This window comes from Amycolatopsis echigonensis (genome assembly GCF_002846615.1).
Classification (GTDB): Bacteria; Actinomycetota; Actinomycetes; order Mycobacteriales; family Pseudonocardiaceae; genus Amycolatopsis; species Amycolatopsis echigonensis.
In genome coordinates, this window is sequence record NZ_PJMY01000003.1 from 514,356 (window position 1) to 571,469 (window position 57,114).

The 57,114-nt window shown below is 69.8% G+C and carries 51 protein-coding genes (2 of these 51 running past the window's edge); 24 read left to right on the forward strand and 27 right to left on the reverse strand.

Annotated features, from left to right (window positions below; genetic code table 11):
- Positions 1-16, reverse strand: the 5' portion of a protein-coding gene (locus ATK30_RS06875; RefSeq protein WP_101434833.1) for a ferredoxin. Its footprint begins 170 nt before the window's first position; only the first 16 of its 186 coding nucleotides appear in the window; its start codon is at positions 14-16; the stop codon falls past the left edge of the window.
- Between the two features lie 103 nt (positions 17-119).
- Between ATK30_RS06875 and ATK30_RS06880 the strand changes: the two genes are divergently transcribed.
- A complete protein-coding gene (locus ATK30_RS06880; protein ID WP_101434834.1) occupies positions 120-1,283 on the forward strand; it encodes an acyl-CoA dehydrogenase family protein in 1,164 nt (387 codons plus the stop codon).
- Positions 1,284-1,294: 11 nt separating this feature from the next.
- Positions 1,295-2,323 (forward strand): acyl-CoA dehydrogenase family protein, encoded by a 1,029-nt coding sequence (locus ATK30_RS06885; protein WP_101434835.1) that lies wholly within the window; start codon positions 1,295-1,297, stop codon positions 2,321-2,323.
- Here the strand turns inward: ATK30_RS06885 and ATK30_RS06890 are convergent.
- The 3 genes from ATK30_RS06890 to ATK30_RS06900 form a co-directional block, all read right to left on the reverse strand.
- A complete protein-coding gene (locus ATK30_RS06890) occupies positions 2,307-5,072 on the reverse strand; it encodes a bifunctional acetate--CoA ligase family protein/GNAT family N-acetyltransferase (RefSeq protein ID WP_101434836.1) in 2,766 nt (921 codons plus the stop codon). The two genes, ATK30_RS06885 and ATK30_RS06890, sit on opposite strands and share 17 nt — an antisense overlap.
- A 356-nt stretch (positions 5,073-5,428) precedes the next feature.
- A complete protein-coding gene (locus ATK30_RS06895; protein ID WP_101434837.1) occupies positions 5,429-6,601 on the reverse strand; it encodes an acetoin utilization protein AcuC in 1,173 nt (390 codons plus the stop codon).
- Positions 6,602-6,731: 130 nt separating this feature from the next.
- A complete protein-coding gene (locus ATK30_RS06900; RefSeq protein WP_101434838.1) occupies positions 6,732-7,571 on the reverse strand; it encodes a sulfurtransferase in 840 nt (279 codons plus the stop codon).
- 109 nt (positions 7,572-7,680) lie between these two features.
- On the opposite strand from ATK30_RS06900, the gene ATK30_RS06905 reads away from it, so the two are divergent.
- The 3 genes from ATK30_RS06905 (at position 7,681) to galE (ending at position 10,655) form a co-directional block, all read left to right on the forward strand.
- Positions 7,681-8,403 carry a metal-dependent transcriptional regulator gene (locus tag ATK30_RS06905; RefSeq protein ID WP_101434839.1) on the forward strand — a complete coding sequence of 241 codons (723 nt, stop codon included), beginning with the start codon at positions 7,681-7,683 and terminating at the stop codon, positions 8,401-8,403.
- A complete protein-coding gene (gene galK / locus ATK30_RS06910) occupies positions 8,400-9,584 on the forward strand; it encodes a galactokinase (protein ID WP_101434840.1) in 1,185 nt (394 codons plus the stop codon). The genes ATK30_RS06905 and galK overlap by 4 nt, the downstream gene beginning before the upstream one ends.
- A gap of 90 nt (positions 9,585-9,674) precedes the next feature.
- Positions 9,675-10,655, forward strand: a complete 981-nt coding sequence (galE, locus tag ATK30_RS06915; RefSeq protein WP_101434841.1) for a UDP-glucose 4-epimerase GalE — start codon at positions 9,675-9,677, stop codon at positions 10,653-10,655.
- 402 nt (positions 10,656-11,057) lie between these two features.
- Here galE and ATK30_RS06920 read toward each other — a convergent pair whose 3' ends face one another.
- Together ATK30_RS06920 and ATK30_RS06925 are read right to left on the reverse strand one after the other, a co-directional pair.
- Positions 11,058-12,170 carry a DUF4192 domain-containing protein gene (locus tag ATK30_RS06920; protein ID WP_101434842.1) on the reverse strand — a complete coding sequence of 371 codons (1,113 nt, stop codon included), beginning with the start codon at positions 12,168-12,170 and terminating at the stop codon, positions 11,058-11,060.
- A gap of 201 nt (positions 12,171-12,371) precedes the next feature.
- Complete coding sequence (locus ATK30_RS06925; RefSeq protein WP_101434843.1) at positions 12,372-13,223, reverse strand: M23 family metallopeptidase; 852 nt, start codon at positions 13,221-13,223, stop codon at positions 12,372-12,374.
- 91 nt (positions 13,224-13,314) lie between these two features.
- Here ATK30_RS06925 and ATK30_RS06930 point away from each other — a divergent pair, with 91 nt between their 5' ends.
- Both ATK30_RS06930 and ATK30_RS06935 read left to right on the forward strand, forming a co-directional pair.
- Positions 13,315-14,451, forward strand: coding sequence for a histidine kinase (locus tag ATK30_RS06930; RefSeq protein ID WP_101434844.1), 1,137 nt, complete (start codon positions 13,315-13,317; stop codon positions 14,449-14,451).
- A complete protein-coding gene (locus ATK30_RS06935; RefSeq protein WP_244194542.1) occupies positions 14,421-15,089 on the forward strand; it encodes a response regulator in 669 nt (222 codons plus the stop codon). Before ATK30_RS06930 ends, ATK30_RS06935 begins: the two co-directional genes overlap by 31 nt.
- Here ATK30_RS06935 and ATK30_RS06940 read toward each other — a convergent pair.
- On the reverse strand, positions 15,065-16,795 hold the full coding sequence (locus ATK30_RS06940) for a Xaa-Pro dipeptidyl-peptidase (RefSeq protein ID WP_463672416.1): 1,731 nt from the start codon (positions 16,793-16,795) through the stop codon (positions 15,065-15,067). The two genes, ATK30_RS06935 and ATK30_RS06940, sit on opposite strands and share 25 nt — an antisense overlap.
- 125 nt (positions 16,796-16,920) lie before the next feature.
- Between ATK30_RS06940 and ATK30_RS06945 the strand changes: the two genes are divergently transcribed.
- On the forward strand, positions 16,921-18,441 hold the full coding sequence (locus ATK30_RS06945; RefSeq protein ID WP_101434845.1) for a DUF4139 domain-containing protein: 1,521 nt from the start codon (positions 16,921-16,923) through the stop codon (positions 18,439-18,441).
- A 4-nt stretch (positions 18,442-18,445) separates the two neighbouring features.
- Here ATK30_RS06945 and ATK30_RS06950 read toward each other — a convergent pair whose 3' ends face one another.
- Both ATK30_RS06950 and pdxR read right to left on the reverse strand, forming a co-directional pair.
- A complete protein-coding gene (locus ATK30_RS06950) occupies positions 18,446-18,877 on the reverse strand; it encodes a CBS domain-containing protein (protein WP_101434846.1) in 432 nt (143 codons plus the stop codon).
- A gap of 98 nt (positions 18,878-18,975) precedes the next feature.
- Positions 18,976-20,394, reverse strand: coding sequence for a MocR-like pyridoxine biosynthesis transcription factor PdxR (gene pdxR, locus ATK30_RS06955; protein WP_101434847.1), 1,419 nt, complete (start codon positions 20,392-20,394; stop codon positions 18,976-18,978).
- A gap of 82 nt (positions 20,395-20,476) precedes the next feature.
- On the opposite strand from pdxR, the gene ATK30_RS06960 reads away from it, so the two are divergent.
- The gene (locus tag ATK30_RS06960; protein ID WP_101434848.1) at positions 20,477-21,055 is read left to right on the forward strand and encodes a TIGR03086 family metal-binding protein; all 579 of its coding nucleotides are present in this window, start codon (positions 20,477-20,479) and stop codon (positions 21,053-21,055) included.
- Here ATK30_RS06960 and ATK30_RS06965 read toward each other — a convergent pair.
- The gene (locus tag ATK30_RS06965; RefSeq protein WP_101434849.1) at positions 21,048-21,941 is read right to left on the reverse strand and encodes a neutral zinc metallopeptidase; all 894 of its coding nucleotides are present in this window, start codon (positions 21,939-21,941) and stop codon (positions 21,048-21,050) included. The two genes, ATK30_RS06960 and ATK30_RS06965, sit on opposite strands and share 8 nt — an antisense overlap.
- A 107-nt stretch (positions 21,942-22,048) precedes the next feature.
- Here ATK30_RS06965 and ATK30_RS06970 point away from each other — a divergent pair, with 107 nt between their 5' ends.
- Positions 22,049-24,058 (forward strand): prolyl oligopeptidase family serine peptidase, encoded by a 2,010-nt coding sequence (locus ATK30_RS06970; protein ID WP_101434850.1) that lies wholly within the window; start codon positions 22,049-22,051, stop codon positions 24,056-24,058.
- Here ATK30_RS06970 and ATK30_RS06975 read toward each other — a convergent pair.
- Positions 24,055-24,642, reverse strand: coding sequence for a hypothetical protein (locus ATK30_RS06975; protein ID WP_101434851.1), 588 nt, complete (start codon positions 24,640-24,642; stop codon positions 24,055-24,057). The two genes, ATK30_RS06970 and ATK30_RS06975, sit on opposite strands and share 4 nt — an antisense overlap.
- A gap of 97 nt (positions 24,643-24,739) precedes the next feature.
- On the opposite strand from ATK30_RS06975, the gene ATK30_RS06980 reads away from it, so the two are divergent.
- Genes ATK30_RS06980 through ATK30_RS06990 form a run of 3 tightly spaced genes read left to right on the forward strand, consistent with a single transcriptional unit; the run spans position 24,740 to position 26,220 of the window.
- On the forward strand, positions 24,740-25,297 hold the full coding sequence (locus ATK30_RS06980) for a TetR/AcrR family transcriptional regulator (RefSeq protein ID WP_167441852.1): 558 nt from the start codon (positions 24,740-24,742) through the stop codon (positions 25,295-25,297).
- Positions 25,298-25,302: 5 nt separating this feature from the next.
- Positions 25,303-25,824 carry a DUF4865 family protein gene (locus ATK30_RS06985; RefSeq protein WP_101440678.1) on the forward strand — a complete coding sequence of 174 codons (522 nt, stop codon included), beginning with the start codon at positions 25,303-25,305 and terminating at the stop codon, positions 25,822-25,824.
- 12 nt (positions 25,825-25,836) lie between these two features.
- On the forward strand, positions 25,837-26,220 hold the full coding sequence (locus tag ATK30_RS06990; protein ID WP_101434853.1) for a tautomerase family protein: 384 nt from the start codon (positions 25,837-25,839) through the stop codon (positions 26,218-26,220).
- 292 nt (positions 26,221-26,512) lie between these two features.
- Here ATK30_RS06990 and ATK30_RS06995 read toward each other — a convergent pair whose 3' ends face one another.
- The 3 genes from ATK30_RS06995 to ATK30_RS07005 all read right to left on the reverse strand — a co-directional run bounded on the left by ATK30_RS06995 (position 26,513) and on the right by ATK30_RS07005 (position 30,933).
- Entirely contained in the window at positions 26,513-29,329 is a 2,817-nt protein-coding gene (locus ATK30_RS06995; protein ID WP_101434854.1) for a vitamin B12-dependent ribonucleotide reductase, read from the reverse strand.
- 37 nt (positions 29,330-29,366) lie between these two features.
- The gene (nrdR, locus tag ATK30_RS07000; RefSeq protein WP_101434855.1) at positions 29,367-29,858 is read right to left on the reverse strand and encodes a transcriptional regulator NrdR; all 492 of its coding nucleotides are present in this window, start codon (positions 29,856-29,858) and stop codon (positions 29,367-29,369) included.
- A gap of 307 nt (positions 29,859-30,165) precedes the next feature.
- The gene (locus ATK30_RS07005; protein ID WP_244194543.1) at positions 30,166-30,933 is read right to left on the reverse strand and encodes a LysM peptidoglycan-binding domain-containing protein; all 768 of its coding nucleotides are present in this window, start codon (positions 30,931-30,933) and stop codon (positions 30,166-30,168) included.
- Between the two features lie 123 nt (positions 30,934-31,056).
- On the opposite strand from ATK30_RS07005, the gene ATK30_RS44630 reads away from it, so the two are divergent.
- Both ATK30_RS44630 and lexA read left to right on the forward strand, forming a co-directional pair.
- A complete protein-coding gene (locus tag ATK30_RS44630) occupies positions 31,057-31,485 on the forward strand; it encodes a hypothetical protein (RefSeq protein ID WP_143271355.1) in 429 nt (142 codons plus the stop codon).
- A gap of 444 nt (positions 31,486-31,929) precedes the next feature.
- Entirely contained in the window at positions 31,930-32,589 is a 660-nt protein-coding gene (gene lexA / locus ATK30_RS07010; protein ID WP_067593639.1) for a transcriptional repressor LexA, read from the forward strand.
- Positions 32,590-32,959: 370 nt separating this feature from the next.
- On the opposite strand, the gene ATK30_RS07015 is transcribed toward lexA, so the two are convergent.
- The 3 genes from ATK30_RS07015 to ATK30_RS07025 are packed head-to-tail and all read right to left on the reverse strand — an operon-like array spanning position 32,960 to position 36,028.
- Entirely contained in the window at positions 32,960-33,967 is a 1,008-nt protein-coding gene (locus ATK30_RS07015; RefSeq protein WP_244194544.1) for a hypothetical protein, read from the reverse strand.
- Between the two features lie 53 nt (positions 33,968-34,020).
- Positions 34,021-35,478, reverse strand: coding sequence for a GTPase HflX (gene hflX, locus ATK30_RS07020; protein ID WP_101434857.1), 1,458 nt, complete (start codon positions 35,476-35,478; stop codon positions 34,021-34,023).
- A gap of 43 nt (positions 35,479-35,521) precedes the next feature.
- The gene (locus ATK30_RS07025) at positions 35,522-36,028 is read right to left on the reverse strand and encodes an ArsR/SmtB family transcription factor (protein ID WP_101434858.1); all 507 of its coding nucleotides are present in this window, start codon (positions 36,026-36,028) and stop codon (positions 35,522-35,524) included.
- Between the two features lie 58 nt (positions 36,029-36,086).
- Here ATK30_RS07025 and ATK30_RS07030 point away from each other — a divergent pair, with 58 nt between their 5' ends.
- A complete protein-coding gene (locus tag ATK30_RS07030) occupies positions 36,087-37,340 on the forward strand; it encodes an MFS transporter (RefSeq protein WP_101434859.1) in 1,254 nt (417 codons plus the stop codon).
- 20 nt (positions 37,341-37,360) lie between these two features.
- Here the strand turns inward: ATK30_RS07030 and ATK30_RS07035 are convergent, their stop codons facing one another.
- Positions 37,361-38,569 carry an IS110 family RNA-guided transposase gene (locus ATK30_RS07035; protein ID WP_101433892.1) on the reverse strand — a complete coding sequence of 403 codons (1,209 nt, stop codon included), beginning with the start codon at positions 38,567-38,569 and terminating at the stop codon, positions 37,361-37,363.
- Between the two features lie 222 nt (positions 38,570-38,791).
- Between ATK30_RS07035 and valS the strand changes: the two genes are divergently transcribed.
- On the forward strand, positions 38,792-41,293 hold the full coding sequence (gene valS, locus ATK30_RS07040; protein ID WP_101434860.1) for a valine--tRNA ligase: 2,502 nt from the start codon (positions 38,792-38,794) through the stop codon (positions 41,291-41,293).
- Here valS and dapF read toward each other — a convergent pair whose 3' ends face one another.
- Positions 41,294-42,121 carry a diaminopimelate epimerase gene (dapF, locus tag ATK30_RS07045; RefSeq protein ID WP_101434861.1) on the reverse strand — a complete coding sequence of 276 codons (828 nt, stop codon included), beginning with the start codon at positions 42,119-42,121 and terminating at the stop codon, positions 41,294-41,296.
- Between the two features lie 9 nt (positions 42,122-42,130).
- Entirely contained in the window at positions 42,131-43,051 is a 921-nt protein-coding gene (gene miaA, locus ATK30_RS07050) for a tRNA (adenosine(37)-N6)-dimethylallyltransferase MiaA (protein ID WP_167441853.1), read from the reverse strand.
- 225 nt (positions 43,052-43,276) lie between these two features.
- On the opposite strand from miaA, the gene ATK30_RS07055 reads away from it, so the two are divergent.
- Positions 43,277-44,590: a DUF349 domain-containing protein gene (locus ATK30_RS07055; protein ID WP_101434862.1), complete on the forward strand. Its 1,314-nt coding sequence runs from the start codon at positions 43,277-43,279 to the stop codon at positions 44,588-44,590.
- 56 nt (positions 44,591-44,646) lie between these two features.
- On the opposite strand, the gene ATK30_RS07060 is transcribed toward ATK30_RS07055, so the two are convergent.
- Both ATK30_RS07060 and miaB read right to left on the reverse strand, forming a co-directional pair.
- Positions 44,647-45,123: an Rv2732c family membrane protein gene (locus tag ATK30_RS07060; protein WP_101434863.1), complete on the reverse strand. Its 477-nt coding sequence runs from the start codon at positions 45,121-45,123 to the stop codon at positions 44,647-44,649.
- On the reverse strand, positions 45,120-46,601 hold the full coding sequence (gene miaB, locus ATK30_RS07065; protein WP_101434864.1) for a tRNA (N6-isopentenyl adenosine(37)-C2)-methylthiotransferase MiaB: 1,482 nt from the start codon (positions 46,599-46,601) through the stop codon (positions 45,120-45,122). The genes ATK30_RS07060 and miaB overlap by 4 nt, the downstream gene beginning before the upstream one ends.
- A gap of 233 nt (positions 46,602-46,834) precedes the next feature.
- Here miaB and ATK30_RS07070 point away from each other — a divergent pair, with 233 nt between their 5' ends.
- On the forward strand, positions 46,835-47,554 hold the full coding sequence (locus ATK30_RS07070; protein ID WP_101434865.1) for a heparin lyase I family protein: 720 nt from the start codon (positions 46,835-46,837) through the stop codon (positions 47,552-47,554).
- A 19-nt stretch (positions 47,555-47,573) separates the two neighbouring features.
- Positions 47,574-48,491: a TAXI family TRAP transporter solute-binding subunit gene (locus ATK30_RS07075; protein ID WP_101434866.1), complete on the forward strand. Its 918-nt coding sequence runs from the start codon at positions 47,574-47,576 to the stop codon at positions 48,489-48,491.
- Here ATK30_RS07075 and ATK30_RS07080 read toward each other — a convergent pair.
- Both ATK30_RS07080 and ATK30_RS07085 read right to left on the reverse strand, forming a co-directional pair.
- Positions 48,488-49,873, reverse strand: a complete 1,386-nt coding sequence (locus tag ATK30_RS07080; RefSeq protein WP_101434867.1) for a sensor histidine kinase — start codon at positions 49,871-49,873, stop codon at positions 48,488-48,490. The two genes, ATK30_RS07075 and ATK30_RS07080, sit on opposite strands and share 4 nt — an antisense overlap.
- A gap of 3 nt (positions 49,874-49,876) precedes the next feature.
- Entirely contained in the window at positions 49,877-50,545 is a 669-nt protein-coding gene (locus tag ATK30_RS07085; protein WP_101434868.1) for a response regulator transcription factor, read from the reverse strand.
- A gap of 282 nt (positions 50,546-50,827) precedes the next feature.
- Here ATK30_RS07085 and ATK30_RS07090 point away from each other — a divergent pair, with 282 nt between their 5' ends.
- The 4 genes from ATK30_RS07090 (at position 50,828) to ATK30_RS07105 (ending at position 54,192) form a co-directional block, all read left to right on the forward strand.
- Positions 50,828-51,556, forward strand: coding sequence for an amino acid ABC transporter ATP-binding protein (locus ATK30_RS07090; RefSeq protein WP_183125614.1), 729 nt, complete (start codon positions 50,828-50,830; stop codon positions 51,554-51,556).
- A 121-nt stretch (positions 51,557-51,677) separates the two neighbouring features.
- The gene (locus ATK30_RS07095; protein ID WP_101434870.1) at positions 51,678-52,583 is read left to right on the forward strand and encodes a glutamate ABC transporter substrate-binding protein; all 906 of its coding nucleotides are present in this window, start codon (positions 51,678-51,680) and stop codon (positions 52,581-52,583) included.
- 83 nt (positions 52,584-52,666) lie between these two features.
- A complete protein-coding gene (locus ATK30_RS07100; RefSeq protein WP_101434871.1) occupies positions 52,667-53,314 on the forward strand; it encodes an amino acid ABC transporter permease in 648 nt (215 codons plus the stop codon).
- Positions 53,311-54,192, forward strand: a complete 882-nt coding sequence (locus ATK30_RS07105; protein WP_101434872.1) for an amino acid ABC transporter permease — start codon at positions 53,311-53,313, stop codon at positions 54,190-54,192. Before ATK30_RS07100 ends, ATK30_RS07105 begins: the two co-directional genes overlap by 4 nt.
- A gap of 84 nt (positions 54,193-54,276) precedes the next feature.
- Here the strand turns inward: ATK30_RS07105 and ATK30_RS07110 are convergent, their stop codons facing one another.
- The 3 genes from ATK30_RS07110 to ATK30_RS07120 all read right to left on the reverse strand — a co-directional run.
- Positions 54,277-54,624, reverse strand: coding sequence for a VOC family protein (locus tag ATK30_RS07110; RefSeq protein ID WP_101434873.1), 348 nt, complete (start codon positions 54,622-54,624; stop codon positions 54,277-54,279).
- 991 nt (positions 54,625-55,615) lie between these two features.
- Complete coding sequence (locus ATK30_RS07115; RefSeq protein ID WP_101434874.1) at positions 55,616-56,368, reverse strand: succinate dehydrogenase/fumarate reductase iron-sulfur subunit; 753 nt, start codon at positions 56,366-56,368, stop codon at positions 55,616-55,618.
- Positions 56,365-57,114: the 3' end of a fumarate reductase/succinate dehydrogenase flavoprotein subunit gene (locus tag ATK30_RS07120; protein ID WP_101434875.1), read on the reverse strand. It continues 1,167 nt past the right edge of the window; 750 of the gene's 1,917 nt are visible here — the last part of the coding sequence; its start codon lies beyond the right edge, outside the window; the stop codon is at positions 56,365-56,367. Before ATK30_RS07120 ends, ATK30_RS07115 begins: the two co-directional genes overlap by 4 nt.

A 57,114-nucleotide genomic window follows, 5' to 3' on the forward strand; every position in this document is an offset into this window, starting at 1 on the left:
CGACACTGACCTCCATGCTTCCTCCCGTCCGCCACTCCTGGTACAACTAGAACAGGTTCTAGCTTACCGCCGGGGCCCGGTACGACACCACAACGAGACCGGCGGGGTGGAGGTGACGGGTGCGGATCGACTACACGCCGCGGCAGCGGGCGCTGGCCGCCGAGCTGCGGGAGTACTTCGCCGAGCTGATGACGCCCGCGCGGCGGGAAAGCCTCGCCGCGCCCGGCGGCGAGTACGGTGACGGCTTGGCGTACAAGGAAATCGTGCGGCAGCTCGGCAAGGACGGCTGGCTCGCGCTCGGCTGGCCGCGCGAGTACGGCGGCCAGGACCGGAGCATGCTCGACCAGCTGATCTTCACCGACGAGGCGGCGGTCGCCGGGGTGCCGGTGCCGTTTCTGACGGTGAACACGATCGGGCCGACGATCATGCGGTTCGGCACCCCGGAGCAGAAGGCGTTCTACCTGCCGAAGATCGCCGCGGGCGAGCTGCATTTCTCGATCGGCTACTCCGAGCCGGGCGCGGGCACGGACCTCGCCTCGCTGCGCACGCGGGCGACCCGCGACGGCGACGAGTACGTGGTCAACGGGCAGAAAATGTGGACCAGCCTGATCGAGTACGCCGATTACGTGTGGCTCGCCGCGCGCACCGATCCGGAGGCGCGCAAGCACAAGGGCCTGTCGATCCTGATCGTGCCGACCTCCGCGCCGGGCTTCTCCTGGACGAAGGTGCACACCGTCGCCGGCCCCGGGACCAGCGCGACCTACTACGACGACGTCCGCGTGCCGGTCGCGTCGCGGGTCGCCGAGGAGAATGCGGGCTGGCCGCTGATCACCAACCAGCTCAACCACGAACGCGTCGCGCTGACCTCGGCCGCGCCCGTGCGGAAAGCCCTGGCCGACGTCGTGGAATGGGCCCGCGCGGAGTCGCTGACCGACCGCGAATGGGTCCGGACGCACCTCGCGCGCGTGCACGCCTGCGCGGAGTACTTGAAGCTGCGCAACTGGAAGATCGCCTGGGCCGCGGCGGCCAGCGAACTCGGTCCGGCGGAGGCGTCGGCGACCAAGGTGTACGGCACCGAGATGGCGATCGAGGCGTACCGGCTGCTGATGGAAGTGGTCGGCGCGGCCGCGGTCGTGCGCGACGGCTCCCCCGGCGCGGTGCTCGCGGGACGGCTGGAACGGCTGCACCGTTCGGCGTTGATCCTCACTTTCGGCGGCGGCACCAACGAGGTGCAGCGCGACATCGTCGCCGCCACCGCCCTCGGCCAGCCCGTGACGCGTTAGGAGTTCTCCCGGTGGACTTCTCCCTCACCGAAGCACAAAACGACCTCTCCGCCCTGGCCCGGCGCATCCTCGCCGACCAGGTCACCGCGGAATCGCTGGGCCCGCACGGATCCGGCGGCTTCGACGCTCCACTGTGGACTGTTTTGGCCCGCTCCGGCGTCCTCGACGCAGCCCTGCCCGCGACGGTCGGCGGCGGCGGTTTCGGTTTGCTGGAACAGTGTTCTGTCCTGATCGAGATCGGCCGCGCGGTCGCGCCGGTCCCCTATCTGTCGTCGGTCGTCCAGGCTGGCTCGGTGCTCACGGACCCATTGCTGGCTGAGCGATGGCTGTTGCCGGTTTCGCGCGGTAAAGCCGTGCTCGCTGTCGCTTTGGGTGGGTTTTTCGTCGCTTCAGATGGGCGCCTCACGGGTACGCAGACCGCGGTCCCCTTCGCGGCCTACGCGGATGCCTTGCTCGTCGAAGCCAACGACGGCGTGTACATCGTCGAGAAGGACGCCGTTGGGGTCTCTATCGAAGCGCAGTCCACGACCGATCACGCGGACGCCGGGCTCGTCACGCTGTCCAACACTCCCGGAGTCGCTCTCGGCGATGTCGGCGAGCAGCTGCGCCTTCGCGGCACGCTCGGCGCTTGTGCACAACAGTTGGGCGTCTTAGAACGCGCGCTTGAGCTGACGGCTGCGTACACGCGCGAGCGCAAGCAGTTCGACAAGGTGCTAGGCAGCTTCCAGGCCGTGCGACACCGCCTCGCCGACGCGTACATCGACGTCGAAGCCGTAAGGCTGACGCTGTGGCAGGCAGCCTGGAAGCTCTCCGAAGGCCTCGACGCAGCCGCAGACGTTGCTACCGCGAAGTTCTGGGCCGCCGAAGCCGGACACCGTGTCGCGCACACCGCGGTGCACCTGCACGGCGGCGTCGGCATCGATGTCGAACACCCCGTGCACCGCTACTTCGCCGCCGCGAAACGCCTGGAGTTCACCAGCGGCGGCGCGACGGAGCAACTGTTGGGCCTCGGCGAGCTCGTGGTCAGTCCAACGGCGTGATGTGCCGCAGCCGACGCGGTCCGGTATCCGGCCGCGTCGGCGGTGCGCCCACCACCAACCGTGCGTTGGCAACGAATGCCCCGTCCGGCGACGCGAGTATCGGATCCAAGGCCAACGACCGCACCTCAGGGTTGTCCTCCGCGAGCGCCGCGACGCGCAACACCATGTCCTGCAACGCCGCGAGGTCCGCAGGCTCGTCACCGCGATACCCCGTCAGCAACGGCGACGTACGCGGCTCTCGGATTAGCGTCGCCGCGTCGACGTCCGTCAACGGCACCGCCCGGTACGCGCGGTCGCCGAGCAGCGTGCTGACCAACCCGGACAGCCCGAACGACACGAGCGTGCCGAACGACGGGTCGTCTTGCAGCCCGATCACGCACGACAGCCCCTTCGGCGCCATCTGCTGCACGTATACGTCTTCGTCACCGGATACCGCGCACAGATCCCGGTACGCGACGCGTACGGAGTCTTCAGACGTCAGGTCAAGCCGTACGCCCGCGAGATCCGGCCGTCCGCGCAACCGCTCGTCCACCGCTTTGAGCGTGACGGGGTAGCCAAGCTCAGCCGCCGCACCGACGGCCGCGTCTTCGCTGGAAGCCACCCGGAATGGCACTACGTCCACGCCGTAACAGCTGAGCAACCGCACCACGTCGTCGTCGGACAGCAGCGTCGAACTGCCGTCCTCCGGCAGCAACTCGCGCACGATCTCCTGCGCCTGTTCGACGTGGAGACCGCTGGGCCGCACCAACGTTCCCTGTGGCCGCTGCCGCCACGCGGCGTACCGCACTACGCGCGCCAACGCGTTCACCGCTCGCTCCGGGCTCGAGTACGACGGAATCGACCCACGCGTCGGCACCCCGTCGTCGGAAAGCACCGCCAGCTCGTCCGGCACGCCTTCAGCAGCGAGGAACGTCGAGACGATCGGCTTCGACTGCTTCATCTCCGACACCGCTTCGCGCAACGCTCGCGCGTACGCGGTGCCAGGAATCGCCACCGGCGGCGCGAAAACCGCTATCAACGCGTCAGTGTCCGGCGAATCCAACGCCTCCCGCACCGCCGTCGCGAACTCGTCCGGCCCGGCCTGCGGCCCGATGTCGACCGGATCGAACGCCAGCCGCAACCCCTCCGAGCGGGCCGTATCGGCCGCCAGCAGCCCGATCGCACTGGAGTTCCCGACGATCCCGATGCGCGGCCCCGCCGGCAGCGGCTGGTGCGCGAACACGAGTGCGGTGTCGAACAACTGCGCCAGCGACTCGACCCGGACGACCCCGGCCTGCTCGAACAGCGCCTGCACACTGGCCTCGTCGACCTCCGCCGACGTCGCCGCGAGCTGCGGCCGCACCGCGTGCCGCCCCGACTTCACCGCCACGATCGGCTTCGACCGCGCCAGCCTGCGCGCCAGCCGCGCGAACTTGCGCGGGTTGCCGAACGACTCCAGATACAGCAGCACCAGGTCGGTGTCCGGGTCGGTTTCCCAATACTGCAGCAAGTCGTTGCCGGACACATCCGCCCGGTTGCCCGCCGACACGAACGTCGACAAACCCAGCCCGCGCGACCCCGCGTCCGCCAGAATCGCCGTCCCGAGCGCCCCCGACTGGCAGAAGAACCCGGTCCGCCCGCGCTTCGGCAACCGCGGCGCGAGCGTCGCGTTGAGCCGGACGTCCTTGGCGGTGTTCAGCACCCCCAACGCGTTCGGCCCGACCACGCGCATCCCGTGCGCCCGCGCCTCGCCGACCAGCCGCAACTCCGCGTGCAACCCGAGCGGCCCCGACTCCGCGAACCCACCGGACACGATCACCAATGTCTTGACGCCCTTAGCCAAACAAGCGTCCAACACCGATTCGACGGCCTCCGCCGGAACCGCCACCAACGCCAGATCGACCGGATCCGGAATATCCAGCACGGACGGATAAGCCCGCACCCCGCGCACCGACCGATGCTCCGGATTGACCGGATACACCGCCCCCGCGAAATCGGCGGCGAGCAGGTTCGCGAACGCGACATGCCCGACCTTGGTGGGATCCGCGCTCGCCCCGATCACCGCCACCGTGTCGGGATGGAGCAGATTGTGCACACTCCGCGCTTCCGCGGCTTGTTCCCGAGACCGCGCGACCGCAAGCGACTCCTCGGTGGGGTCGATGTCGAACTCGAGATGCAGCACGCCTTCCTCGATCGCGCGGCTGACCTGGTAACCGGCGTCGCGGAACACGCGCACCATCGTCGCGTTCTCGCTCAACACCTCGGCCACGAACCGCCGCAACCCGCACTCCGACGCGGCCGCGGCCAGATGCTCCAGCAGGATCGACCCGAGCCCGCGCCCCTGATGCTTGTCGTCGACGACGAACGCGACCTCCGCCGAAGGCCCGTGATCGAGCCTCTCGTAGCGCCCCACCGCGACCACGTCGTCCCCCAGCAAGGCCACAAACGCGACCCGATCGTGGTGGTCCACAGTGGAAAACCGCTCCAGATCCCGCGGCGGGATGCGCGGGTAGGCACCGAAGTAGCGGAAGTACCTGGTGCGGTCGGAAAGCCTGCTGTGCAGGGCTACGAGCCCGTCGGCGTCGCTCGGGACGACGGGTCGCAAGTGGACAGTGCCACCGTCGGAGAGGACGACGTCGGCTTCCCAATCGCGCGGGTAGTCGTAGGGATCGCGCTTCCCGTCCGTGCTGCGGTGTTCGGGGTTCTTGCCTTCCGCGGTGGGGTTCGCGGCTTCGGCAGACTGGCCGGACGCACCAGGCTTTCCGCTCACCGCAGTTTCGCCCCGCAAGTCGCTCTCGGCAGCGGAGCCCGGCGACCCGGCGGCAGCACTGCCGGTCGCCGGTGTTCCTGCCGCACCAGGTCCTCCCTCAGCGTGGCGGGCAGGATTCTGCGCTCCAGATCCGCCAGACCCACGGGTCGTGCGGTTGTCAGAAGCGGGGTTGCCCGGGCCAGGGTCGGACGCGTTGGCCCCGCCAGAACCGCCCATCGCCCGAGCGTCACGAGCGGAAACACCGCCCGCGTCGGGCGCGGCAGGTCCACTGGAACCGCCGATCGGGCGGGTGTCGGGAGCGGGGTCGTCCGGGCCGGGGTCGCCGGTGCCGGGACGGCGTGGCTGGTCGGGCATGGTCAGTCCCTCGGATCGTCCGGGTCGAGGCCGTGCAGCGGGAAGATCGCGCGGCGGGTGTCGCGGATCGCGATGTCCACCGGGTCGTCCGCGTCGTCGCCCCACCGTTTGAAGGCGGTGTCCTTGCCGTCGGTCATCGCGGCGGGGAGGTCTGCGGCCGGGGCCGCGCCTTGGACCGTCGAGACCCAGCCGGGCGGCAGCGGCGTTTCCGGCGGGACGTCGCGGTCCAGCACGGTCGCCATCAGGTGCGTCCACGAGCGCGGCACGACGCGGATCAGCTGGTATCCCCCGCCGCCGACGGCGAGCCAGCGGCCGTTCGCATAGCGTTCGGCCAGGTCGCGCAGCGTGGAGTAGATGGTGCGGTGTCCGTCGACCGACAGGGACATGTCGGCCATCGGGTCTTCCTCGTGCGAGTCGACCCCGCACTGGGTGACGAGCAGCTGCGGCTGGAACTCTTGCAGCACAGCCGGAACCACCGCGTCGAACGCCCGCAGCCACCCGGGGTCCCGCGTGTGCGGCGGCAGCGGGATGTTCACCGCGGAACCGGCCGCTTTCCCCTTGCCGATCTCGGCGGAGTAGCCGGTGCCGGGCCAGAGCGTGAACGGATGCTGGTGCATCGAGACGGTGAGGACGCGCGGGTCGTCGTAGAACGCGGCTTGGACGCCGTCGCCGTGGTGCACGTCAGTGTCGACGTACGCGATGCGGTCGAAACCGTGGTCGAGCAGCCACGAGATAGCGATCGCACAGTCGTTGTAGATGCAGAACCCGGACGCGTGATCGCGCATCGCGTGGTGCAGCCCGCCCGCGATGTTGACTGCCCGGCGCACCTCGCCGTCGGCGATCTTGCGCGCGGCGAGCAGCGTCGAGCCGACGACCAGTGCGGTCGCGTCATGCATATCGGGGAAGACGGGGTTGTCGTCGGTGCCGAGCCCGTGCCCGACGTCCCATCCGACGTTCGGCGCCTCCCGCACGGCGGCCAGGTACTCCGGCACGTGGACGCGCAGCAGTTCCTCGTCGCCTGCCGCGGTGGGCACGAGCAGATCGACGCCGTCGAGCACGCCCAGCTCAGTGGCGAGCCGCACGGTGAGGTCGAGCCGGACGGGGTTGAACGGATGCTGCCCGCCCAGGTCGTACTTCAGCAGCGACGGATCCCAGACAACCGCAGGCGACGACATGCATCGCACTGTACTTCCCCGCCGCGTCCCCAGCCGGGTTCCGCGGCGGGGCGGAACTCAGCCACGCCGCCTCTCACCCGGAACCTTCCGGACGAGAAGTCGGTGCACAGCGCCGAAAGCTCCGACGGAGTCAGCCGCGTTCGGGACCGGTGGCCGCGGGGCGTTCCGGATCGCGCGACCAGTGCGACCACGACCCCGCGTACAGCGCGGCGGGTTCCGGATGCCCGGCGACCTCCAGCGCGAGCACCACCGAGGACGCCGTGACGCCCGAACCGCAGTAGGCGCCGACCGGAACCCCGTCCGTCAAGCCCAGCGACGCGAACCGCTCGGCGAGCTCAGACGGCGACTTCCAGCGCCCGTCCGCTCCCGCGTGCTCGGACGACGGCGCGCTGACCGCACCCGGGATGTGCCCGGCCCGCGGGTCGACCGGCTCGGTCTCGCCGGTGTAGCGGACGTGCGCCCGCGCGTCGAACAGCACACCCTCGCGTGCGAGCGCCGCCGCGTCGTCGGCCGACAGGACCGGCATGGCTCCCGGCCGGACCTCGATGTCGCCCGGCTCCGGCGACGGCGTCTTGGCCGTCACTTCCCGGCCCTCGGCCAGCCACGCTGCGTAACCGCCGTCGAGCACCGCGACCTCCGGATGCCCGGCCCAGCGCAACAGCCACCAGGCACGCGCGGCGACCGAACCGTCAGCATCGTCGTACACGACCACCGGACGCCCGGCCCGGACCCCGGCTCTCCGCAGCTCGCGCTGCAGCACCGCCGGGTCGGGCAGCGGGTGGCGGCCGCCCTCCCCGGGCGGCGCGGCCAGCGCCGTGTCGAGGTCGACGAACACCGCGCCGGGCAGGTGTCCCTCCTGGTAGGACTCCGCTCCCGGCGGTCCGCCGAGCCGCCAGCGGACGTCCAGCACGACGGGACGCTCGCGGCCGGTCAGCGCGGCGAGCTCAGCGGGCGAGATCAACGGTCGCATGGCCCCATCCTGCAGGTCCGGACGCGGTTCGCGCACCAGGACAGGACTTTTCGCCGCGGCCGGGCCGTTACGCCGAGGCGAGCCGTCGCTGTCGGGGCCAGCGACTACGATGAGCTACGCGGACGAAGGGGACAGCGTGAACGATCTCATCGACACCACCGAGATGTACCTGCGTACCATCTACGAGCTCGAAGAGGAAGGGGTCGTTCCGCTGCGGGCCCGGATCGCCGAGCGCCTGCAGCAGAGCGGGCCCACCGTGAGCCAGACCGTGGCCAGGATGGAGCGCGACGGGCTGGTCGTCGTCGCCGACGACCGGCATCTGCAGCTCACCGACCACGGCCACGACCTCGCCGTCGCGGTCATGCGCAAGCACCGGCTCGCCGAGCGCCTCCTCGTCGACGTCATCGGCCTCGAGTGGGAGCACGTGCACAACGAGGCGTGCCGCTGGGAGCACGTGATGAGCGAGGCCGTCGAGCGCAAGCTGGTGAAGCTGCTCGACCACCCGACCACGTCGCCGTACGGCAACCCCATCCCCGGGCTCGACAAGCTCGGCGACGGCGATCCCGCGCCGCGCGCCGAGGACGGCCTGGTGCGCCTCGACGAGTTCGCCCGCACCGGCGGCGGCGAGGTGGAGATCCGCCGCATCGCCGAACACGTGCAGCTCGACGAGTCGCTGCTCACCGAACTGCGGACGGTCGGGATCGTGCCCGGCGGGTTCGTCACGGTCGGCAAGGCGGCGGGCGGCAGCGCCACCGTCGAGGTCAAGGGCACCGAAACCACGGCGCAGGTGTCCACCGCGGCGCTGCACGCTGTGCTGGCGCTCGCCAAGTGAGCCCGGCGACCGACGCGGCGCGCGCGTTCCGCGAAGTCCACGGGCGGGCCCCGGCAGGCGTGTGGTCCGCGCCGGGCCGGGTGAACCTGATCGGCGAGCACACCGACTACAACGACGGGTTCGTGCTGCCCTTCGCGCTTCCGCACCGGCTGGCCGCGGCCGCGTCCCCGCGCGAGGACGGCAAGCTCCAGGTCGCCACTCTCGGCGACGACGGGCAGCTGCAGCACTCCGGGCCGCACGACATCGCCGCGCTCGAACCGGGTTCGGTCGACGGATGGGCCGCGTATCCCGCCGGGGTGGCGTGGGTGCTGCGCGACCAGGGTTACGCGGGCGGCGCCGACGTGGTCGTCGCGGGCGACGTGCCGTCCGGGGCGGGGCTTTCCTCCTCTCACGCGCTGGAATGCGCGGTTTCGCTGGCTTTGCTGGGCGTGGCCGGGGTCGAACTCGAAGACGGCGGAGCGACCACTCCCACGCGTCCGGAGATCGCGCGCTGGGTGCAGCGGTCGGAAAACGACTACGTCGGCGCGCCCACCGGGCTGCTCGACCAGACGGCGTCGCTGTGCTGCGAGGACTCGCGGGTGCTGTTCCTCGACGTCCGCTCGGGCGAGATGGAGCAGGTGCCGTTCCCGCTCGCCGAGGCCGGGCTCCGGGTGCTCATCATGGACACCCGCACCAAGCATTCCCACACCGACGGCGGCTACGGCGCGCGGCGGCGCGGCACCGAGCGCGCGGCGGAACTGCTCGGCGTGAAGGCGCTGCGCGACGTCACGCTCGACGGCCTCGACGACGCCCTGGCGCAGCTGCCCGAAGATCTGGTTCCGCTGGTGCGCCACGTGGTCACCGAGAACCAGCGGGTGCTCGACGTGGTCGCGTTGCTGCGCGAGAAGAAGCTCGCCGAAATCGGGCCGCACCTCGACGCGTCGCACGTGAGCATGCGCGACGACTACCGCATCTCGACGCCCGAGCTGGACCTCGCGGTCGACTCGGCCCGCTCGGCCGGCGCGCTGGGAGCGCGGATGACCGGCGGCGGGTTCGGCGGCTCGGCGATCGCACTGGTCCGCGACGAGGATCTGGACGGAGTTCGCACCGCGGTCGAAACCGCCTGTGAGCAGGCCGGGTTCCGCCGTCCGCGGATGTTCACGGCGGTGCCGTCGCGCGGCGCGGGCCGCGACGAGGCCTGATTTCCGGAGCAACCCCCGGAGGGTCCGTCGCGTCGCACCAAGGGGAGACTGTGCCGCACAGTCGCCACCCCTCAGCAGAAAGGCCTTGACGTGACGGACCAGCAGAGCCCCCTGAAACTCATCGTGACGGGCGGCGCGGGGTACGTGGGCAGCGTGTGCGCGGCCCGCCTCATCGAAGCCGGTCACCAGGTCACCGTGGTGGACGACCTGTCGACCGGGCACGCGGACGCGGTGCACCCGCAGGCGCGCTTCGTCGAGGGCGACGCGGCCGAGGTCGCCGCGGACCTGCTCGGCGAAGGTTTCGACGGCGTGCTGCACTTCGCCGCTAAGTCGCTGGTGGGCGAGTCGATGACCGACCCGGCGAAGTACTGGGAAGGCAACGTGGTGACCTCGCTGCGGCTGCTGGAGGCGATGAAGAAGCACGGCACGCCGCGCCTGGTGTTCTCCTCCACCGCGGCGACCTACGGCGAGCCCGAGGTGTCGCCGATCCCGGAAACGGCCCCGACGCAGCCGACCAACACCTACGGCGCGTCGAAGCTCGCCATCGACCACGCGATCACCAGCTTCGCCCGTGCCCACGGCCTCGCCGCGGTCAGCCTGCGGTACTTCAACGTGGCCGGCGCCTACGGCGCGTTCGGCGAACGGCACACCACCGAAACCCATCTCATCCCCCTCGTCCTCCAGGTCGCGACCGGCGACCGCGAACACATCTCCATCTACGGCGACGACTACCCGACGCCGGACAAAACGGCCGTCCGCGACTACATCCACGTGGTCGACCTCGCCGACGCCCACCTCCTCGCCCTGCGCCACGCCGCCGCGGGCGAACACCGCATCTACAACCTCGGCAGCGGCACCGGGTTCTCGGTGCTCGAGGTCGTGGAATCCTGCCGCCGGGTCACCGGGCACGCGATTCCCGCCGTGGTGGCCCCGCGCCGCGCCGGCGACCCGTCGGTGCTGGTCGCGTCGAGCGACAAGGCCAACGGCGAACTCGGCTGGACGCCCAAGCTGACCGACCTCGACGGGATCGTGTCGGACGCCTGGCAGTTCACCCAGTCGCGCCGTTCCTGACGGCAGTTCCGGACCGGGCACCGCCCGGGTCCGGTTCGCGCACAGCATTCCGGTGCGGAGGGCGGGGATTCGAGTGGATCCCCGCCCTCCGCGTCGTTGCGGCGAGCGCATCGTTCAGACGCGCCCGCAGCAGGACACCGAAAGTCCACTGAGGACTCAGCAGCGCAGGATTCGACTCGGGCACGTCAGCAACGGGACGGCGCGGCTCGCACCCGGCCACTCCCCTGCGCCGGAACACCAGCCGGTATCCAGGAAAGCCGTACAGGGCTCCGCCCAGGAACCACGTCCTGTCACCGTGGTGATGAACCGGGTCAACCTCGACTCAGGCCCACGCCCCGTCTCCCGACCAGGAAACCCAGCCTCCCCCACGGCATTCCGGACCGGAAGTCTCGTCGGAAACGGTCATCTCATCCCCCGCGGCGGCCCAGATCTTTGCCCCGGACCCGCCTCCCCACCGCTCCCCGGTTCCGGCGGCGGAGACAAGCCAAGATCCACCGCGGTGCTCAAGTCGGCGAGACCGGTCAGTTTCGCCGGGTCCGTGCCGATGTTCCACGCGGCCTGCAGCAACTGAGCCACCACATGAGCGGGATCGGCTTCCACGGCGTTCGCCAGGGCCATCCCGGCGAGCGCGCCTTCCCCACGCATCAAGGCGGTGTAGCCGAGATGCAGCGCGGCCTCGGCACGGTGCGGTGGCGGTAGTTCGCGGACCAGCGTCAGCCACACCTCTTCCGCCTCGCGGGTCAGCGACGTGTGCGGCGGGACCGCGAGAGCCAGGCAGGCATCGCGGACGGGGTTGAACGTCAACGCGTGGGCGAGGCGCACAGCTTGGTCGTCGTCGGGCGGGCCCGCACCTCGGCGCTGGCGAAGGAATGCGTCGCGGAGTTCGCCAACCGCCGCGTCCAGGACGTCGCTGTGCGACATGCCAGGGCTGCACAACGGTTCCGGACAGGACGCCAGCAAGTCAGCCCGGCGGGCGATCGCTTCCGGCGACCGGGGTTCAAGAACGGCAGCCAGCTCTTCGCGGCTGCGGAAGACCACGAAGCCCGCCTCCGTGGTCGCGGCGGCGATGACGGTTTCCTGCGGATCGGGCAGAACGCCTCGGCAGTCCGGATCCCGGTAGCACGACCATGGTGCACCGGGTTCGATCTCGGCGGTCCACAAAGCATGGAACAGGCGGAGGTTGTGCCGCGCCAGGCCACGCTCCAGCTCGGCTGCGAATTCCCGGTGGGGTGGACCGTTTTCGTCCGCTGAACCGCCGACGAGGACGGCGGTGACGCCGTTGTGCTCGTGGTCGGCGAAGCGCGGGATCAGCGCATCTGCTTGCTGTGCTTGGAGTTCTCGCGGCGGAAGGTCGGCGCGCAGCATCAGGCCGATCGTGGTGCCGGGTACGCGATGACCCAGCAGCACGAGGGAATCGTCGGGACGGAAACCGAGCAGGTACGGGAGCGAGGCGATGAGGTCGGCCGGGTTGCTGAGGGTGGCCCGGGAGATGCCGGGCGGCGTCGAGGTGGTCACGCCTCCACTGTGCGCCGCGAATCCGCGAATCGGGGCCAGCACGGCAAATCTGTGGACGACGGCAGGCAGTTGTGGACAACCGCGTCACGAGCGGGAAGCGCCGATGGAAATTGTCGGTGGCGTGTGCATCAACACGAACATCCACAATAGACAGAATGCTGCCGGAGCAGGCAAGGCTCCGGCAGCATCGTCAGAAATCGCTCAGCCGCAGTGTTCGAACGGGCTCGTGTACGAGGACGAGCCGACCGAACCGCCCCACTTGACGCACGTGGACCCGGCGTTCTTCTTCACCGGCCCGGCGTAGTAGGTGAAGTTCCCCGAATCCGTCGCCCTGGTCGACCCCTGAACCTCCAGGAACGCCGAAACCGGGCTGGCCGTCCCGAGGGAAACCGCCTTCAGGGTCGTCACGCAGTTCTCTTTGGAGGACGAGTTGTACAGCAGGTACGCGGTGCCCGCCGTCCCCAGCGCCTGCTGGTCGATCACCGAAAAGCCCGACCCGCACACCTCCGTCGCCGAGTACGGGTTGCCTCCGCAGCCGTTCTTGCTCGTGAAGTCCTTCTTGCCGTAATACGGCACCGCGACGCCGTTCAGCACGGCCTTTTGCGTCACGCCGTTCAAATTTTCTTCGAAATGCAGATGCGGCCCGGTCACCCCGCCGGTCGCGCCCGCCTTGCCGATCTCCTTGCCCTGCCCGACGCTCTGACCCACCGAGACTTCCTGCTCGGAAAGGTGCGCGTACCGGGTCCGCCAGCCGCCGCCGTGGTCCAGTTCGATCCAGCGGCCGTAGCTGGTGCTGCCCTCGTTCGCGACGCGCGTGACCGTTCCGGGCGCGGAGGCGAGCACCGGCATGCCGGTGATGCCGGACTTCTGGAAGTCGACCGAGTTGGGCGGGTTGTGGCCGCTGAAGGTCGCCGCGGTGACCGTCACGCCGCACTTGAATGGCACCTGGAAGTTGGGGGCCGCGGACGCCGTCGACTGGGCGGCGAGCGTCAGGCCGCACGCGGGCAAGGCCACCGCAGCCGCGACCGCCGCGAACCGTCTCAATCTGGACATGGGGCGTACCTCCTGATGGGGGAAATGTCCGACACCCTCCAGCCAAGCCGGAGCCAGTACATTTTCCGTACAAGACGACCGGGGAGGGCCCATGGGCACACCAGCGGCCTCGCTCGCCAAGGCGCGGCGGCGGTTCGAGGGCGCCGACTGGGTGCGCTGGGGCGTGCTCGCCGTGCCGGCCCTGTTCGCGATGCCGAGCGCGCGGCCCTGGACGTGGCCGCTGATCGCGCTGGTTCTCGTGCTGTCCGTCCCGGCGCTCTGGCTCACCCGGGAGTCGCGGCCGCGCTGGCTGATGCCCGCGACCATGATCGCCGTCGTCGCGGCGGCGGGCGCCCTATGGATCCTGCAGCCGGGCAGCTGGACCGCGACGACGATGTTCGGCGCGACCTTCTACACCCTTCGCGTGTCCGGCCGGGTCGGGGCGGCGATCTCGCTCGCCGTGGCCTCGGCGACGATTCTTGCCTGGTCGATCATCTACGACCTCGATTGGCTGAACGCGGTCGCCTTCTTCGCGGTCCTCGTCGTGATGGTGCTGCTCGCCGCCAACCGGCGGAGCCGCGCGGAACGGCTGGAACAGACCGAACTCGCGCTCGCCCGCGCCCAGACCGCCAGCGAGGAACACGCGCGCGCAGCAGCGCTCGCCGAACGCGCGCGCATCGCCCGGGAGCTGCACGACGTCCTTGCGCATTCCCTCGCCGGTCTCGCACTCAACCTCCAGGGCGCGCGTCTGCTGCTGGTCCGCGACGGTGCGAGCGAAGAGTCTCTCGCGCAGATCGAACGCGCGCAGAAGCTGGCGACGGACGGTCTCGCCGAAGCGCGCAAGGCTGTCGCCGCGCTGCGCGAAGACGCCGTACCCGTCGAGCGCTCGGTGTCGGACCTTCTCGCCGCGTACAGGCTCGACACCGGCTCTCGCGCCGACCTGGTGATCGAAGGCGAACCGCGCGAGCTAGACGCCGCTGTCGGCACAACGCTCGTACGCGCCGTACAGGAAGCCCTCGCGAACTCGCGCAAACACGCTGGCGGTCCCGCCCTAGACGTCACGGTGGCTTTCAACAACGACGAAGTCGACTTAACGATCATCGACCACCAGGGCCGCCGTCCGCCGGAGCCGCCGTCGCCGGGATACGGTTTGCGAGGCATGGGCGAACGGGTCGCGCTGGTGAACGGGAAGCTCGAATGCGGCCCTGGGGAGGACGGATGGCGGATTCACCTGGCGGTGCCGGCGTGACGCTGCGCGTGGTCTTGGCCGACGACCAGGCAGTAGTGCGCGAAGGTCTCGTCACGCTGCTCGGGCTGCTGCCCGGCGTCGAGGTGGTGGGCTCGGCGGCAGACGGCGTACAGGCTCTCGAACTTGTCGCGGAGCACCAGCCGGACGTACTGCTCGTCGACCTGCGCATGCCGAAGCGCGACGGCGTCGAGACGACCGAACTGGTCCGCGCGCAGCATCCGAAGACCGAAGTCGTCGTCCTCACCACGTACGCCGACGACGATTCCCTCCTCGCCGCGCTCAAAGCCGGTGCGCGAGGCTTCCTCACCAAGGACGCCGACGCCGACGCGATCGTCCGCGCCCTCCGCTCAGCGGCCGCCGGTCAGTCCACTGTGGACGGCGCGCTCCAGCAACGGCTGGTGGCCGCCGCGACGAGCCGCGCCCCGGTGCGCACCAAGGAACTGGAAGGCCTCACCGCACGCGAAGTCGAGGTGTTGCGGCTGATCGCGGCCGGGCTGTCGAACACGGAGATCGCGCGCACGCTCGTCGTCAGCGAAGCGACGGTGAAGACGCACGTCAATCACCTGTTCTCCAAGGCCGGTCTGCGCGACCGTGCTCAGGCCGTCGCCTTCGCCTACCGCGCCGGGATCGCCGAGTAGAACGCCTTCTTCCCGCCGACGATCGGCAACGTGACCGTCGTCCCGGTCAGGTCCAGCGACAGTCCCGCACCGGGCCGCGGCCGCAGCGTGAAGTCGTGGTCGCTGGAGGCCAGCACGAACTCCAGGCGATGTCCGGCAGCCACGATGTAGTCCTTCGGCATCAGCGAAACCTCGATGCGGTACCGCTGTCCGGGGGTGATCGGCGACGTGACCGACGGGCTGATCCGGTTCTGCGAGTCCGTCCAGCCGCGGCTGATCACGTGGGAAGTGCCGTCCGGCGCGCGGTCCAGCAGCACCGCGGTGACGTTCGCGGCCGGGCGGTCGAACGACAGCCGCAGCTCGGCTTTCGCCGTGCCGGACAACCGCACCGGCGCCGTGGCCGCGGAAGTGCGGTAGCGCAAGCGGTTCCCGGACGACGTCGCATCGGCGAGCTGTTCGATCTTCTTGCTCGCGTCGTCGGCCAGTGTTTCGACGGCCGGACGCCCGGGCACCGGCTGCCGGTCGAGTGCCCCGGTCGAACGTCCGCCCGGCCACGGGCGCAGTTCGACGTCCGAGGTGCCCGGCGCGGGCCATTCGGCCTCGTCGACCCACGACTTGTCCTCGCGTTGAATGGTCGCCTTCGGCTCGCGCTCGATCCCGTTGTCGACGCCGTAGAGATAGTGCGACATCCACTTGTTCACCGTCGTGAGCCAGACGTCGCGGCGCAGCGAAACCGGGTCCGCGTGGCCCGACTGGTGCAGCCAGATCTTGTGCTCGACGCCGTGCTTCTTCAGCGCTTCGTACCAGGTGGCGACCTGCTCGGTCTTGACGTTCCAGTCGTTCAGCCCGTGCACCGCGAGCACCGACGCGTGCACCTTGCCGACGTCGTTCCGGTAGTTCCGCACGTCCCAGAACTGGCTGTAGTCCCCGGTCAAGCGGTCCTGCGCGGCGGTGAGGCCGTCGAGCACCGGACGGCAGATCTGCTGGTCCGCACGCGAGTAGACGTAACCGGCCAGCACGTCCGTGTCCTCGCCCTGGTATCCGCCGGGAGCCACGACCGCGCCGGCGTTGCGGTAGTAGCCGTACCAGCTCGAAATGGCGGCGATCGGCACGATCGTCTCGAGCCCTTCGACGCCGGTGCTCGCCACCGCGTTGGGCAGCGTGCCGTTGTACGACACGCCCATCATGCCGGTTTTCCCCGTGCTCCAACTCGCCGTGACGGACGCTCCGGCCTGGTCGTGCGCGGAAGCGCGGCCGTTCAGCCAGTCGACCACGGAGCGCGCGCCGATCGTCTCGTTCACGTCGCCGGTCGTCGGGCAGCCGGTCGACAGCCCGGTGCCGAGGGATTCGCCGTACACCACAGCGAATCCGCGCGCGGTGAAGTAGTTCTGGTAGCTCCACCCGATCGGCGGCGCGGCGTGCGGTCCCGGCACGTACAGCTCGGTGTCGACGTTGTGGTTCGGCACGTCGTTGCCGCCCGCGAAGTACGGGCTCGCTTCGTACACGACAGGCACCTTCATGCCCTGCGCCGTGGCGCGCGGACGCACTACCTGAGCGTGTACGAGGTCAGGCTTGCCGTCGTGGTCGCTGTCGACAGGCGCAGTGACCCACACGTCCTCGCGGATGACGTCAGCCGGATCGAAGACCGGCTGCGCTTGACCGTCGGTGAAGACGGGCGCGGGCGGCGAAGCAGCTTCAGCGACCGCGGGCACGGACAACGTGGCCACTGCGACGAAAACGGCAGCGACGCGAGCGGCAACTCCCACCAGAACCCCCAAGCCGGACGAAGCAGGCGAGCAGCTTCGAGACTTCCGTCAACCGCAAGTTGCGTCAACCGACTAACGTCGGAGCCATGGACGCACCGATAGTCACGGTTACGGTCTATCCGCAGCACGCGCGCGTCACCCGCCGCTGTCAAGTCACTCCGGCGGACGGGTCCCGCGTAGAGATCACGGGTCTCCCCCTGTCGCTCGACGCTGCTTCGGTGCGCGTCAGCGGAGCGGGCGACGCGTTGGTTACGGGCGTCGACGTCGCGTACGTGCAACACGCCGAGCCTGCGGACCCAACGCTGCGCGCGCTCGTGGAGCAGCGTCGCGCGGACCAAGCGACTGTCGACGAAGTAGCGGACGACGAGAGCGCTGCAGCGGCGCGCGTCGACTTGTTGACCGGCGTCGCGCGACGCAGCGGAGCGAGCTTCGCGAAGGCTTTGGCTGGCGGCGACGCGGAACCGGGGCGTGTCCAGGAAGTGAGCGAAGCGCTCAGCACGCAGTTAGCCGTGGCGCTCAAGGAACGTCGCGCGCTCGCCACGAGGCTGGAACGGCTGCGCGAAGACCTCGCCGCGCTCGACCGTCAGATCGAAACTCGCAGCGCACAGTCCGAACAGGACAGTTCCACCATCGTGGTGGAGCTGGAATCCCCCGCCACCGCCGAAATTGAACTGTCCTATGTGGTCCCCGGCGCGCGCTGGGAACCCGGATACGACGTGCGCGTACGCGGCACCGACGTCACCGTCACCTCGTACGGATTGGTCAGTCAGCACACCGGCGAGGACTGGCCGGAGTGCGAACTGACGCTGTCCACCGCCCGCCCGGCGAACACCGTCGTGATCCCGGAACTCCAGCCCTGGTATCTGGACCGGCAGCAACCGGACCGCCGGTCGATGGTGCCGCCCGCACCCGCTGCCGCGATGGCATACGGCGGCGCACCAGCCGGTCGAGACGGCTTCGCCGCGCACGTCGCCGAAGTCGAGCAGGGCACCACTGCGGTCACCTTCCGCCCCGCACGCCCGGTCGCGATCCCGTCCGGCGCGCAAGGCCACCGCACGACGCTCGCGCAGCTGGACTTCACCGCGGAACTGGACTACGTGACCGCACCGACGCAGGCCGAAGAGGCCTACCTGCGCGCGAAGGTAGTCAACACCGGGCAGCACACGCTTCGCGCCGGTCGCGCCGCGGTGTTCCACGAAGCCGAATTCGTCGGCAGCACGCTGCTGGAACTGTGGGCGCCCAGCGAGGAACGCGAACTCGCGCTGGGCGTCGACGACCGGATCCGCGTCGAACGCGAACTGGTCAAGCGCAGCGCAGGCAAGGCGACGTTCTCCGCGCAACGCCGTCGCGAAGCCGATTACCAGACGACAGTCACCAACCACAGCCCACGCGAAGCCGTGGTGTCCGTGCTCGACCAAGTCCCGGTCTCCCGGGACGACGCGATCACTGTGCGGGACCTGCGGGTCAGCCCGGAGCCGGTCGAGCGCACCGAACTGGGCCAGTTCACCTGGCGGCTCGCGATCGCGCCCGGAGCCTCCGCGACGGTCTCGCTCGGCTACCGGGTGGATGTCGCGAAGGGCGTCGAGCTCAGCGGCTGGCGCGAATGACGCGTCAGCCCTGGGAGATGTAGGCCTCCAGCTGCTCCTGGCTCTGTTCCAGCTGCTCCATCCGGATCTTCACCACGTCGCCGATGCTCACGATGCCGGCCAGGCGCCCGCCGTCGAGCACCGGCACGTGCCGGATCCGCCGTTCGGTCATCACGACGCTGAGCTGGTCCACCGGATCGTCCGGCGAGCAGCTGGCGACCAGGGTGGTCATGATGTCCGCGACCGGCCCGTCGAGGATCGAGGGCCCGTGGTCGTTGAGCCGGCGCACGACGTCGCGTTCGGACACGATCCCGGCGATCCCGCCTTCGGCGTCCACCACGACCATCGCGCCCACGTTGTGCCGGGCCAGGCCCGCCAGCAGCTCGGTGACGGTCGTCCCCGGCGACACAGTGGCGACCGTCGCGCCCTTGCGCTGAAGCAAATCCGCAATCCGCATGGCGATGCCCTCTCCTCGGTGAGTCGGGTCACATCAGGTTAGGGCCCCGGTGCCGAGTGCGAAAGTCCAGCGGGACGCGTCCGTTCGTGGTAACGCGATCATTCAGGCCCGCTGTCGAACACCCTCCGCAACCGGGCGAGACCGGGCCCGATCTCCTCCGCCGCGATCGCGCCGTAGCCGAACAGCAGCCCGTGCCGCCGCGCCGCCACGGAGAAATCGCCGAGCGAAAAAAGCCGGACGCCCGCGCCGGACGCCTTCCGCGCGAAGCCGCGCAGATCCCGGTCCGCCGACGCGCTCAGGTGCAGCCCCGCCGACGCCGGGACCGGCTCCAGCACGTCGCCGAATTCGGCGCGGAGACCGTCGACGAGGAGGTCGTGGCGCGCGCGGTAGATGCCGCGCATCCGGCGGACGTGCCGGGCGAACCCGCCTTCGGCGACGAACGCCGCGACCACCGCTTGTTCGATGCCCGGGGAATGCCAGTCGGCGAGGTATTTCGCCTTCACGATCGCTTCCGCCAACGCGGGCGGCGCGGCGAGGAAACCCAGCCGCAGCGCGGGCGACAGGACCTTCGAGAACGAGCCGACGTAGACCACCCGGCCGTGGGAATCCAAGCTGTGCAACGGTTCCAGCGGACGTCCGGAGTAGCGGAATTCGGTGTCGTAATCGTCCTCGACCACGACTGCCCCGTTGTCCTCCGCCCAATCCAGCAGCGCTCGCCGACGAGACGGCGACATCGCGACACCGAGCGGGTACTGGTGCGAAGGCGTCACGTGCACCAAGCGAGTGTCCGGCGGAATCGCGTCGACCACGATGCCCTCGTCGTCCACTGGAACCGGCGCGACGCGCACTCCGAGCGTGCCCAGCAGGAGACGCGGCGGCGGGTAACCGGGATCCTCGACCGCGGCCAGGTCGCCGGGCCGCAACAAGACCCGCGCGACGAGGTCGATCGTTTGTTGCGCGCCTGAAGTGACCACGAGGTGTTCGGGGCGCACGCGCACGTTCCGGGACAGGGCGAGGTGCCGCGCGAGTTCGGTGCGCAGCCGAGGATCGCCCTGGGGTTCGCCGTAAGTCATCAGTTCCGCGCGGGAACTGCGCAACGCCTGGGTCGTCAGCCGACGCCAGGTCTCGAACGGAAACAGCCGCACATCCGGCGCCCCGGCGCGGAAATCGAACTCCGGCGGGTCGGTGAACGCCTTCGGCGGCGCGGGCACGTCTGTCCACTCTGGACGCGGCTGGACGCCGTCGGCGAGCCCCGTCGGTTCAGCGGGCCGCGGCGCGGCACCCGCGCGCACGTAAGTGCCGGCTCCGACCCGGCCGGTAAGGAATCCTTCCGCGGTGAGGCGTTCGTACGCGGCGGTGACGGTGGTGCGCGAAACGGCCAGCTGGTGCGCCAGTTCCCGGGTCGGCGGCAGCACGTCGCCGTCGCGGAGCCGCCCGTCGAGCACCGCCTCGCGAATCTGGCGGTAGATCTCGTCGCGATGGCCGCGAGTGCCGGAAAGGTCGAGGTGCAGGTCCACGCGTTCAGCCTAGATTGGTCCACCGCAGTTGGGCATATTTTGGCTCTCTTCCTGGACCGATCTGGCGGTTAGCGTGAAGCGCATGACCACGTTCGATCTCGACCGGCAATCTCTGCTCGTCCTCGATCCCATCGTCTCGAAGATCACCGCCGCGGACCTCGACCGGCCCACGCCGTGCACTGGCTGGACGCTCGCCGACCTGCTCCGCCACCAAGTCAGCGAAAACCGCGGCTTCGCCGAAGCCGCGCGCAACGGCTCCGCGAAGGACTGGCATAGCGGTCAGCTCGGCGAAGACGCGTACGCCGCGTACGCCGCTTCGGTGACCGACTACCTCGATGCGTACGGCGAAGCCGACGTCGCGGAACGCCAGATCACCATCAGCACCTTCGGCACCTTCCCGGGCACAGTGGTGATCGCGATGCACCTCGTCGACACCGTCGCGCACGGCTGGGACCTGGCCAAGACCCTCGACGTCGCCTACGACCCGGTACCGGAAGCAGTACACGCCGCACTGCAGTTCGCGCTCATGATCCCGACCGACCCGAAGGAACGCGTCGAACGAGGGACCTTCGCGCCGGTGGTGCCCGTCGGCCCGGACGAAAGCGAGCTGGACCAGTTCCTCGGCCTGCTGGGCCGCGACCCGCAGTGGCGCGTCAGCTGACCTTGTCCGCCGGGGCCGACCAGGTGTCGCAGGCGGCCGGGCCGGACCCGGTGTAGCCGGCTTTCGCCCAGGCCAGCTGGTTCGCGCGGGTGCCGTGGTCGCCGCTGTCGTCGGCGCGGCCGTAGTCGGCGACGGCGGCGTTCGCGGTGGCCCGGCTGATCGAGCCGCGGTCCGCCGCGGCGTTGAGGAACAGCGCGCCGAAACAGTTGGCCTGGAGTTCGATCCGGCGCACGACCGCCTTGTCCGCGTCGCTGGTCGGTTCCGGCGAACCCATCTCCGCGCTCGCCGCGTCGAGGATGCCGCTCTCCCGCTGGACGTGATGGCCGTACTCGTGGGCAAGCGTCGCCAGGTGGCGAGGCCGGCTCAGGCCCGCGTCCGACAGCATCCAGTCGGTGGGCGCGTAGATCGTGGCGTCGCCGCCGCAGTAGTACGCGACCGCTTCGTCCCGGGACGGCGCGCTGCCGCAGGCGCTGGTCTTCGGCAGCGTGACCGACACCTTGACCGGCAGGTTCGGCTCGTCCGCTTTGTCCAGCGCGGGCTGCCAAGCCTGTTTCAGACAGCCCACGAGCGCGGTGTAGAAGCTCTTGAGCTGCTCCGCGTCCCGGCTCAGCTCCGGCAGGTCGCAGGACACCGGACCGAGCGCGATCCCGCCGGCGAGCAGCGGGTTGCCGCGGAGCTTGCGCACCGGTTTGGCGTCCTGGCGGTCAGGCATCGAGTCGGCGTTCGGGGCCGCCATCGCGTGCCCGGACACCTCGTGCGGGACCGCGGCTATGAGCGCGAGCGTGACCGCGACGATCGCCACCGCCGCGACGGCGCCCAGCGCTTTGCCCGCCCTCCGGCGCGGCGGAGCCTGCGGCGGCCACGAGCCTCCGGCGTGATACGTCATTCCTCCCCCTCCCGGCCAGCATACGGAGACCGCGAGCCGCCCTGGATCACGAAACGGGAACGCCGGGCTCCTGGCCGGATCCGCGACGGACAGCGAGACTGGACGCTATGACTGTCGAAGATCCGTACCTGTGGCTGGAAGACGTGACGGGCGACGAGGCGCTCGAATGGGTCCGTTCGCGCAACGCGGAGACGCTGGACGTGCTCACCGCGAGCGAGAGGTTCAGGCAGCTGCGGGACTCGATCCGCGAGGTGCTCGACGCGGGCGGGCGGATCCCGTACGTCGTGCGCCGGGGGACGCACTACTACAACTTCTGGCAGGACGCCGAGCACCCGCGAGGGCTGTGGCGGCGCACCACGCTGGAGCAGTATCGCACCGCCGAACCGGACTGGGAGATCCTGCTCGACGTCGACGCGCTCGCCGCGGCAGAGGACGAGAACTGGGTCTGGAAGGGCGCCGCGGTGCTGCGTCCCGGGCACCGGCTCGGCCTGGTCCAGCTGTCGCGCGGCGGCGCGGACGCGACCGTGGTCCGCGAGTTCGACCTCGACGCGCACGAGTTCGTGGAGAACGGGTTCGCCCTCTCCGAGGCGAAGCACCGGATCGGGTGGATCGACGCCGACCGGGTGTACCTCGGAACGGACTTCGGCCCGGGCTCGCTCACGACGTCCGGATATCCGCGTCTGGTGAAGGAATGGCGGCGCGGCACTCCGCTCGAAGAAGCGGTTCTCGTCGCCGAGGGCAAGCCGGACGACGTCGCGGTGGCGGCGTACCACGACCCGACCGAGGGCTTCGAACGCGATTTCGTGCGCCGGGCGATCGATTTCTACCGCACCGAGTACTTCGAGCGGACCCCGTCCGGACTGACCAAACTGGACCTGCCTGAGGACGTCGAGGTCTCGACGCACCGCGAATGGCTGCTCGTGCACCCGCGCAGCGCGTGGACCGTCGGCGGCGTCGAACACCCCGCGGGGACCCTGCTCGCGATCCGCTACGACGCGTTCAAGTCGGGCGACCGCCATTTCACCGCACTCTTCACCCCGGACGCGCACACGTCGCTGGACTACTACGCGTGGACCCGCAACCACCTCCTGCTCGCGACGCTGCACGACGTCAAGTCGGAGCTGCGCGTGCTGACGCCAGGGCCGGACGGCTGGGCCGAAGCGGAACTGGGCGGTGCGCCGGAATTCGGCAGCGCGCAAATCGTCGACACCGAACCGGACGTCGACGACGAGTACCTGGTGGATTCCTCCAGCTACGTCCAGCCGTCCACGCTCACCCGCGGCGTCGTCGGCGGCGACGTCGAGGTGCTGAAGCAGGCGCCGGCGTTCTTCGACGCGACCGGGATCGAAGTCAGCCAGTACTTCGCGACGTCGGACGACGGCACGAAGATCCCGTACTTCGTGGTCCGCCCGCCCGGCGCGGAAAACGGCCCGACGCTGCTGTACGGCTACGGCGGTTTCGAGGTTTCGCTGACCCCGTCGTACGGCGGGGTCGTCGGCCGGTCCTGGCTGTCGCGCGGCGGCACGTACGTGGTCGCGAACATCCGCGGCGGCGGCGAGTACGGCCCGGAATGGCACATGCAAGCGGTGAAGGAGAACCGGTACAAGGCGTTCCAGGACTTCGCCGCGGTCGCGCGCGATCTCGTCGCACGGGGCATCACGACGAAGGAACGGCTTGGCATCCAAGGCGGCAGCAACGGCGGACTGCTGATGGGCGTCATGCTCACCAGCTACCCGGAGCTGTTCGGCGCGATCGTGTGCCAGGTGCCGTTGCTCGACATGAAGCGCTACCACCTGTTGCCGGCCGGGGCGTCCTGGATGGCCGAATGGGGTGACCCGGACGTGCCGGAAGAGTGGGAGTACATCTCGAAATACTCGCCGTACCAGAAGGTTTCGGCGGACGGCGATTATCCGCCGATCCTGTTCGTCACCTCTACCCGCGACGACCGCGTGCATCCCGGGCACGCGCGCAAGATGGTCGCGCGGATGCGGGAACAGGGCCACGACGTGGAGTACTTCGAGAACATCGAAGGCGGCCACGGAGCGGCGGCTGACAACGAACAACTCGCGTTCCGATCGGCGGTCGCCTACGAGTTCCTCTGGTCGAAGCTTTCCTAGACCAGGTCCCGGGGCCGCGCCCGCACGCGCGGCCCCGGTCGGATCGACGGTCCTCTGTGGACATCCGCGAGCGCTCGCTCGAACCGCGCCCAGGCATCGATGACGAACGCCAGCCAGGGCACCCCTAGCCGTCGTAGCGCGCGTCCATGGCCGACCAGGACGCCGCCGGTTTCCAGTATCGCTCTGGCTCGCCATCTCGCGGTGGCCGCGATTCCCCAGCGCCGCAACCGGTCCACGTGGTAACTCAGCCGTCGTTCCAGCCCGGCGAGCACGCGCGCGGCTACCTCCGTCGTGGCCGGGTCGCGGGTGCCGTCCCGCACCGCGCGGTAGTAGCCGAGCGCGAGCACGTCGGAGATCAGCTGGGTCATCACGTCGCCTTTTCCCGGCTGGCCCGCGGTTTCGAGCAGGCGCGCCACCAGCCGCTGGTCTTCGACGGTCGGCTCGTCCGGCGGATTCCGGAACCGGCGGACGCTGCGCGCGACCACCGGATCCAGCCGCACGCCACTCCCCCACGCCGGCTGCGGCCGGACCTTCCGTCGCCGCGCCTCAGCCTCGAACACCGCATTCCAGTCCACGGCGGCCATGCTGCCGCCTCGATGTGCCGGTCTGGCGGCGAGATTGTGGAGGTTCGGTGGAGCTGCCGTCCTTGTCTCTGTACCTACTAGTATGTACGCTGAGGTCATGTCCGCCCGAGATCAACTCATCGCGAGCACGCAGGACCTGCTGTGGGAGCGGGGATACGTCGGCACCAGTCCGAAGGCGATCCAGCAGCGCGCCGGCGCCGGACAAGGCAGCATGTACCACCACTTCGCCGGCAAGGCCGACCTGGCGCTCGCCGCGATCCGGCAGAACGCCGCCGATCTGCGCGCCTCCGCCGAGGCCGCGTTCGCCCAGGGCACGACCGCGGTCGAACGCGTTTCCGCCTACCTGTTGCGCGAACGGGACGTCCTGCGCGGCTGCCCGGTCGGACGGCTGGCGCTGGATCCCGAGATCGTCGCGAACCCGGAATTGCGTGCGCCGCTGGAAGAAACGTTCGACTGGCTGCGCGGCCGTCTCGCCGAAGTGCTCGCCGAGGGCATCGCGAACGGCGAGCTGCCGGCCGATCTCGATCCCGCCGCGACCGCAACCGCACTCGTCGCAGTGCTGCAGGGCGGATACGTCCTCGCCCGGTCGTCCGGAACCGTCGAGCCGTTCGACCAAGCGATCCGCGGCGCACTCGCGCTCCTCGAACGGCGGTGACGGCGATGTACGCCATGCAGTACGAGATCGACCTGCCCGACGGTTACGACATCGAGCACCGAGTCGCGACCCGGGGCCATCGCACCGACGCGTTCCCCGGATTGGGGCTCAAGGCATACCTGGTGCGAGACAACCGCTACGCACCGTTCTACCTGTGGACCGACACCGCCGGAATGAGCCGGTTCCTGTGGGGCGGCGGCGGATTCGACGGCATAGTCCAGGATTTCGGGCGACCGCCAGTGCTGCATTGGACCGGTGCCAGCTGCCTGCCCGGCCCCGCGCGAGCGAGCGCCCCGGAGTTCGCGACGAAACGCGTAGGCCGGTTTTCCGAAGGCATCGACCGCGAACTCGCCGAACTCGCGCGGCTGTCCCTCAATCCAGCAGTGCACACCACCGCGCTGGCCATCGACCCGCGGCGCTGGGAAACCGTGCGCTTCACCCTCTGGACCACCGCCCCGGCCGAGGACACCGACGTCCAGTACCGGGTGCTGCACCTGTCCCGTCCGAATATCGACCAGCTGAACTGAGAGGTCGCCCCCATGCCGCTCGTCCGCATCGACGTGCTGTCTGAACCCAACGCCGACCGTCTGCCCGCCATCGGCGACGCCGTGCACCAGGCGATGACCGAGACCATCAACGTCCCGGTCGACGACCGGTTCCAGATCCTGAACAGCCACGCCACCGACCGTCTGCGGTACGACCCGGGCTACCTCGGCGTCCACCGCGACGACGACATCGTCTACATCGCCATCACGATGCGCGCCGGCCGCACTAACGAACAGAAAGCCGCGCTGTACCGGCGAGCGACCGAACTCATCGCCGAGGCGACGGGGATCGAACCGCGGAATGTCTTCTTCAGTGTGACGGAGAACCACGAGGTGGACTGGTCATTCGGCGAGGGAGTCGCGCAGATGCTGTCTTGACGTCGTTTGCGCGCCAAGCTCATCGCAGGGTCAGGCATGCCGCTCGCGCTGATGGTTTCCGTGCAGCATGCCGATTTCCGGCCCGTCGGCACAACGGGCGGAGGACGGTCGGCGGACCGGTCGTGCCGTCCCGGCGGCCGAGGCTGATGTCCTGCCGCACGAACCGGGCCTCCGGCCCTGGCATCCCACCGTTCCTCCCCAACCGCGACGCCATTCCCGCGCCTGAGCCGAGCGGGGCCCCGGAGGATTTCCGGAGCCCCGCTCGACCTAGATGCGCCTGAACCGCTGCCGATCAGCTGCAGCCGGACGTGGCGCCGCAGCCTTCGCAGGCGTAGCACGATCCCGCGGGCCGCATCTTCGTTCCGCAGGTCATGCAGAGCGGTGCGTCCGCCGCCTTGCCGAGGTGGAGTTCCATCAGTTCGGCCGTGCTGTGCGCGTCGCGCGCCGAAGTGTCCGTTGTGGACTCTTCCGTGCGAGCCGGCGAGGAATCCACACTGCTGCGCAGCGCGTCGAGGTCGATGTTCTGGCCGCCGTAGTTCGCCTCGACTTCGGCCGAGCGTTCGTCCGCGGTGAAAATGCCCAGCTGGGCCCGCTTTTCGTACGGCAGGTAGTCGAGCGCCAAGCGGCGGAACAGGTAGTCCATGACGCTCGTGGCGATCCGGATGTCCGGGTCGTCGGTCATGCCCGCCGGTTCGAAGCGCAGGTTCGAGAACTTCGAAACGTAGAACTCGAGCGGGATGCCGTGCTGCAGGCCGACCGAGATGGACATCGAGAAGGCGTCCATCACGCCGGACAGCGTGGAGCCCTGCTTGCCGAGTTTCACGAAGATCTCGCCGAGGCCGTCGTCCGGGTACGAACCCGCGTGCAGGTAGCCCTCGGCCCCGCCGACGGTGAACGACACCGTCTGGCTCGGGCGCTTCTTCGGCAGGCGGCGGCGCACCGGGCGGTATTCGACGATCTTTTCCGGCTCGGTGTCCGCCGCGGCTTCCTTCTTCTTCGCCGTGGACAGCGGCTGTCCGACCTTGCAGTTGTCGCGGTAGATCGCGAGGGCCTTGAGGCCGAGTTTCCAGCCCTGGAAGTAAATCTCCTCGACGTCCTCGACGGTCGCCGACTCCGGCATGTTGACCGTCTTCGAGATCGCGCCCGAGATGAACGGCTGGACCGCGGCCATCATCCGCACGTGGCCCATCGGCGCGATGGACCGGTCGCCGACCGCGCAGTCGAACACCTCGTAGTGCTCGGGGCGCAGGCCCGGCGCGTCGACCACGTGGCCGTGCTGCGCGACGTACTCGACGATCGCCTCGACCTGCTCGGGCTGGTAGCCCAGCACCTGCAGGGCGCGCGGCACGGTCTGGTTCACGATCTGCATGGACCCGCCGCCGACGAGCTTCTTGAACTTCACCAGCGAGAAGTCCGGCTCGATGCCCGTGGTGTCGCAGTCCATCATGAAGCCGATGGTGCCGGTGGGCGCGAGCACCGAGGCCTGCGCGTTGCGCCAGCCGTTGCGGGTGCCCAGTTCGATGCCCTTGTGCCACTCCTCCGACGCCAGCGCGCGGACCGCGGCGTCGTTGCTGTGGTAGGTGCGGATCAGTTCGTTGGCCGCGGCGTGCTTGCGCATGACGCGCTGGTGCGCCTCGGCGTTGCGGGCGTAGCCCTCGTACGGTCCGACGACGCCGGCCAGCTCGGCCGAACGCCGGTAGGACACGCCGGTCATCAGGGACGTGATCGCGGCGGCGAGCGCGCGGCCGCCCTCGGAGTCGTACGCGTGGCCCAGCGCCATCAGCAGCGCGCCGAGGTTGGCGTAGCCGATGCCGAGCTGGCGGAACTTGCGCGTGGTGTCGGCGATCGGCTCGGTCGGGAAGTCGGCGAAGCAGATCGAGATGTCCATCGCGGTGATGACGAACTCGACGGCCTTCGCGAACAGCGGCGCGTCGAACGTGCCCTCTTCGGACACGAACTTCAGCAGGTTGAGCGACGCGAGGTTGCAGCTCGAGTTGTCGAGGTGCATGTACTCGCTGCACGGGTTCGAGGCGGTGATCCGGCCCGATTCGGGGCAGGTGTGCCAGTCGTTGATCGTGCTGTCGTACTGGACGCCCGGGTCTGCGCATTCCCACGCCGCCTGCGCCATGCTGCGGAACAGCTTCTTCGCGTCGGTGCGGTCGATGACCTCGCCGGTGAGCCGGGCGCGCAGGCCGAAGTCCGTGCCGTTCTCGACGGCGTGCATGAACTCGTCGGACACGCGGACCGAGTTGTTCGCGTTCTGGTACTGCACCGAGGAAATGTCGGAGCCGGAGAGATCCATGTCGAACCCGGCGTCGCGGAGGACCTTGATCTTTTCCTCTTCGCGCGCCTTGGTCTGGATGAACTCCTCGATGTCCGGGTGGTCGACGTCGAGCACGACCATCTTCGCCGCGCGCCGGGTGGCTCCGCCGGACTTGATGGTGCCCGCGGAGGCGTCGGCGCCGCGCATGAACGAGACCGGGCCGGACGCGGTGCCGCCGGAGGTGAGCAGTTCCTTCGAGGACCGGATGCGCGAGAGGTTGAGGCCCGCGCCGGAGCCGCCCTTGAAGATCAGGCCTTCCTCGCGGTACCAGTTGAGGATCGACTCCATGGTGTCGTCGACGGCGAGGATGAAGCAGGCGGACACCTGCTGCTTCGACGACGTGCCGACGTTGAACCACACCGGGGAGTTGAAGCTGAAGACCTGGTGCAGCAGCATCCAGGTGAGCTCGTGCTCGAAGATCTCGAGGTCGGACGGACCGGCGAAGTAGTCGTGGTCGGCGGCGGCTTTCACGTAGGTGCGCACCACGCGGTCGATGAGCTGCTTGAGGCTGCTCTCGCGCTGCGGGCTGCCGACCGCGCCGCGGAAGTACTTGCTGGTGACGATGTTGGTCGCGTTGACCGACCAGAACTCGGGGAATTCGACCCCGCGCTGCTCGAAGTTGACGCTGCCGTCGCGCCAGTTCGTCATGACGACGTCGCGGGTCTCCCACGCGACCTCGTCGTAGGGGTGGATCCCCTCGGTGGTGAAGACCCGCCGGACGGTGAGGCCCTTGTTCGGCTTCTTGTTCTGTCCGGCCGCCGCGCCGGTTCCCACGGTTTCGGTCATGCGGTCCTGTCCCTCGCTCCCCGCGACCGGTGACGGCTCAGTCGTCGCCGGCGCGCTCGCTTTCCTGGTCCTCCGCAGTTCCCGCCATGGCTTTCCGCAGGTCGGCGATCTCCTTCTCGAAGTCCTCGACCGAGGAGAAGGAGCGGTAGACGCTGGCGAACCGGAGATACGCGACGCCGTCCAGTTCGCGCAGCGGGCCGAGGATGGCGAGGCCGACCTCGTGGCTGGGGATCTCGGCCAGCCCGGCGGACCGGATCGACTCCTCCACGCGCTGCGCGAGCTTCTGCAGCGCGTCGTCGTCGACCGGACGGCCCTGGCAGGCCCGCCGCACTCCGTTGACCACCTTGTCCCGGCTGAACTGCTCGGTGGCGCCGGACCGTTTGACCACGGCCAGCACCATCGTCTCCGACGTGGTGAAACGCCGTCCGCACTCGGCGCACGAACGCCGCCGCCGGATCGCCTGTCCCTCGTCCACCTCTCGGGAGTCGACGACCCGAGAGTCCGCATGCCGGCAGAACGGGCACCTCATCCGCCGATCACCTTCCCCTCCGCGCCGGTCGATTCCTGTCCCCACCGGCCCCTGCCGCCACGCTACGGCCTGGACCGCGGTCACCGCGCGCGACCCCGCGCCTGGTGATCGACTTGTGGACATCCGGTGGGCAACTGCCGGCCGGCTGTGGACAACTGCCGCCAGTCTACCCCTACCTGTGGACCAACTACAGCGGTGTAACTACTAGATATAGGGGTAGACCTTAGATCGCCTCCGGGGCGGGCGCAAGGAACCCGAGAGGGTGAAAGAGCGGTTGCGCAAGATGCGACCGGGTGGTTTCCGACAGTCATGGCCCCGCGGTGCCCGCTTCCCCGCCCTGTCCGCTGCCGGGCCACGCGACCGGCACGGTGAGCGGCATGCCGGGCAGCAGAGCGGTGTCGTCGAGGTTGTTGAGCTCCTTGATGCGTTCGACGACCGCGCTCTGGTCCGCGTCCGGCGCGAACCGGGCGGCGAGCGCGCCGAGCGAATCGCCGGGCTGCACGGAAACGGACGCGGTCCGCGACGGCACCGGGCCGCTGGACACTCCCGCGCCGAAAACGCCGAGCCCGGTGACGATCAGGCAAGCCACGAAGGCGATCGCGAACAGCCACGGCCACCGCACCGACGGGCGGGCCTCGCTCTTGCAGGCCACGCCGCCGCGCTGCCCGGCGACGACCCGCGCCCGCGACGGCGGTCGCAACGGCTCGCCACGCCGCTCGCGCGCGGTGCGGCCGGGGTTGCCCGGAACGGCGACGGGGATGTACCGGACCGCGGTGCGGCCGCGCGCAGGAGCTACTTCGGTCTCGACGGCGGACGGGGCCGATGTCTGGAACCCGGCACGCTCCGCGGACTGGACGGCGGTGCGGCCGCGCATCTCGCGGGACTTCCGGACCGCAGCTTCCCCGGGCTCGGCGGCCGAAGGAGCCGAGGTCTGGAACCCTGCGCGCTCAGCGGACCGAACAGCAGCGGCGGAGCGCAGGTCGGCAACCTCGCGCGCCGACCGCGCGCCTCGTTCGAGCGCGGCCGCGAACCCGGCAGATTCCCCCGCCGACCGCGCGCCTCGGTTGAGCGGCATCGGTTCGATCGAAGCCGTGTAGCCCTCCGCCGACCGGGGGCCGACCCGCCCGGCTGCATCGCCCGGCACCGACCGCGCGGACTCAGCTCGCTCGCCGTCGGGGAGGCCAGCCTCGGCTGCCGCGTGCCAGGAGCGCCCACGCCCGGCCTCGCCGCGCGAACCCCGGGGCTCGCCCGCACCGCGACGCCGCCGCGAGTCGCCTCGGCCTGCCGCGCCGAGGGAATCCTCGCCGGGCAGATCCGCGCCGAGGCCGCGTCGGGCGTTGGTCCGGCCGCGAAGCTCCACCACCTCGCCGGAACCGGCCGCCGCTGCCGAGTCAGCGGCGGATTCGGCGTCAGCGCCCTCCGCAACACCATCCTTTCGGGTGGCTTCGCCGCGCTCCGCGCGCCGCCGCGACCGACGTGCCGGACCGCCGGACCCGGGTTCCCTCCGGGCCGGGACCGGTCCGTCCGACGCGGCGCCGCCCTCGGCGGGGCGGACGGCGGGGACGGGCCGAAGCGGGCGGACGAGCCCGCGATCTGCCAGGATCGACATGCCGGAACCTCCTCGTGACCTGCGCATCCGTCCGGTCCGGGCCGTACACCTGCGCCGCAGCGGTCCAGATCGAACAGGCGTTCTATCGAACGTCCGTGCGAAGGTCTACCACCCCGCACCGACAAAATCGAGAGGACACGGCGTGTCGATCGAACAGATGTTTGAAATCGTCGCGCGCGGTGGCTAACGTCGGTGACCAGGACATCTGCCGGACCGGCTCCGGCGGGTGCCGCCGGACGGGCGTTCGCGGAAAACGCGGATTCCGGACCGGCGCACGCGGAAACGCGCGGCCGCCGACACGGCGGCCGCGGGACAGCTGGAGGCGACGCAGCGTTGGAGAAGGACACGGTGAAGGGCACCGCGGCGAAAGGGGCCAAGGGGGCCTCGCGAGGCAAGGCGTCCGCACAATCCGCACAATCCGCGCGCGAATCCGGTCACGAGAGCACGGGGAAGGTAAGCGCCATGCCCGAGGTGTACGACGTGGACGAGACGCTGACCGTCCGCCAGCAGCAGGTGCTCGACGTCATCCGCACGTGGGTGAGCCGCTTCGGCTACCCGCCGAGCGTGCGCGAGATCGGCGAGGCGGTGGGGCTCACGTCCACGTCGTCGGTGTCGCACCAGTTGCGCGCGCTGCAGCGCAAGGGCTATCTGCGCCGCGACGCCAACCGGCCGCGCGCGGTGGGCGTGCTCGCGTCCACGGACGACAACCCGATGGGCATCGAGATGGACCAGCAGCCGTCCGTGCCGAAGGCGGCGTACGTGCCGCTGGTCGGGCGGATCGCGGCGGGCGGTCCGGTGCTCGCCGAGCAGGCCGTCGAGGACGTTTTCCCGCTGCCGCGCGAAATCGTCGGCGAGGGCGAGCTGTTCCTGCTGAGCGTCACCGGCGATTCGATGGTCGACGCCGCCATCACCGACGGCGACTGGGTCGTCGTCCGGCAGCAGCCCGCCGCGGAGAACGGGGACATCGTCGCCGCGATGATCGACGGCGAGGCCACGGTGAAGACCTTCAAGCGCAAGGACGGACACGTGTGGCTGATGCCGCACAATGACGCGTACGAGCCGATTCCCGGCGACGACGCGTCGATTCTGGGCAAGGTCGTGGCGGTGCTGCGCCGACTCTGAGCATGGGCGCGCTCCCCTCCCAGGGCTCCGGGCGAGGGGAGCGAGCACTCAGGATTCCGGTCGAAGGCCGTAGAGGTTCGCCACATCAGCAGCAGCGGCAGCTCCGACGCGGTGCCACGTCAGGTGCGGCGCCACGTCCGGCGCGGCAGCCCATCCGGCACGCGTCCGGCATTGCGGCGCATCCGCGCGGCGGCGGATCCGGCGCGGCGATGACTCAGACGCGACGGCGCGTCAGAAAGCAGCGCACGACCAGGAACCGTGCCGCGTCAAGTGCGGCGGCGCATCCCGCACGACGGCCCATCTGGCGCGGCGACAACTCAGAAAGGGCGGCGCGTCAGAAAACAGCGCACGATCAGCGAACAGTGCCGCGTCAGGAGCGGCGGCGTTTCCTGGCCACCAGGAACCCAGCACCGAGAACGACCACCGCCGCAACGGCGGCAGCGGGAGCGACCGGGAAACCACCGGAGTCCTGCTCAGCGGGCTGCGGAGTAGCGTCGCCACCAGGCTTCGGCGCGGGCGCGCGCGGCGTGACCAAGGCCGTCGCGTTTTTGATCGCCCGCACCGGTTCGCCGACGCCTTCGCTCGCGGACAACAGCGTGCCGTCCGGTTCGAAAGCAATAGCTTCGCCCTGTTTCTCGTTCGCCAGCGGAATCCGCACCGGCTCGCGTTGCAAAGCTGCCGCCACGTCGCCGTCCGGGGCCGCGTACAGATACGCGTCCGTGTAAGTCCGCAGCGCGACGACCGTGCCGTCCGCGCTGGTCGCGCCTCCGGTGATCAAAGCCGAACCGAACGAGCCGACCGGACCGCCCGGCGTGTCGGTGCTGCGGACGCGCAGCGTGCCGACCTGCTCCAGTTTCGTCGGGCCGGGAGCCGCCAGCGGGCCCGACGGTTTGTACACCTTGGAAACGCCCAGCAGGTCTTTGGTCACGAGGAACGGCGTGCCGGACTGGTCCAGAACCAGGGCTTCGGTGTCGTGCGGACCGTCCGGATAGGTCAAGCGATGCACGACTGCCGCGCCGCCGGCCGGTTTCAGCTCCAGCAGCGCGACCGTTTCGCGTGTGGCGCGGTTGTCACCAGTGTCGGAAAGCCACAGGGTGCCGTCTTTGCCGCGGGCGAGGTCTTCGACGTCGTATGGATCCGTCGGATCGGTCAGGACGTCCTTCACCTGGCATTTCGGGTCCAGGACGAAGACTTGCACCTTGGTGCCGCCGTCGTTGATCGCGTACCAATGCTCGCCGTCGGAAACGAGTCCGGACAGCTCGTTGAGGCGCTTGTCCGTGACCTGGCACAGCGCTTCCGGAGCAGGCGGCGGAGCTGCCGCAGCCGGGACCGCGCCCGCGAGCATCAGAACAGCCGTCAGTGCCAGGACGACCCGCACCAGTTCACCTCCGTAGTGCACGACCCGCCCGGGCCGTGCACTACGGAAGACGTTCAGAGCGCCGAGGCGTTGGTTTCGAACGCCCGCAGAGCCGCGGCGAGGTCCGGCCGGACCCGCACCCGCAGGCGCGTGCCGTCGGCGACGTGCTCCTCTTCCAGCACCTCGCCCTCCGCGTGCGCTCGCGACACGAGCTCGCCCCGCGCGTACGGGACCAGCACGTCGATCACCGTGTCCGCCCGCGGCAGCCGTTCGGCCAGCACCTCGGCCAGGTCAGCCACGCCGGAACCGGTGCGCGCCGAAATCTGCACCGAACCGGGCAGCGCGTGCCGCAGCCGGGCCAGGGTGACGTCGTCGGCCGCGTCGGCCTTGTTGATCACCAGAAGCTCCGGCGGGAGCGGCTCCTTGCGGCTGCGGGTGATCTCGGCGAGCACCTCGCGCACCGCGCTGACCTGGTCCTCCGGGGCCGGGTCGGAACCGTCCACGACGTGCACGAGCAGGTCGGCGTCGGCCGCCTCCTCCAGCGTCGAGCGGAACGCGTCCACCAGCTGGTGCGGCAGGTGCCGCACGAACCCGACCGTGTCGGTCAGCGTGAACGTGCGCCCGTCGGCCGTCTGCGCCCGTCGCGTGGTCGGGTCGAGGGTGGCGAACAGCGCGTCCTCCACCAGCACCCCGGCCCCGGTCAGGGCGTTGAGCAGGCTCGACTTGCCGGCGTTGGTGTAGCCGACGATCGCCACGCTCGGCACCTCGTTGGCCACGCGCTTGCCGCGCTTGGTCTCGCGGATGGTGTCCATCGCGGCGATCTCCCGGCGCAGCTTCGCCACGCGCTTGCTGATCCGCCGCCGGTCCGTCTCCAGCTTCGTTTCACCGGGCCCGCGCAGGCCCACGCCGCCGTTCGCGCCGCCAGCGCGGCCGCCTGCCTGCCGGGACAGCGCCGAACCCCATCCGCGCAGCCGCGGGACGAGGTACTGCAGCTGGGCCAGCTCGACCTGCGCCTTGCCCTCCTTGGAACGGGCGTGCTGGGCGAAGATGTCGAGGATCAGGGCGGTCCGGTCGATCACCTTGACCTTGACCTTCTCCTCCAGCTGGCGCAGCTGGCCGGGCGAAAGCTCGCCGTCGCAGATCACCGTGTCAGCGCCGGTCGCCACGACCACGTCGCGCAGCTCGCGTACCTTGCCGGACCCGACGTACGTCGCCGGATCGGGCTTCTGCCGCCGCTGGACGAGGCCTTCGAGCACCTCCGAGCCCGCCGTCTCGGCCAGTCGCGCCAGTTCGGCCAGCGACGCCTCGGACTGCTGGGCGGTGCCTTCGGTCCACACGCCGACCAGCACGACGCGCTCCAGCCGAAGCTGCCGGTACTCGACCTCGGTGATGTCCTCGAGCTCGGTCGACAGGCCCGCGACCCGGCGCAATGACGCGCGGTCCTCGAGCTCCATCTCCCCGACCGAGGGGTCGTAGGGGTCGTCGTCGTAGAACTCTGTGCTGTTCAGGTCGGTGTGTGTCTGTTCTGTCATCGTGCCTCCATGGTCCCACGTTTCCGCGCGGGAGCCGAGTGGATTACCTGCTGGGATAAACCGAGACGTACACGGCCGTGCGTTCCGCGGCCGGATCGCGGGGCCGGGCCTTGAACTCTTCGAGCAGTCCTTCGAGCCGCCGTTTGAACTCCGCGACTTCCTCCGGACCCACCTGGACCACGAGTCGCGTCGTGTCCGTGGTCTCCAGGTCCGCCTCGGCCATTTCGGCCAGATACGCCTCGAGCATGGCCTCGTTGATCGCGACGGCGCTGCCGTCCGCGTTCTCCAGCTGCCAGGAAAGCCCGGTGGACAGGTACGGGATCTCCTTCGCCCCGCGCGCGCCGCGCCGCGGTTCCTGGGGAACGAGAAAACCGGTGTCGACCAGCCGCCGCACGTGGTGCAGCGTGGTCGCCGGGTCGCGGCCGAGCCGCGCCGCCAGCTCCTTGTTCGTCATCGCCTCGAAAGACGTCAACCGGATGATGCGCAGCCGTATTCCGGACGCGAGCGCGGCCGCCTCGGCTTCGGTGGAGGGACGTCGGTGCAACGGCATCCGCGCAGCCTAGACAAAGTGATTGACACTTTCCAATCACTCGACAACACTCGATCGGGTGCGTCGCGACTCACTGTTCTTCCACGCCGATTTCCGCAGGCTGTGGGCCGGGGACACGGCGAGCCAGCTGGGGATGTTCGTGGGGGTCACGGCCATTCCGCTGCTCGCCGCGGTCACGCTGGCCGCCACTCCGTTCGAGATGGGCCTGCTGACCATGGCCGAGACGCTCGGTTTCCTGGTCCTCGGCCTTCCCGCGGGCGTCTGGGTGGATCGGATGCGCAAACGGCCGCTCATGCTCGCCGCCGACGTGGTCCGCGGGGTGCTGCTGCTGAGCATCCCGCTCGCCTGGTGGGCCGGCGTGCTCACCATGGCGCAGGTGCTCGCGGTCGTGCTGTTCGTCGGCTTCGCGACGGTCTTCTTCGACGTCTCCTACCAGGCGTATCTGCCCGCGCTGGTCGGCCGCGAGAAGCTGCTGGAGGGCAACGCGAAGCTGCAGGGCGTGCAGTCGTCGGCGCAGATCGCCGGGCCGAGCCTCGCCGGCGTGCTCGTGCAGTTCCTCGGCGCGGCCAGCACCGTCCTGGTCACCGGCCTTGGCTACCTCACCTCCGCGCTGTGCCTGTGGCGCATCCGTACCGTCGAAACCCTCCCGGAACGCTCAAAGCGCGACCGGCTGGTGCCGCAGATGCTCGAAGGCCTGCGGTTCATCGTCGCCGACCGGCCGCTGCGCGCGATCGTCGCCTGCACGGCCACGTCGAACCTGTTCAGCGGCGTGGTGCAAGCCGTCGAGGTGCTGTACCTGACCCGCACCGCCGGGCTGAAACCGGCCGAGGTCGGCGGGCTGCTCGCGGCGAGCGGTGTCGGCGGCATCGCGGCCGCGCTGTGCGCCGGGCCGATCATCCGGAAGATCGGGCAGGCCCGGTCGATCTGGCTGGTCCCGGTGCTGTTGTGGCCGGGCGGGATCCTGGTCCTGTTCGCCGGTCCGGACTGGCGGATCGCGCTCGCCGGGCTGGGGATGGCCGCGTTCGGGTTCGGCGTGATCCTCTACAACATCGCGCAGGTCTCCTACCGGCAGGCGATCACTCCGGACCGGCTGCTGGGCCGGATGAACGCGAGTGTCCGGTTCATCGTCTGGGGCGCCCTGCCGCTCGGCGGGCTGCTGGGCGGCGGGCTCGGCGAATGGCTCGGGCTCACCGCCGCGCTGTGCATCGGGACCGCCGGGCCGGTCGCGGGCGCGCTGTGGGTGATCTGCTCGCCGCTGCGGCGCATGCGGGATCTGCCGACGGGCGCGGAAATCGCTGTACCCGCCCCGTAAAGTGCTGCCTAATGTTTATGTCAAGCAGCGGTAGCCGTGGTGTGTCGGTAGTCGGCCTGGTAAGGCTGGCGGGTGCGCAGGAGCGCGTAGAGGACGTTGATGCGTCGTCGGGCCAGCGCGATCAGTGCCTGGTGATGGCGCTTCCCTTCGGCGCGTTTGCGCTGGTAGAAAGCTTTGCTGAGTGGGTCGGTGCGGATCGCGCAGAACGCGGACTGGTAGAAGATGAACTTCAGGTGTTTGCTGCCGGCGGTGGCTCGCCGCAGGTAGTTCATCTTCCCGGACTGCTGCAGGACCGGCGCGAGGCCGGCGGCCGAAGCGAGCTGATCGGCGCTGGCGAAGCGGTCCAGGTTTCCTGCCTCCGCGAGGAATTCCGCGGTCAGGGTGGCCCCCATCCCCGGCAGGCTTCGGACGAGGGCCGCGTCAGGGTGGCGGTCGAGCCCGTCGGCGATCTGGTTCTCCAGTTCGCCGATGCGGTGCCGGGCCGCGATCGCGTCGGTGGCGAACTCGCGGGCGAACTCGGCCATGCGCTTCTGCCCGGGAACGATCACATGCTGGGCCTGAGCGGCCGCAATCGCCTTGCCTGCCAAGGGTTCGGCATAGCTGCGGCGGACGCCCGCGGCCAGCATGTGATCGATCAGGCCGTCGCGTCCGGCTTCGCGGACCTCTTCCGGTGTGACGAAGCGGACCAGAAGCCGCAGGTCGCTGAGGTTGGTCACGTCCACGACGCGTTCCAGGCCGGGGAAGAACCCGGCCAGGGTTTCGCGCAGCCGGTTGAGGCGGCGGGTCTGATCGATGACGAGTTCACGGCGTCGGGAGACCAGCATCCGCAGGTCGAGGGTGATGTCGTCCTCGGCGGTGACGATGCGCCAGTCGTCGCGCAGGCGCAGCTGGTCGGCGATGGTGGCCGCGTCGCGGGGATCGGATTTGGCTTCGCCGCCCTTGCTGGCGCGGCGGGCTCGGTTGACCACCAGGCCCGGGACGTGGACCAGGCGGACACCTGCCTCCAGCAGCATGGCGGTCAGCAAGCTGGCCACTCCGCCCATCAGGTCGATCGCGGCGGTGAGCTCGCCGTGCTCGGCTTCGGCCTGGCGCAGCTGGGCGATCAGGGCGTCGATGCTGTCCGGGTCGTTGTCGACGCGCCGGGAGAGCAGGACTTTCCCGGTCTCGGCGGCGACGATCGCGACCCAGTGGAACTCCTTGGCGACATCGATGCCTGCTTTTACTGCCATCGAACCTCCGGTCGATCACACGGTGTGGTGCGTCCCGATTCCGCCGTCAACGCCCTACATAGCGATGGTTCGCAGTGCCTAATCAGCGGTCAGAACCAGGTGGTGGAGCGGGCGGCACAGCACTCTGAACCATCACCGGCAGCAGGCATGAAAGCCATACCCGCTCCACCTGCATCCGCCGATCCTCGCGGACCGCGGACATCCCTGAAAGGTAGGGCGGGCATGAACGAGAAGATCCCGCACAAAGCCGACGTCGACGGCCTGACCGCCAAATGGGTACCGGTGTGGGAACGCGAAGGCGTATACCGGTTCGACCGGACGCGCCCGGACGTCTACTCGATCGACACGCCGCCGCTGACCGCGAGCGGTTCGCTGCACATCGGGCACGTCTTCTCCTACACGCACACCGACGTTCTCGCGCGCTACCAACGGATGCGCGGGCGTTCGGTCTTCTACCCGGTCGGCTGGGACGACAACGGCCTGCCCACCGAACGCCGCGTGCAGAACCATTTCGGCGTGCGCTGCGAGCCGTCGCTGCCCTACGACCCGTCCTTCGCCCCGCCGGATCAACCCGGCAAGAACGCGATTCCGGTGTCCCGGCGCAATTTCGTGGAGCTGTGCCGTCAGCTGACCGAAACCGACGAGAAGGTTTTCGAGGAGGTCTGGCGGAGCATCGGGCTTTCGGTGGACTGGACGCTGGCGTACCAGACGATCGACCCGGCGACCACGGAAATCTCGCAGCGCGCGTTCCTGCGCAACCTCGCGCGCGGCGAGGCGTACCAATCCGAAGCCCCGACGCTGTGGGATGTCACCTTCCGCACCGCTGTCGCGCAGGCGGAACTGGAGGACCGGGAACGGCAGGGCGCGTATCACGATCTCGTGTTCACCGCCGACGACGGCGCTGACGTGCTGATCTCGACTACACGGCCCGAGTTGCTGCCCGCGTGCGTCGCGCTCGTCGCGCATCCGGATGACGAGCGCTACCAAGGCCTTTTCGGGAAAACCGTGCGCACACCGGTGTTCGGGGTCGAGGTTCCGGTCCACGCGCATCACTTCGCCGATCCGGAAAAGGGCACCGGCATCGCGATGGTGTGCACCTTCGGCGACACCACCGACGTCACCTGGTGGCGCGCGCTGCGGCTCGAAACGCGTCCGGTGCTGGGCCGCGACGGCCGGTTCCGTTCCGAACCTCCGCACGGCGTCCCGGCGGACACATACAGCGAGCTGGCGGGCAAGACTGTCCACACTGGACGCCAGATCGTGGTGGAGCTCCTGCGGGAGGCGGGCGCGCTGCGCGGCGAGCCGAGGCCGATCACGCATCCGGTCAAGTTCTACGAAAAGGGCGACAAGCCGCTGGAAATCGTCACCAGCCGCCAGTGGTACCTGCGCAACGGCGGCCGCGACGACGCCCTGCGCGCGAAACTGCTGGAGCGCGGCGAGGAGCTGAACTGGGGCCCGCCGCACATGCAGGTCCGTTACCGCAGCTGGGTCGAGGGCCTGACCAGCGACTGGCTGATCAGCCGCCAGCGGTTCTTCGGCGTGCCGATCCCGGTCTGGTACCCGCTGGACGCCGACGGGGAGCCGGACCACGACGCGGTGCTCGTGCCCGACGACGCGAGCCTTCCGGTGGACCCGAGCACCGACGTTCCGCCGGGCTATTCCGAGGAGCAGCGCGGCGTGCCGGGCGGGTTCGTCGCGGAGGCGGACGTGATGGACACCTGGGCGACGTCCTCGCTGACGCCGCAGATCGCCGGTCGCTGGAGCCTCGACGACGACCTGTTCCGCCGCGTGTTCCCGTTCTCGCTGCGGCCGCAGGCGCACGAGATCATCCGCACCTGGCTGTTCTCCACCGCGGTCCGCGCCGAACTGGAGGAAGGCGTGCTGCCGTGGCGGGACGCGGTGATCTCCGGCTGGGTGCTCGACCCGGACCGCAAGAAGATGTCGAAGTCGGTCGGCAACGTCGTCACGCCCGCGGATCTGCTGGAGCGGCACGGTTCCGACGCGGTGCGCTATTGGGCGGCAAGCGCGCGGCCCGGCGTGGACACGGCGGTCGACGAAGGCCAGATGAAGGTCGGGCGACGGCTGGCGACGAAGCTGTTGAACGTGAGTCGGTTCGTCCTCGGCCTCGGGACTCCGAAACCGGATTCGGTCGCCACGAAGCCGCTGGACCGGTCCGTGCTCGCCGCGCTGGCGAACGTGCTCGAAGAGGCGACAGCCGCGTTCGAAGCGCTCGACCAGGCGCGTGCGTTGCAGGTCACGGAGACGTTCTTCTGGACGTTCTGCGACGACTACGTGGAACTGGTGAAGGGCCGCGCGTACGGCGATCTCGGGGCGGAGGCAGCTGAATCGGCGCAGGTGGCACTGCGGACGGTGCTGTCGGCGCTGGTGCGGATGTTCGCGCCGGTGCTGCCGTTCGCCACTGAAGAGATTTGGTCGTGGTGGCAGGAAGGCTCTGTGCACCAGGCGGCCTGGCCGACCGCGCCCGCCAGCGACGGGGACGTCACGTTGCTGCCGCTGGCCGGCTCCGTGATCGCCGCGGTGCGCCGGGCCAAGACCGACGCGAGGGTGTCCATGCGGACCGCCGTCGAGACGCTGTCGGTCACCGCTCCGGCCGACGTGCTCGAAGGCTTCGCCGGAGTCGCCGAGGACGTGCGGATCGCCGGGGTGGTCACCACCGTGGCCACCCAGGAGGGCGAACTCTCGGTGGCGGTGACGATCAGCTGATCAGGCGCCCGCGGCGAGCCACCAGGCTTCGTCCAGCTCGCCGCGGGCCACGATCTCGGCCGGTCCGGTCAGCGTGGACTCGCCGCGCCCGACCGTCACCGACACCCGGCCGCCCGGGATGTCCACTGTGGACTCGCCGGTGTCCTTGCCCGCGAGGTGCAGCGAGGCGGCCACCGCGGCGACCGTGCCGGTGCCGCAGGCGCGCGTCTCCCCCACGCCGCGCTCGTGGACGCGCATCGCCAGCGCGCCCTCGCCGAGCACGTTGACGAATTCCAGGTTGACGCCGGCCGGGAAGAAGTCGTGGTCGAAATCGGGCTGGTCGCGCAGGTCGAGACCGGCGATGTCGGTGTCGGTGACCGACACCAGGTGCGGGTTGCCGACGTTCACCGCGACCCCGGAGAACGGCTGCCCGGCCACCACGGTGACCGACGTGCCGGTGATCGCCGCCGGGCCCATCTGGACGGTGACCGAACGGTCCGGGTGCACGACGACCGGCCGGTCGCCCGCGCGGGTGCCGATGACGAACTCGCCGCATTCGGCCAGTCCGGCGTCGACTAGGTAGCGCGCGAAAACGCGGGTGCCGTTGCCGCACATCTCGGCGATCGAGCCGTCGGCGTTGCGGTAGTCCATGAACCACTCGCCGGCCGACTCTTCGCCGATCGCCTTCGCCCGGACAACGCGCAGCACGCCGTCCGCGCCGAGGCCACGCTGCCGGTCGCACAGCGCGGCGACCCGTTCCGCCGTGAGGTCCAGGCGGCCGGCCGCGTCAGGCAGCAGCACAAAGTCGTTCTGCGTGCCGTGGCCCTTGAGGAATTCGATCCCGCCCATGCGTCCAGGCTACTGGTCGAGCGCGGCGAGGACCCGCCCGGCCAGGTCCGCCGATCCGCCGTCGAACCACTGGATCCGCTTGTCCCGCCGGAACCACGAACGCTGCCGCCGCACGAACCGCCGGGTGGCCTGCGCGGTCGCCGCGGCAGCTGCCCCGAAGTCGCCTTCGCCGTCCAGCTCGGCCAGCACCTGCTGGTAGCCGAGCGCTCGCGAAGCGGTTTTCCCCTCCCGCAACCCGCGGTCGAGCAACGCGCGCACCTCGTCCACGAGACCGGCCTCGAACATCCGCTCCACCCGCAGGTCGACGCGCTGGTCCAGCTCGGCGATCTCGCGGTCGATCCCGATCAGCACCGTGTCCCAGCGCGCCGGACCCGGTTTCGGCAGGTTCGCGGAGAACGGTTCGCCGGTAATCTCGATGACCTCCAGCGCGCGCACGATGCGCCGGGTGTTCGTGGGGAGGATCGCCGCCGCGGCGGCCGGGTCGCGCTCCCCCAGGCGGGTGTAGAGCGCGGCGGTGCCGAGTTCGGCGGCCTCCTCGTCGAGCCGCGCGCGCACCGCGGGTTCGGTGCCGGGGAAACGGAGGTCGTCCAGCACCGCTTGCACGTACAGGCCCGAACCGCCGGTCAGCACCGGAACCCGGCCCGCTTCGAGAATCCGCTCGATCGTGCCGCGGGCATCACGCTGATAGGCGGCGACCGACGCGGTTTCGGTCACGTCGAGTACGTCCAGCAGGTGGTGCGGGACCCCTCGCCGTTCCTCGACGGTCGCCTTGGCGGTGCCGATGTCCATGCCCCGGTAGAGCTGGAGCGCGTCGGCGTTCACCACCTCGCCGTCCAGCGCCAGCGCGAGTTCGACCGCGAGCGCGGTCTTCCCGGTGGCGGTGGGGCCGACGACGGCCACCGGACGAGGCCGTTGAGCTGGGCTGATCACGCCGGAGAACGCTACCCGGCCGGGGCGGGACGCGGGCACGGAGCGTCAAGGAGAAGTAGGATCAACGCTTTCAGGCGGCTCACCCAGTACCACGGCGCGCGCTGAGCTGCTTGAATGCCGCTGGGGCCCCATGCCCCCGGCAGAGCACGACAACAGCGCAACCCGGCCCCGCTCCCGCGGCGGGGCGCCCGCAGCAGCGGGCGTACAGGCGATAAGGAGCCTGCGATGGCCCAGGAGAACACGTCCCCCGGCACCCCGGCACCGCACCCGGTGCCGCACGCGCAGGGAGCCGGCCATGCCGCGCCTCCGGTGCCGCCCGCCGAGCCCAGCCCCGCCACCTGGGGCCGGGTCGACGAGGAAGGCACCGTTTACGTCTTCACCGCCGACGGCGAACGCGAGGTCGGGGTCTGGCAGGCCGGGACGCCCGAGGAAGGGCTGCTGCACTACGCGCGCCGCTTCGACGACGTGCGCACCGAGGTGGAACTGCTCGAAACGCGGCTGAAGTCCGGAGCGGGCGATCCGAAGCACGCGCTCTCGAGCGCCACCCAGATCCGCGACGGGCTCGGCGAGGCGGCCGTGGTCGGCGACCTGAAAGCGCTCGCCGCGCGGCTCGACTACGTGATCGGAGTGGCGGAGAAGGCGCTGGTCAACGTCAAGCACGAACGCGAGGAAGCCCGGGCCGCGGCCGTGGCGCGCAAGCAGGCGCTGGCCGACGAGGCGGAGAAGATCGCCGCCGAGTCCACCCAGTGGAAAGCCGCGGGCGACCGGCTGCGCGCGATCCTCGACGAGTGGAAGACGGTCAAGGGCGTCGACCGCAAGACCGACGACGAGCTGTGGAAGCGCTTCTCGAAGGCCCGCGAGGCGTTCAACCGCCGCCGCGGCTCGCACTTCGCCGAACTGGACAAGCAGCGGGCGAGTGCGAAGCAGCGCAAGGAAGAGCTGATCGCCGAGGCCGAGGCGCTGTCCGACTCCGACGACTGGGGCGCCACCGCGGGCCGGTACAAGGAGCTGATGGCCGAGTGGAAGGCCGCCGGGCGCGCTCCGAAGGACAGCGACGAGGCGTTGTGGCAGCGGTTCCGCGCCGCGCAGGACGCGTTCTTCGCCCGCCGCTCGGCGGTGTTCTCCGAGCGCGACGCGGAGTTCGCCGGCAACGCCCAGCGCAAGGAAGAACTGCTGGTCGAGGCCGAGAAGATCGACGTCGCGGCGAACCTCGAAGCGGCCAAGGCGGCGCTGCGCAAGATCCAGGAGCAGTGGGACGAGATCGGCAAGGTCCCGCGCGAACGCATCCGCGAACTCGACGGGCGGCTCAAGGCGGTGCAGGACGCGGTGAAGTCGGCCGAGGACAGCCGCTGGCGCCGCACCGACCCGGAGGCGCAGGCGCGCGCCGCGCAGTTCCGGGAGCGGGTCGAGCAGTTCGAATCGCAGGCCGCCAAGGCCCGGGCCGCCGGGGACGAGCGGCGGGCGAAGAAGGCCGAGGAGCAGGCCGCCCAGTGGCGGGAGTGGATGGAGGCCGCGGAAGCCGCGGTCGCCGATCGCTGATCCTGAGCGCGCGAAGGGCCGGTACCCGCGGGTGCCGGCCCTTTGCGTTGCCTGGTTCAGTTACGCGAGAACGCCGTGCGCATCCACAGCGTCGCCAGGACGATCGTCGCGATCCACGCCACGATCATGCCGATGCCCGGGCCGTCTCCGGCCGCTCCGCTGGCGTGCGCGGACTGCTGCGACCAGATCGCCAGCAGGCCGTCGACCGAGGCGAACCAGCCGCCCGCGGCGCAGCACCACGCGACCCACCAGCGGCGGGACACCAGCGCGACCGCGCCGATGAACAAGCCGACGCCGGTGGACGTCACGGCGAACAGCTGCGGGACCCCGCCCGCCTGGCCGGCCAGCGTTTCCCAGCCCGCGCGGCCCTGGGCCCACGGCAGGAGCTGGGCCACGAGCAGCACGAACATCAGCACCGAGATGGTGAACCCGCGCCTGCCCAGCTCCACCGTGCGCGCGGCGAGGCGGCCCGCGTCGTCGATCTCTTCGCTCAGCCGGCGATCGACCTCGGCCGGCGTCCCCGGTTCGCTCATCCTGCACACCCACTCACCGGGGCCGGCTGCGCCGCCGGGGCTCCGAAGCCCGGCAGTCCCAGGGTGACCCCGCTCGTCTTGGGCCGAAGACCGGCTTCGGCGTTGTCGCCCGCTCGCGTGCGGCGATGCGTCAGGAGGTCGCCGTCGGCGACCAGGTGGTGCGGCGCGCCGTAGCTGATCACCGTCTCCACGACGTCGCCCGGCCGGACCGAGCGGTCGACGGCCGATCCGGTCGGCGTGAAGTGCACCAGGCGTCCGTCGCGGGCGCGGCCGCTCATCCGGTGCGTCTCCGCGTCCTTGCGCCCCTCGCCCGCGGCGACCAGCAGCTCGACCCGGCGGCCGACCAGCTTGCGGTTCTCTTCCCAGGAGATCTCGTTCTGCAGCTCGACCAGCCGGTCGTAGCGCTCCTGCACGACCTCCTTCGGCAACTGGCCGTCCATCTCCGCGGCGGGAGTGCCGGGGCGCTTCGAGTACTGGAAGGTGAACGCGCTGGAGAACCGCGCGGCGCGGACGACATCGAGCGTCGCCTGGAAGTCTTCCTCGGTCTCGCCGGGGAAACCGACGATGATGTCGGTGGTGATGGCGGCGTCCGGCATCGCGGCGCGCACCTCGTCGAGGATGTTCAGGAACCGCGCGGACCGGTACGACCGGCGCATCTCGCGCAGCACGCGGTCCGAACCGGACTGCAGCGGCATGTGCAGCTGGTGGCAGACGTTCGGCGTCTCGGCCATCGCGTCGATCACGTCCGAGGTGAACGCGGCCGGATGCGGCGAGGTGAACCGCACGCGCTCCAGCCCCTCGATCCCCCCGGTGGCGCGCAGCAGCTTGCCGAACGCGAGCCGGTCGCCGAACTCGACGCCGTAGGAGTTCACGTTCTGGCCCAGCAGGGTCACCTCGAGCACGCCCTCGGCGACCAGCGCCTCGACCTCGGCGAGGATCTCGCCGGGACGGCGGTCGCGCTCCTTGCCGCGCAGCGACGGCACGATGCAGAACGTGCAGGTGTTGTTGCAGCCGACCGAAACCGACACCCAGCTCGCGTAGGACGATTCGCGGCGCGCGGGCAGCGTGGACGGGAACGTCTCGAGTGATTCGAGGATCTCGACCTCGGCCTCGGCGTTGTGCCGCGCGCGCTCCAGCAGCGCCGGCAGCGAGCCGATGTTGTGCGTCCCGAAGACGACGTCGACCCACGGCGCCCGCTTGACGATGTCGCCGCGGTCCTTCTGCGCGAGACAGCCGCCGACGGCGATCTGCATGTCCGGATTGGCGACCTTGTCCGGGCGGAGGTGCCCGAGGGTGCCGTAGAGCTTGTTGTCCGCGTTCTCCCGCACGGCGCAGGTGTTGAACACGACCAGATCCGGCTTCGCCTGCCCCGCGGCGGGGACGTAGCCGGCTTCCTCGAGCTGCCCGGCGAGCCGTTCGGAGTCGTGCACGTTCATCTGGCAGCCGAACGTGCGGATCTGGTACGTTTTCGCGTTCATCGTGCTCCAGCGTAAACCCCGGGGCCCGCGCCTGGCCCGGCACCCGCCCGCCCGGGCGTTATCGGACGGACGCCAGCACAATTCCGCTAATCGGGAAATGTGCCGTTGACCGGGAACGGAAATGCGCCGAAACGGCCATCGGAGAACAATTTCCGCTATTGTTTCCCGCACCGTTCCGAAGATAAGATCATCGCCATTGTTCCGAATCGGACCGCCGCCGCTATGGAGGAAAAGTGCGCAAGGTTTTCGCCTGTTCGGCGGCTGCTGTCGCGAGCACGCTCGTCGTCGCCGCGATCGCGGCCGCCCCGGTCGGCGCGGCTCCGGCCCCGGCTCCCCGGTCGGTCACCTGGTCGGCCGACCCCGCCGCCGGCGTCGGCGCGTTCACCTCGATCCAGTGCGCCGACGGCCACTTCAAAACCGCGAAAGACGCCGCGAAGGGCAAGGTGTGGGTCGCCGAGCAGCTCGCGAACGAGGAGCGCTGCGAGGCGGTCGGCCCGGACCTCTCCGCGGGCAAGACCTTTTACCTCGGCTGGTCGTCGAAGTACCGCATCACCGACTCCACCAGCCGCTACGTGTTCCAGCTGAAATGCAGCCCGAGCACCGGCACCGCGAACCATCCGATCGTCCTCGAGGTGATCGGCGGCAAGCTCCGGCTCGAGGACTGGACGACCGACCACACGAGCGTCACCCTCTGGGACACGCCGATCTCGAACGACCAGTGGCACGACATCGCCTTCCGGATCTCGACCGACCGCACCAAGGGCACGATCCAGTTCTGGTTCGACGGCAAACGGCAGACGTTCTCCGACGGGTCCACCACCTACACCGGCACCACGATCGACGGGACCCGCAACTACCTGAAGTGGGGCGTCTACCACCAGGCCGACCAGACGGCGACGCAGTGGCTCAGCAAGATCCGGATGGGCGGCAGCCTGGCCGACGTCACCGGCTGACCTCTGGCACCATCGCCCCATGCGATGGAGGCTTGGGGCGATGCTGGCAGTGCTCACGGTGCTGCTGAGCGGGTGCGGGCCGAGCTTCGCGAACCTGCACCTGCGCGTCGCCGCCGGGTCGGTGGGCGGCGTGTACCACGACCTCGCCGTGCCGCTGGCTTCGGCGTGGGCGGGCGAACTCGGCATCGAGACGCCCGAGGTGCTCGCCACCCAGGGCTCGCGCGACAACCTCAACCGAGTGCTTTCCGGGAGCGCGGACGTCGCGTTCGTCGCCGCTGACCTGGCCGCGGACGCGGCGGCCGCGCACCCCGGCAAGCTCGCCGCGCTGGCCCGCATCCACGACGACTACCTGCACATCGTCGTCCGCAAGGACTCGCCCTACACCTCGGTGCCGATGCTGCGCGGCCGCCACATCGCGGTCGGGTCGCCGGAGTCCGGCGTCGAGTACATCGCGGACCGGGTGCTGCAGGTCGCCGGGCTGAGAAGCGCGGTCGCGGTCAACCAGCTGAGCCTCGAGGATTCGCTCTCCGCGCTGGCCGACCGCAAGATCGACGCGATGTTCTGGTCCGGCGGGCTGCCGACGCCGCTCATCACCGAGTACAACCGCAAGGTCGGCCTGCGGCTGCTCGACATGTCCGCGCTGATGCCGGGCATGCAGCGGTTCAGCCCGGTATACGGCACCGCGACCATCCCCGGCAGCACGTACGACCAGCCCGGTCCGGTCACGACGCTGGTGGTGCCGAACTTCCTGGTCGTGCCCACCTCGATGTCCGCGGACGTCGCCGAAGCGCTCACGAAGGGCCTCTACGACGCCCGACCGCAGCTCGCGGCGGTCAACCGGGCGGCGCTGTCGATCGACGTGCATCCGGGCATCGAGACCGGGCCGCTGCCGTTGCATCCCGGCGCGCTGGCGTATTACCGCGCGGAGAAGGTCTAGCCCGCGACCGGGAAGTCCATCGCGACCCGCAGCCCGCCGCCGTCGGGAAGGGAAAGCCGGATCTCGCCGCCGGAATGCCGGACGATCTCGGTCACGATCGCCAGCCCCAGCCCCGATCCGGGCACGTTCTGGTGCGCCGTGCTCCGCCAGAACCGGTCGACGGCCCGCTCCAGTTCGTCCTCGCGCAACCCGGGGCCGTGGTCGCGGACCGAGACCTTCACGCGGTCCTCGACCACGCTCGCGGCCACCTCGACGGAAGTACCGGAAGGGCTGAACTTGAGCGCGTTGTCCAGCAGAGCGTCGAGTACGACCTCCAGCCCGCGCGGAGGCACGAGCACACGCGCGCCGTTGACGTCCACGTTGCTTTCCAACGAGACCTCGCGGGCCGCCCCGACCACCGACCAGTCGGCCACGCGATCGGCGATCACCTCGGCGAGGTCTTCGGAAACCAGCTCTCCTCCCGCGGCTTCCGCACGGGCCATGGACAGCAGCTCGTCGAGGATCTGGTTCAGCCGTTTGGCATCCACCTGCGCCGCTTCGAGATCGGCCGCCGCGGTTTCGTCGGTCACCTGGCCGTCGAGATTGCCCAGCCGGATCTTCAACGCCGTCAACGGATTGCGCAGCTGATGCGAGGCGTCCGCGACGAACGCGCGCTGCGCGGCCAGCGCCTCCGACACGCTGGCCGCCATCCGGTCGAACGACCGCCCCAGCTGCCGCAGCTCCGGCGGGCCGCCGCTCTCCCCCACCGGCTCCGCTTCCCGGCCGCTGACCACGGACGCGACCAGCGCGCCCGTCGCCTCGTCCAGCCGCCGGACCGGGCGCAGCGTCCAGCGCACCACCGGCAGCGCGACGAGCAGCGCGAGCCCGAACGCGACCAGCGCGCACGCGGCCAGCAGCAGCCATTGCCACATCAACTGGGTGCGGACGTGGTCGGTCGCGGACTCCGTCACCACCGCGCCGCGCACCTCGCCGTCGATGAGGATCGGCTCGGCCAGCACCAGCGGTTTCGTCGCCCACGGCATCAGCAACGGCCCCGCCTCGGGCGGCCGGGCGGCGAGCGCCTCGTTCACCGGCACCTGGATCGCGGCCCGGTCCACGGCGCCGCTCACCGAACTCAGCACCGGGTCGCCGTCCTGGTTCACCACGACCACCTTCACGCCGTACACCTCGGTGTACCTGCGCAGTTCAGGTTCCAGCAGGCCGAGATGGTTGTCGAGCAGCGGACGCTGGGCGAGCGAGGCGAACCGCGAGGTGTCGGTGAGCCGGTCGAGGAAGAGCTTCTGCTGGAGGCTGCCCGCGATGCTCAGCGCGAGCGGGATGCCGAGCCCGAACACGAGCAGCGCGACGAGCGTGACGACGATGCCCTGCAGCCGGACGCGCACCGGTCAGTCCCGTCCGCTGCCCAGCCGGTAGCCCACGCCGCGAACCGTCTCGATCAGCGCCGGACGGCCGAGCTTGGTGCGCAGGGTGGCGACGTGCACGTCCAGCGAACGGCTCTCCGCCGCGCCGCGGTGCCCCCACACCTCGTTCAGCACCTGCTCGCGCGAGCACACCGCGCCGCCCGCCGCCGCGACCAGCGCGAGCACCTGGAACTCCTTGCGGGACAACGCGATCGGCTCGCCCGCGACGAGCACCTCGTGCCGGGCGAGGTCGATCCGGACGTCGCCGACCTCGACCACCGGGACCGCGGGCGCGGCCCGTTCGCCGCGCCGCCGCCGCACCGCTTCGACGCGCGCGAGCAGTTCCTCCACGTCGTACGGCTTGACCAGGTAGTCGTCGGCGCCGGCGCGCAGGCCGTGCACCCGGTCGTTCACCTCGCCGCGCGCGGACACGACGATCACCGCGACGTCGCTGACCGCCCGGATCTGCCGGCAGAGCACCACGCCGTCGACGTCGGGAAGACCCAGGTCGAGGAGGATCACGTCGACGTCGTGGACCCGGTCGAGCACCCCGGCCCCGGACGGCAGCCGCTGCATGGTGAGGCCCCGGCGGACCAGTGCGGGCACGAGCGCCCCGGCGACCCGGTCGTCGTCTTCCACCAGCAGCACGCGCACGCTTCAGCCTCCCCGGTGATCCAGACCACGGTAGCCGGAACTCTAAGGCACCACGCCTCGCGGACACGGTGCGTGGCGGCGGCCACAGTCCCGACTAGGCTGAACGCCGCCACGACGGCCGCATCCGATACGTAGTTGAAACCCTAAGTATTGCTCAAGCCGTCTTTACAAGAGATGTCCCGGTAGTAGGTTTCCGCAAGCGTTGCGGAACCCCGGTTCCGCGGACGCCGGACGACCAACGGAGCTCTGGAGGCCACGATGACCACCGAGGTGGCGACGCCCATGATCAAGGCGGCCGCCGTGAACAAGTACTTCGGCGACCTGCACGTGCTGCGCGAGATCACCCTCGAGGTGCCGCGAGGCCAGGTCGTCGTCGTGCTCGGGCCGTCCGGGTCGGGCAAGTCGACGCTGTGCCGCGCGATCAACCGCCTCGAGCCGATCAACTCCGGCGAGATCGCCGTGGACGGCGTGCCGCTGCCCGCCGAGGGCAAGGCGCTCGCCGCGCTGCGCGCCGACGTCGGCATGGTCTTCCAGCAGTTCAACCTGTTCGCGCACAAGACGATCCTCGAGAACGTCATGCTCGCGCCGATGAAGGTGCGCAAGACGGCGCAGGCCGAGGCCCGCAAGACCGCGATGGAACTGCTCGAGCGCGTCGGCATCGCGAACCAGGCCGACAAGTACCCGGCCCAGCTGTCCGGCGGCCAGCAGCAGCGCGTGGCGATCGCCCGCGCGCTCGCGATGAAGCCCAAGGTGATGCTGTTCGACGAGCCGACCTCGGCGCTGGACCCGGAAATGGTCCAGGAGGTGCTCGACGTGATGACCGGGCTGGCGAAGGACGGCATGACCATGCTGGTGGTCACGCACGAGATGGGCTTCGCCCGCCGCGCCGCCGACCGCGTGATCTTCATGTCCGACGGCGAGATCGTCGAGGACACGACGCCGGAGGAGTTCTTCACCAAGCCGAAATCCGACCGCGCCAAGGACTTCCTGGGCAAGATCCTGACCCACTGACACGTTCGGGGGAATCCCCCGGCGCCCCGCGTCCGGGGTGGCTGTAATCGGCCCGTACCCGGACCGGTACCGACGTTTCCCGGACAGATGTTTCCCGGACAGATATTGGAGAGAGACTGACATGAGGATCCGCACCCTCACGGCCGCCCTGCTCGCCGGCGGGCTGCTGCTCACGGCCTGCGGCAAGGAAGGCACCCCGGCCGGTTCCGGCGGGGACTCCAACGCCAGCACCGGCCCGCTGCCGACCTACGACGTGGCCAAGGACGTCAAGCTCGACGGCTCGCCGGTGTTCGCGAAGATGAAGTCCGCGGGCACGATCACCATCGGCGTCAAGGACGACCAGCCCGAGCTGGGCCAGAAGGACCCGAAGACCGGCAAGTTCCAGGGCTTCGACATCGAGATCGCCCGGATGGTCGCGGCGGGCCTCGGCTTCAGCGAGGACAAGATCAAGTACACGACGGTCGACTCGGCCGCGCGCGAGCAGGCCATCTCCAACGGCCAGGTCGACCTCTACGTCGGCACCTACACCATCAGCGACAAGCGCAAGAAGCTCGTGTCGTTCGCCGGCCCGTACTTCCAGGCCGGGCAGGACCTGCTGGTGCGCAAGGACGACAACTCGATCACCGGGCCGGAGACGCTGAAGGGCAAGAAGGTCTGCTCGGTCACCGGGTCGACCCCGATCCAGCGCGTGCGCGAGCAGAAGCTGACCGACCAGATCGTCGAGTTCCAGAAGTACTCGCAGTGCGTGGAGAAGCTGACCACGAAGGACGTCGACGCGGTCACCACCGACGACGCGATCCTGAAGGGCTACGCCGCGCAGGACCCGGACAGCTTCAAGGTCGTGGGCAAGCCGTTCTCGAAGGAGCCCTACGGCATCGGCCTGAACAAGGACGACAAGGTGCTGCGCGACAAGATCGACGACCTGCTGCAGGCCGCCGAGTCCAACGGCACCTGGAAGAAGATCTACGACGCCACCCTCGGCAAGTCGGGCGCGCCCGCGACGCCGCCGGCCATCGAGCGGTACTGACCTGATCCGGCGGCCGGTGGGCGAAGCTTTCGCCCACCGGCCGCCGTACACCCACCATCGGCACACGGACGCGGGAAGGCTCCATGGACGTCCTGCTCGACAATCTGGACCTCTTCGGTCCGTTCTTTCTCACCACGATCGAACTGTTCCTGATCGCGGGGGCCTGCAGCCTGGTGCTGGGCACCATCCTCGCGATGCTGCGGGTGAGCCCGGTCCCGCTGCTGCGCGCGATCGGCACGACGTACGTGACCATCCTGCGCAACACGCCGCTGACCCTGGTGTTCGCGTTCCTCGTGTTCGCCTACCCGCTGCTCGACATCGTCAAGATCGACTACTTCCCGACCGCCGCGGTGGCGCTGACGATCTACACGTCGGCCTTCATCTGCGAGGTCGTGCGCTCCGGCATCAACACGGTGCCGATCGGCCAGGCCGAAGCGGGCCGCGCGCTGGGCCTGTCGTCCGGGCAGATCCTCGGCGGCATCGTCCTCCCCCAGGCACTGCGGTCAGTGGTGCCGCCGCTCGTCAGCATGCTCATCGCGCTGCTGAAGAACACGACGATCGCCAGCGGGTTCTCGGTCGCGGAGGCCGGCGCGATCCGGCAGTACGTGTCCGAGCGCGGCGACAACCAGATGGTCGCGCTGCTGTGGGTGGCGCTCGGCTTCATCATCCTCGTGTCGGTGCTGTCGCTGGTGCAGCGCAGCCTGGAGAAGCGCTGGAGCGTGTCCCGATGAGCACGGTTCTTTTCGACACGCCGGGCCCGAAAGCGCGGGTGCGGCACCGGATCTACGCCGGGCTCGGCATCATCGTCGTGGCGGCGCTGATCGCGTTCGTGATCTACCGCTTCGTGGACAGCGGCCAGTTCTCCGCCCGCAAGTGGGAATGGCTGCAGTACTCTCAGGTGCAAAGCGACCTCGCGAACGCCGTGCTGGCGACCGTGAAGGCCTTCGCGTTCGGCGCGGTGCTGGCCATCGTGTTCGGTGCGGTGTTCGCCGCCGGACGACTGTCCGAGCACGCGTGGGTGCGCGGGATCTGCACGTTCGTCGTGGAGTTCTTCCGCGCGATCCCGCTGCTGATCCTGATGTTCCTGTTCTACTACGGCCTCCCGACCCTCGGCGTCGACACGTCGCCGCTGTTCGCGGTGGTGCTCGGCCTGACGCTGTACAACGGCTCGGTGCTGGCGGAGGTGTTCCGCGCGGGCATCCTGGCCCTGCCCAAGGGCCAGAGCGAAGCCGCGTACGCGCTCGGCATGCGCAAGACCCAGGTGATGTTCACGGTCCTGCTGCCGCAGGCGCTGCGCGCGATGCTGCCGACGATCATCAGCCAGCTGGTGGTGCTGCTCAAGGACACCGCGCTCGGCTTCCTGGTGACGTACCCGGAGCTCCTGTACTACGCCCGCTACATCGGCAGCCAGGGTGCTTTCGGCCGCCCGATCGTCCCGTCGACCCTCGTGGCCGCCGCGATCTACATCGCGATGTGCCTGCTGCTGACCGCGCTCGCGACGTACCTGGAACGCCGCAACCGCCGCAGCAAGAAGCACATCGACACGGACGACGGCGCCAAGCAGGCGGCGCTCGACGCCGGGGCTGGCGTGTCCACCGGTCTTGCCTGACGGTTCGTTCTTTTCCCTGAAGCCCCTGGCGCTGCTTTTTTCGCGGCGCTGGGGGCTTCTTGGTTCTCCGGGGTTCCTCGTGGGTCAGCCGTGCGCGACGGGATGACGCGGCTGGTAGAGCGGGAGCAGACTGCCGCTGGGCAAGCGGATCGAGACTCGCGTGCCCCACGACGCTGTCGTCGCCTCACCGTCCACTTCGGCACCCTTTTCGGTCAGCTGCCGGACGGTCTCGTCGAGGTCGTCGCACATCAGGTAGAACTCCTGCCGTGGTGCTCCGCCGGTCGGATGGACGGCGAGTTCCGTTGGGGGCAAACGGAAAATGAGCCAGCCGTCGCCTGCGTCGATGTGTCCTAGCGCCATGACGTCGCGCAGGAACTCTCGGTCTGCCGCTGCGTCTTTGCTGTAGAGGATCACGTGGGCACCGGTGATCATTGGGACTGTCCTTTCGGGAAGTTCTTTCAGGGCAACGGGAATCGCCTCGCTGGGATCGAGCCGATCGAGTGATGCCGATCGGTTGTGGGTGCTGCTAACGTTGATTTCATTGAAGTAAGTACATCTCCGGTGATGTGAGCCCGCGAGCCTTCTCGCTGCGGCCGTCGCGGTTTCCTTTCTCTCCCAGTGCGGTGGCCAGCGCACTGGTCAGCTTGTTCTCGCCTGCGCGCGGCAGGATCGACGCCGCCAGAACAAGGAACCGTCGCCGCCGCATCGCACGGAGGGCAGCCGCTCGGCCGTGCTGTGGCTGACTGGCGCATGCCCTGCGTCCGCCATCACTGACCAGGCCCGCCATCGCTGGCCAAGTGCGCCGCCGCTGACCAAGGCTGCCACCGCTGCCCCAAGGAGGAAGAGACCTGCCGCATATGCCCGTCCGCCACCCCGCCGGGATCGGCCCGGCAACCCGCCGACATGACCCGACTCGTCGTCCAAGGAGGAACCGCCTATCGCCCACCCACAACTGAATACGCCCACGACCCGCGGAAGCGAAGGCCCACGAGCTCGCGGATGCGACGACCAGCAAGCCCGGCCGATGTTGCGGGCCCGCGCACAGACGAACTCGCACCGTGCACTTGATCCGGCCCCGCACCAGGCCGCGGCGCAACCGGCCCGGCAGCGGAATCACCGCCCGCCGGTGGCGTGCCCGCCACGCGCCAACGGGCGCGCCCACCGCGTGCCAACGGGCGTTTCTGCCGCGCGCAAGCAAGGTGACCGCGGCCCCACCCACGGCCAGCGGCACCCGGCCACGCCCCTGAGCGAATTCGCTCGCAACCCTCGTCCGAACAGCGCAACTCGCGAACGAACCGGTCCGCAGCCCCTGGGCCAACGCGCTCGCAACGCACGCCTGAACGGCCTCGGCTCGCGAACGGGGACACCCGCGGCCCTCACCCCGCCAGATCCGCGACCGCGAATCCAGCCACCACCGCGGACGTCACCGGTTACGGCGGAACAGCTTGTCTCCCAGCCAGACAATCGGGTCGTACTTGCGGTCGGCGACGCGTTCCTTCATCGGGATCAGCGCGTTGTCGGTGATGTGGATGCCTTCCGGGCACACCTCGGTGCAGCATTTGGTGATGTTGCAGAGCCCGAGCCCGTGCTCGTCCTGCGCGGCGTCGCGGCGGTCGGCGACGTCCAGCGGGTGCATCTCCAGCTCGGCGATCCGCATGAGGTAACGAGGGCCGGCGAAGCTCTCCTTGTTCTCCTCGTGGTCGCGCACGACGTGGCAGGTGTTCTGGCACAGGTAGCACTCGATGCACTTGCGGAATTCCTGCGAGCGCGCGACGTCGACCTGCTGCATCCGGTACTCGCCGGGTTTCAGTCCCTCCGGCGGGGTGAAGGACGGGATCTCGCGAGCCTTCGTGTAGTTGAACGACACGTCGGTGACGAGGTCGCGGATCACCGGGAAGGTGCGCATCGGGGTGACCGTCACGACCTCGGCCTCGGTGAACGTCGACATGCGCGTCATGCACAGCAGCCGCGGCCTGCCGTTGATCTCCGCCGAGCAGGAGCCGCATTTGCCCGCCTTGCAGTTCCAGCGGACGGCGAGGTCGGCGGCCTGGGTGGCCTGCAGCCGGTGGATGATGTCGAGCACGACCTCGCCCTCGTTCACCTCGACGGTGAAGTCCTGCAGGTCGCCGCCGGTCGCGTCGCCTCGCCACACGCGGAACTTCGCCTGGTAGCTCACGCGGTCCTCCCGGTGTGGTTCTCCAGCTCGGCATCGGTGAAGTACTTGCCCAGCTCGTCGAGTTCGAACAGCTCGAGCAGGTCCGGCCGCATCGGCTCCTGTTCCTTCATGGCCACGTCGACGTCCGGCACCAGCGGGTTGTCGCCCGGCCGCGCGGAGCAGACGAGCAGCCGATGCCGCCATTCCGCGTCCATCGACGGATAGTCGTCCCGGGTGTGGCCGCCGCGGCTTTCCGTGCGAGTCAGCGCCGCGCGGGCGACGCATTCGCTCACCAGCAGCATGTTCCGCAGGTCGAGCGCGAGATGCCAACCGGGGTTGAACTGCCGGTGGCCCTCCACCGTCACCAGCCGCACCCGGCGGCGGATGTCGGCGAGTTTCTCGAGCGCCTGCCGGATTTCCCCGGCCTTGCGGATGATGCCGACGAGGTCGTTCATCGACTGCTGCAACTCGGTGTGCAGCGTGTACGGATTCTCCGGCGTGCCGTCGGCAGGCGGGTTGAACGGCTCGAGCGCCATCGCGGCCGCGGCGTCCACATCGGACTGCGCAATCGCCGGCCGGTTCTTGAGACCGTCCACATAGGACGCCGCGCCCAGTCCGGCTCGCCGGCCGAACACAAGCAGGTCCGACAGCGAGTTGCCGCCGAGCCGGTTCGACCCGTGCATGCCGCCGGAACACTCGCCCGCCGCGAACAGCCCGGGCACGCTCGCCGCGCCGGTGTCCGGGTCGACCTCGACGCCGCCCATCAC

Coding starts and splice junctions, on each gene's coding strand:
- ATK30_RS07075 (WP_101434866.1), top strand. CDS start 47,574: ATGCGATGGAGGCTTGGGGCGATGCTGGCAGTGCTCACGGTGCTGCTG.
- ATK30_RS06930 (WP_101434844.1), top strand. CDS start 13,315: ATGGGCACACCAGCGGCCTCGCTCGCCAAGGCGCGGCGGCGGTTCGAG.
- ATK30_RS06945 (WP_101434845.1), top strand. CDS start 16,921: ATGGACGCACCGATAGTCACGGTTACGGTCTATCCGCAGCACGCGCGC.
- valS (WP_101434860.1), top strand. CDS start 38,792: ATGAACGAGAAGATCCCGCACAAAGCCGACGTCGACGGCCTGACCGCC.
- ATK30_RS06995 (WP_101434854.1), bottom strand. CDS start 29,329: ATGACCGAAACCGTGGGAACCGGCGCGGCGGCCGGACAGAACAAGAAG.
- ATK30_RS06970 (WP_101434850.1), top strand. CDS start 22,049: ATGACTGTCGAAGATCCGTACCTGTGGCTGGAAGACGTGACGGGCGAC.
- ATK30_RS06905 (WP_101434839.1), top strand. CDS start 7,681: ATGAGCTACGCGGACGAAGGGGACAGCGTGAACGATCTCATCGACACC.
- ATK30_RS06980 (WP_167441852.1), top strand. CDS start 24,740: ATGTCCGCCCGAGATCAACTCATCGCGAGCACGCAGGACCTGCTGTGG.
- ATK30_RS06975 (WP_101434851.1), bottom strand. CDS start 24,642: ATGGCCGCCGTGGACTGGAATGCGGTGTTCGAGGCTGAGGCGCGGCGA.
- ATK30_RS06900 (WP_101434838.1), bottom strand. CDS start 7,571: ATGCGACCGTTGATCTCGCCCGCTGAGCTCGCCGCGCTGACCGGCCGC.
- ATK30_RS06965 (WP_101434849.1), bottom strand. CDS start 21,941: ATGACGTATCACGCCGGAGGCTCGTGGCCGCCGCAGGCTCCGCCGCGC.
- ATK30_RS07110 (WP_101434873.1), bottom strand. CDS start 54,624: ATGATCACCGGTGCCCACGTGATCCTCTACAGCAAAGACGCAGCGGCA.
- ATK30_RS07100 (WP_101434871.1), top strand. CDS start 52,667: ATGGACGTCCTGCTCGACAATCTGGACCTCTTCGGTCCGTTCTTTCTC.
- nrdR (WP_101434855.1), bottom strand. CDS start 29,858: ATGAGGTGCCCGTTCTGCCGGCATGCGGACTCTCGGGTCGTCGACTCC.
- ATK30_RS06950 (WP_101434846.1), bottom strand. CDS start 18,877: ATGCGGATTGCGGATTTGCTTCAGCGCAAGGGCGCGACGGTCGCCACT.
- ATK30_RS07060 (WP_101434863.1), bottom strand. CDS start 45,123: ATGAGCGAACCGGGGACGCCGGCCGAGGTCGATCGCCGGCTGAGCGAA.
- ATK30_RS06895 (WP_101434837.1), bottom strand. CDS start 6,601: ATGTCGTCGCCTGCGGTTGTCTGGGATCCGTCGCTGCTGAAGTACGAC.
- ATK30_RS07025 (WP_101434858.1), bottom strand. CDS start 36,028: ATGCCGTTGCACCGACGTCCCTCCACCGAAGCCGAGGCGGCCGCGCTC.
- ATK30_RS06985 (WP_101440678.1), top strand. CDS start 25,303: ATGTACGCCATGCAGTACGAGATCGACCTGCCCGACGGTTACGACATC.
- ATK30_RS06960 (WP_101434848.1), top strand. CDS start 20,477: ATGACCACGTTCGATCTCGACCGGCAATCTCTGCTCGTCCTCGATCCC.
- hflX (WP_101434857.1), bottom strand. CDS start 35,478: ATGACAGAACAGACACACACCGACCTGAACAGCACAGAGTTCTACGAC.
- ATK30_RS07035 (WP_101433892.1), bottom strand. CDS start 38,569: ATGGCAGTAAAAGCAGGCATCGATGTCGCCAAGGAGTTCCACTGGGTC.
- ATK30_RS06935 (WP_244194542.1), top strand. CDS start 14,421: ATGGCGGATTCACCTGGCGGTGCCGGCGTGACGCTGCGCGTGGTCTTG.
- miaB (WP_101434864.1), bottom strand. CDS start 46,601: ATGAACGCGAAAACGTACCAGATCCGCACGTTCGGCTGCCAGATGAAC.
- ATK30_RS07105 (WP_101434872.1), top strand. CDS start 53,311: ATGAGCACGGTTCTTTTCGACACGCCGGGCCCGAAAGCGCGGGTGCGG.
- ATK30_RS07055 (WP_101434862.1), top strand. CDS start 43,277: ATGGCCCAGGAGAACACGTCCCCCGGCACCCCGGCACCGCACCCGGTG.
- ATK30_RS07090 (WP_183125614.1), top strand. CDS start 50,828: ATGATCAAGGCGGCCGCCGTGAACAAGTACTTCGGCGACCTGCACGTG.
- dapF (WP_101434861.1), bottom strand. CDS start 42,121: ATGGGCGGGATCGAATTCCTCAAGGGCCACGGCACGCAGAACGACTTT.
- ATK30_RS07095 (WP_101434870.1), top strand. CDS start 51,678: ATGAGGATCCGCACCCTCACGGCCGCCCTGCTCGCCGGCGGGCTGCTG.
- lexA (WP_067593639.1), top strand. CDS start 31,930: ATGCCCGAGGTGTACGACGTGGACGAGACGCTGACCGTCCGCCAGCAG.
- ATK30_RS06990 (WP_101434853.1), top strand. CDS start 25,837: ATGCCGCTCGTCCGCATCGACGTGCTGTCTGAACCCAACGCCGACCGT.
- ATK30_RS06925 (WP_101434843.1), bottom strand. CDS start 13,223: ATGTCCAGATTGAGACGGTTCGCGGCGGTCGCGGCTGCGGTGGCCTTG.
- ATK30_RS07005 (WP_244194543.1), bottom strand. CDS start 30,933: ATGCCGCTCAACCGAGGCGCGCGGTCGGCGGGGGAATCTGCCGGGTTC.